General features: G+C 54.8%; 43 protein-coding genes (2 of these 43 cut by a window edge). 17 read left to right on the top strand and 26 right to left on the bottom strand.

Going from position 1 to position 57,671, the window contains the following annotated elements:
• Both VGM48_RS21985 and guaA read right to left on the bottom strand, forming a co-directional pair.
• On the bottom strand, positions 1-132 hold the 5' end (the start) of the coding sequence (locus VGM48_RS21985) for a hypothetical protein (protein WP_331582598.1). 1,062 nt of this gene lie to the left of the window's left edge; 132 of the gene's 1,194 nt are visible here — the first part of the coding sequence; its start codon is at positions 130-132; the stop codon falls past the left edge of the window.
• A gap of 40 nt (positions 133-172) precedes the next feature.
• On the bottom strand, positions 173-1,720 hold the full coding sequence (gene guaA / locus VGM48_RS21980) for a glutamine-hydrolyzing GMP synthase (RefSeq protein ID WP_331582597.1): 1,548 nt from the start codon (positions 1,718-1,720) through the stop codon (positions 173-175).
• A 56-nt stretch (positions 1,721-1,776) separates the two neighbouring features.
• On the opposite strand from guaA, the gene VGM48_RS21975 reads away from it, so the two are divergent.
• Together VGM48_RS21975 and VGM48_RS21970 are read left to right on the top strand one after the other, a co-directional pair.
• Positions 1,777-2,517, top strand: a complete 741-nt coding sequence (locus VGM48_RS21975) for a head GIN domain-containing protein (RefSeq protein ID WP_331582596.1) — start codon at positions 1,777-1,779, stop codon at positions 2,515-2,517.
• Between the two features lie 243 nt (positions 2,518-2,760).
• A complete protein-coding gene (locus VGM48_RS21970) occupies positions 2,761-3,309 on the top strand; it encodes a hypothetical protein (protein ID WP_331582595.1) in 549 nt (182 codons plus the stop codon).
• Between the two features lie 30 nt (positions 3,310-3,339).
• On the opposite strand, the gene pbpC is transcribed toward VGM48_RS21970, so the two are convergent.
• Positions 3,340-5,649 (bottom strand): penicillin-binding protein 1C, encoded by a 2,310-nt coding sequence (pbpC, locus tag VGM48_RS21965; protein WP_331582594.1) that lies wholly within the window; start codon positions 5,647-5,649, stop codon positions 3,340-3,342.
• A gap of 189 nt (positions 5,650-5,838) precedes the next feature.
• Between pbpC and VGM48_RS21960 the strand changes: the two genes are divergently transcribed.
• Positions 5,839-11,316: an alpha-2-macroglobulin gene (locus VGM48_RS21960; RefSeq protein WP_331582593.1), complete on the top strand. Its 5,478-nt coding sequence runs from the start codon at positions 5,839-5,841 to the stop codon at positions 11,314-11,316.
• A gap of 63 nt (positions 11,317-11,379) precedes the next feature.
• On the opposite strand, the gene VGM48_RS21955 is transcribed toward VGM48_RS21960, so the two are convergent.
• Genes VGM48_RS21955 through VGM48_RS21940 form a run of 4 tightly spaced genes read right to left on the bottom strand, consistent with a single transcriptional unit; the run spans position 11,380 to position 14,179 of the window.
• A complete protein-coding gene (locus tag VGM48_RS21955) occupies positions 11,380-12,045 on the bottom strand; it encodes a response regulator transcription factor (protein WP_331582592.1) in 666 nt (221 codons plus the stop codon).
• A gap of 10 nt (positions 12,046-12,055) precedes the next feature.
• Positions 12,056-12,865, bottom strand: a complete 810-nt coding sequence (locus tag VGM48_RS21950) for a sensor histidine kinase (protein WP_331582591.1) — start codon at positions 12,863-12,865, stop codon at positions 12,056-12,058.
• 4 nt (positions 12,866-12,869) lie between these two features.
• On the bottom strand, positions 12,870-13,523 hold the full coding sequence (locus VGM48_RS21945; RefSeq protein ID WP_331582590.1) for a hypothetical protein: 654 nt from the start codon (positions 13,521-13,523) through the stop codon (positions 12,870-12,872).
• A 2-nt stretch (positions 13,524-13,525) separates the two neighbouring features.
• Positions 13,526-14,179 carry a hypothetical protein gene (locus VGM48_RS21940; RefSeq protein WP_331582589.1) on the bottom strand — a complete coding sequence of 218 codons (654 nt, stop codon included), beginning with the start codon at positions 14,177-14,179 and terminating at the stop codon, positions 13,526-13,528.
• Between the two features lie 244 nt (positions 14,180-14,423).
• On the opposite strand from VGM48_RS21940, the gene VGM48_RS21935 reads away from it, so the two are divergent.
• Positions 14,424-15,839 (top strand): hypothetical protein, encoded by a 1,416-nt coding sequence (locus VGM48_RS21935; protein ID WP_331582588.1) that lies wholly within the window; start codon positions 14,424-14,426, stop codon positions 15,837-15,839.
• 23 nt (positions 15,840-15,862) lie between these two features.
• Here the strand turns inward: VGM48_RS21935 and VGM48_RS21930 are convergent, their stop codons facing one another.
• Entirely contained in the window at positions 15,863-16,108 is a 246-nt protein-coding gene (locus tag VGM48_RS21930; protein WP_331582587.1) for a hypothetical protein, read from the bottom strand.
• 311 nt (positions 16,109-16,419) lie between these two features.
• Here VGM48_RS21930 and VGM48_RS21925 point away from each other — a divergent pair, with 311 nt between their 5' ends.
• The gene (locus tag VGM48_RS21925; RefSeq protein WP_331582586.1) at positions 16,420-16,929 is read left to right on the top strand and encodes a hypothetical protein; all 510 of its coding nucleotides are present in this window, start codon (positions 16,420-16,422) and stop codon (positions 16,927-16,929) included.
• Positions 16,930-16,970: 41 nt separating this feature from the next.
• Here VGM48_RS21925 and VGM48_RS21920 read toward each other — a convergent pair whose 3' ends face one another.
• Both VGM48_RS21920 and rpsT read right to left on the bottom strand, forming a co-directional pair.
• Positions 16,971-18,719, bottom strand: a complete 1,749-nt coding sequence (locus VGM48_RS21920) for a M14 family zinc carboxypeptidase (RefSeq protein WP_331582585.1) — start codon at positions 18,717-18,719, stop codon at positions 16,971-16,973.
• A 98-nt stretch (positions 18,720-18,817) separates the two neighbouring features.
• Positions 18,818-19,081 carry a 30S ribosomal protein S20 gene (rpsT, locus tag VGM48_RS21915; RefSeq protein ID WP_331582584.1) on the bottom strand — a complete coding sequence of 88 codons (264 nt, stop codon included), beginning with the start codon at positions 19,079-19,081 and terminating at the stop codon, positions 18,818-18,820.
• A gap of 255 nt (positions 19,082-19,336) precedes the next feature.
• Between rpsT and VGM48_RS21910 the strand changes: the two genes are divergently transcribed.
• The 5 genes from VGM48_RS21910 (at position 19,337) to VGM48_RS21890 (ending at position 27,724) form a co-directional block, all read left to right on the top strand.
• Positions 19,337-22,171, top strand: coding sequence for a 2-oxoglutarate dehydrogenase E1 component (locus tag VGM48_RS21910; protein ID WP_331582583.1), 2,835 nt, complete (start codon positions 19,337-19,339; stop codon positions 22,169-22,171).
• 125 nt (positions 22,172-22,296) lie between these two features.
• Entirely contained in the window at positions 22,297-23,532 is a 1,236-nt protein-coding gene (gene odhB, locus VGM48_RS21905) for a 2-oxoglutarate dehydrogenase complex dihydrolipoyllysine-residue succinyltransferase (protein WP_331582582.1), read from the top strand.
• Between the two features lie 138 nt (positions 23,533-23,670).
• The gene (locus VGM48_RS21900) at positions 23,671-24,987 is read left to right on the top strand and encodes a hypothetical protein (RefSeq protein ID WP_331582581.1); all 1,317 of its coding nucleotides are present in this window, start codon (positions 23,671-23,673) and stop codon (positions 24,985-24,987) included.
• On the top strand, positions 24,966-26,528 hold the full coding sequence (locus VGM48_RS21895) for a tetratricopeptide repeat protein (protein WP_331582580.1): 1,563 nt from the start codon (positions 24,966-24,968) through the stop codon (positions 26,526-26,528). The genes VGM48_RS21900 and VGM48_RS21895 overlap by 22 nt, the downstream gene beginning before the upstream one ends.
• Positions 26,525-27,724, top strand: a complete 1,200-nt coding sequence (locus VGM48_RS21890; protein WP_331582579.1) for an Fmu (Sun) domain-containing protein — start codon at positions 26,525-26,527, stop codon at positions 27,722-27,724. Before VGM48_RS21895 ends, VGM48_RS21890 begins: the two co-directional genes overlap by 4 nt.
• Here the strand turns inward: VGM48_RS21890 and VGM48_RS21885 are convergent.
• From VGM48_RS21885 to VGM48_RS21865, 5 genes are all read right to left on the bottom strand, one after another.
• Positions 27,711-28,481 carry a hypothetical protein gene (locus VGM48_RS21885; protein ID WP_331582578.1) on the bottom strand — a complete coding sequence of 257 codons (771 nt, stop codon included), beginning with the start codon at positions 28,479-28,481 and terminating at the stop codon, positions 27,711-27,713. The two genes, VGM48_RS21890 and VGM48_RS21885, sit on opposite strands and share 14 nt — an antisense overlap.
• A 192-nt stretch (positions 28,482-28,673) precedes the next feature.
• Positions 28,674-29,801 (bottom strand): tRNA 2-thiouridine(34) synthase MnmA, encoded by a 1,128-nt coding sequence (mnmA, locus tag VGM48_RS21880; protein ID WP_331582577.1) that lies wholly within the window; start codon positions 29,799-29,801, stop codon positions 28,674-28,676.
• Positions 29,802-29,844: 43 nt separating this feature from the next.
• A complete protein-coding gene (locus VGM48_RS21875) occupies positions 29,845-30,327 on the bottom strand; it encodes a hypothetical protein (protein ID WP_331582576.1) in 483 nt (160 codons plus the stop codon).
• 144 nt (positions 30,328-30,471) lie between these two features.
• Entirely contained in the window at positions 30,472-31,224 is a 753-nt protein-coding gene (locus VGM48_RS21870; RefSeq protein WP_331582575.1) for a LytTR family DNA-binding domain-containing protein, read from the bottom strand.
• Positions 31,225-31,235: 11 nt separating this feature from the next.
• The gene (locus tag VGM48_RS21865; protein WP_331582574.1) at positions 31,236-33,341 is read right to left on the bottom strand and encodes a tetratricopeptide repeat-containing sensor histidine kinase; all 2,106 of its coding nucleotides are present in this window, start codon (positions 33,339-33,341) and stop codon (positions 31,236-31,238) included.
• A gap of 218 nt (positions 33,342-33,559) precedes the next feature.
• Between VGM48_RS21865 and VGM48_RS21860 the strand changes: the two genes are divergently transcribed.
• Positions 33,560-34,003 (top strand): single-stranded DNA-binding protein, encoded by a 444-nt coding sequence (locus VGM48_RS21860; protein WP_331582573.1) that lies wholly within the window; start codon positions 33,560-33,562, stop codon positions 34,001-34,003.
• Between the two features lie 19 nt (positions 34,004-34,022).
• On the opposite strand, the gene VGM48_RS21855 is transcribed toward VGM48_RS21860, so the two are convergent.
• The 3 genes from VGM48_RS21855 to VGM48_RS21845 form a co-directional block, all read right to left on the bottom strand.
• Positions 34,023-35,291, bottom strand: a complete 1,269-nt coding sequence (locus VGM48_RS21855) for a hypothetical protein (protein WP_331582571.1) — start codon at positions 35,289-35,291, stop codon at positions 34,023-34,025.
• Positions 35,292-35,391: 100 nt separating this feature from the next.
• On the bottom strand, positions 35,392-36,804 hold the full coding sequence (locus tag VGM48_RS21850; protein WP_331582570.1) for a RagB/SusD family nutrient uptake outer membrane protein: 1,413 nt from the start codon (positions 36,802-36,804) through the stop codon (positions 35,392-35,394).
• 40 nt (positions 36,805-36,844) lie between these two features.
• Positions 36,845-39,919, bottom strand: coding sequence for a TonB-dependent receptor (locus tag VGM48_RS21845; protein WP_331582569.1), 3,075 nt, complete (start codon positions 39,917-39,919; stop codon positions 36,845-36,847).
• A 160-nt stretch (positions 39,920-40,079) separates the two neighbouring features.
• Between VGM48_RS21845 and VGM48_RS21840 the strand changes: the two genes are divergently transcribed.
• From VGM48_RS21840 to VGM48_RS21820, 5 genes are all read left to right on the top strand, one after another.
• On the top strand, positions 40,080-40,949 hold the full coding sequence (locus VGM48_RS21840; RefSeq protein ID WP_331582568.1) for a sugar phosphate isomerase/epimerase: 870 nt from the start codon (positions 40,080-40,082) through the stop codon (positions 40,947-40,949).
• A 17-nt stretch (positions 40,950-40,966) separates the two neighbouring features.
• Positions 40,967-42,367 (top strand): Gfo/Idh/MocA family oxidoreductase, encoded by a 1,401-nt coding sequence (locus VGM48_RS21835; protein WP_331582567.1) that lies wholly within the window; start codon positions 40,967-40,969, stop codon positions 42,365-42,367.
• A 48-nt stretch (positions 42,368-42,415) separates the two neighbouring features.
• On the top strand, positions 42,416-43,513 hold the full coding sequence (locus tag VGM48_RS21830; RefSeq protein WP_331582566.1) for an Ldh family oxidoreductase: 1,098 nt from the start codon (positions 42,416-42,418) through the stop codon (positions 43,511-43,513).
• A 151-nt stretch (positions 43,514-43,664) separates the two neighbouring features.
• On the top strand, positions 43,665-44,987 hold the full coding sequence (locus tag VGM48_RS21825; protein WP_331582565.1) for an aspartate kinase: 1,323 nt from the start codon (positions 43,665-43,667) through the stop codon (positions 44,985-44,987).
• Positions 44,988-45,022: 35 nt separating this feature from the next.
• On the top strand, positions 45,023-46,204 hold the full coding sequence (locus VGM48_RS21820) for a carboxypeptidase-like regulatory domain-containing protein (protein WP_331582564.1): 1,182 nt from the start codon (positions 45,023-45,025) through the stop codon (positions 46,202-46,204).
• Positions 46,205-46,252: 48 nt separating this feature from the next.
• Here the strand turns inward: VGM48_RS21820 and VGM48_RS21815 are convergent, their stop codons facing one another.
• On the bottom strand, positions 46,253-47,125 hold the full coding sequence (locus VGM48_RS21815; RefSeq protein WP_331582563.1) for an alpha/beta hydrolase: 873 nt from the start codon (positions 47,123-47,125) through the stop codon (positions 46,253-46,255).
• Positions 47,126-47,190: 65 nt separating this feature from the next.
• The gene (queA, locus tag VGM48_RS21810; RefSeq protein ID WP_331582562.1) at positions 47,191-48,240 is read right to left on the bottom strand and encodes a tRNA preQ1(34) S-adenosylmethionine ribosyltransferase-isomerase QueA; all 1,050 of its coding nucleotides are present in this window, start codon (positions 48,238-48,240) and stop codon (positions 47,191-47,193) included.
• Between the two features lie 280 nt (positions 48,241-48,520).
• Here queA and VGM48_RS21805 point away from each other — a divergent pair, with 280 nt between their 5' ends.
• Entirely contained in the window at positions 48,521-52,198 is a 3,678-nt protein-coding gene (locus VGM48_RS21805; protein WP_331582561.1) for a TraB/GumN family protein, read from the top strand.
• On the opposite strand, the gene VGM48_RS21800 is transcribed toward VGM48_RS21805, so the two are convergent.
• The 6 genes in view from VGM48_RS21800 to VGM48_RS21775 are tightly spaced (at most 24 nt apart) and all read right to left on the bottom strand, a layout consistent with a single transcriptional unit that may run on beyond the window.
• Positions 52,195-53,586, bottom strand: coding sequence for a lipopolysaccharide biosynthesis protein (locus VGM48_RS21800; RefSeq protein ID WP_331582560.1), 1,392 nt, complete (start codon positions 53,584-53,586; stop codon positions 52,195-52,197). The two genes, VGM48_RS21805 and VGM48_RS21800, sit on opposite strands and share 4 nt — an antisense overlap.
• 24 nt (positions 53,587-53,610) lie before the next feature.
• Positions 53,611-54,927, bottom strand: a complete 1,317-nt coding sequence (locus tag VGM48_RS21795; protein WP_331582559.1) for a hypothetical protein — start codon at positions 54,925-54,927, stop codon at positions 53,611-53,613.
• A gap of 14 nt (positions 54,928-54,941) precedes the next feature.
• Positions 54,942-55,445 (bottom strand): KdsC family phosphatase, encoded by a 504-nt coding sequence (locus VGM48_RS21790; protein ID WP_331582558.1) that lies wholly within the window; start codon positions 55,443-55,445, stop codon positions 54,942-54,944.
• Positions 55,442-56,482 (bottom strand): N-acetylneuraminate synthase family protein, encoded by a 1,041-nt coding sequence (locus VGM48_RS21785; protein ID WP_331582557.1) that lies wholly within the window; start codon positions 56,480-56,482, stop codon positions 55,442-55,444. The genes VGM48_RS21790 and VGM48_RS21785 overlap by 4 nt, the downstream gene beginning before the upstream one ends.
• A 13-nt stretch (positions 56,483-56,495) precedes the next feature.
• Positions 56,496-57,362, bottom strand: a complete 867-nt coding sequence (locus VGM48_RS21780) for a cytidylyltransferase domain-containing protein (RefSeq protein ID WP_331582556.1) — start codon at positions 57,360-57,362, stop codon at positions 56,496-56,498.
• Positions 57,340-57,671 carry the end of an ABC transporter ATP-binding protein gene (locus tag VGM48_RS21775; RefSeq protein WP_331582555.1) on the bottom strand. 1,375 nt of this gene lie beyond the right edge of the window, so only the last 332 of its 1,707 coding nucleotides appear in the window; the start codon falls outside the window, past its right edge; it ends in the stop codon at positions 57,340-57,342. Before VGM48_RS21775 ends, VGM48_RS21780 begins: the two co-directional genes overlap by 23 nt.

Raw genomic sequence — 57,671 nt, 5'->3', positions numbered from 1 at the left:
ATCCAGATACAGCGGGGCAAAAATGGCGATCGCCGGCCTTGAACTGTCGATGGCCGGCCGGGAACTATCGCCCAGCTGCCTGGCAGTGTCAGTAATATGACGGGTAGTATCCACCTGAGCGTGTGCGCTCACGGAAAATAATAACAAACAATATAGAAAAGCGCGTTTCATCTTACTCCCATTCGATGGTTGCCGGCGGCTTGCTGCTGATGTCATACACTACCCGGTTGATCCCCTTTACCGAATTGATAATATCGTTGGAGATGTCCGCCAGGAAGGTATAAGGCAGATGCGCCCAGTCCGCCGTCATCCCGTCAACGGAGGTGACGGCCCGCAGGGCAACCGTAAATTCATAGGTCCGCTCGTCCCCCATCACCCCTACGCTCTTCACCGGCAACAGGATCGCTCCCGCCTGCCAAACAGAAGAATAAAGATGATGGTCCTTCAGCCCCTTTACATAGACATGATCAGCTTCCTGCAATAATCGCACCTTTTCTTCGGTTACCTCACCCAGGATGCGGATCGCCAGACCCGGACCGGGAAACGGATGCCGTTGTAAAAGCTCATCGGGTATCCCCAGTTCGGCGCCTACCCGCCGGACCTCGTCCTTGAAGAGGAACCGCAGCGGTTCCACCAGTCCGAGGTGCATCTTCTCGGGCAGCCCTCCTACATTGTGATGCGATTTTATCGTCACCGATGGTCCGTGTACCGACACGCTTTCGATCACATCGGGATAGATCGTACCCTGTCCAAGGAAATCCACCCCCGGCACTTTTTGAGCTTCTTCCTGGAAGACCTCGATAAAGAGCCGGCCGATGGTCTTGCGTTTTTCTTCGGGATCGGTCTTCCCGGCCAGTTGGGAATAAAATAAATTTTTGGCGTCGATGCCTTTTACATTCAACCCGATCTGGTTATAGGTATTCAACACCTGCGCGAACTCATCCTTGCGCAATACGCCGTTGTCCACAAAGATCCCCTGCAGCCGGTCACCAATGGCCTTGTGGATCAGGGTCGCCGCCACCGTGGAATCGACCCCGCCGCTCAATGCCATGATCACCTTGCGGTCGCCGATCTGTTTTTTCAGGGCCGCAACCGTGTCGCTGACAAAATGCGCCGGTGTCCAGTCCTGTTTGCAGCCGCAAACATTCACGAGGAAGTTACGGATGATCTTCTTCCCTTCGATGGAGTGATAGACCTCGGGATGGAATTGGAGACAGACCAGGGGCTGTTCGGCTGCCGACCCATTGGCGGCTTCCTTTGCAAACGCTGCAAAAGGGATATTCTCCGTATTGGCGAGCACCTCGAACCCCGCGGGGAGATCGAGGATCGTATCGGCGTGGCTCATCCACACCTGCGACAATTCGGTCACATCTTTCAGTAACACGCTGTCTTTTTGCTTGTGGAGCAGGGCGCGCCCGTATTCTCTTTTGTTGGAATTGGCCACCCGCCCGCCAAATTGCCTGGCAGTCAGCTGGGCGCCATAACAAACCCCCATCACCGGCAGGCGCTTGTGCAAGGCGGCGATATCCACCTCCGGGGCGTTGGCGTCGTTTACCGAGAACGGCGACCCAGAAAGGATGATCCCCTTCAAGGAGGGGTCAAATTCGATGGATTTGTGGTAAGGAACGATCTCACAGTATACATTCGCCTCACGTACAGCCCTGGCGATCAATTGAGTATATTGGGAGCCAAAGTCAAGAATTAAGATCTTTTCCGTCATGGTGACGCAAAGTTACCGCAGAAAATCCTAATTTTCGCGAACCTAAAACAAACAAAATGAGAAACGCTCCCTCCACACTCCGATTCACCTGGTTCCTTGTCATCCCGCTGTTTCTCGCGTCCTGCCAGGGCCTTACGGGAAAACGGATACACGGCAACGGCAATGTCCGTACCGAAGACCGCCAGGTAAACGACTTTAAGAACGTCGAGGTCGGCGGTGCGGCAAAAGTCCTTGTCTCACAGGGCGACCACCCCTCTGTCAAGATCGAAGGAGATGAGAACCTTCTCCCGTATATGGAGGTCTCCCAGGAAGGCGACCGGATATTTATCCGCGAAAAAAAGGGGTATCACCTGCTTCCCACCCATGATATGCGAGTTTATGTCACTGCGCCCGTCTACAATTCCATCCAAGCCTCGGGCGCCTGCGATATCATCGGCCAGACGAAGATCAGCAATCCCGAAAGTCTCGACCTCCATGTCAGCGGGGCCGGAGACATAAAGATGGAAATAGACGCACCCAAGCTCAGCGCAGAGGTGACGGGCAGTGGCTCGATCTATCTGAAAGGTCAGACAAAGGATGTCAGCCTCGACCTCACCGGTGCGGGTCATGCGCATTGCTATGAATTGCTTGCGGAAAATACGAAAGTGGAGATCTCGGGTGCGGGCTCTGCCGAAGTATACGCCAGTGTAAAATTAGATGCGCAGGTCAGTGGTGCGGGGGATGTCAAATACAAGGGGAATGCTTCCGATGTGAACCAGCATGTCAGCGGCGCCGGCAGCGTCCACAAACAGGATTAAATAAAACAGACCGCAGGACACGGTCGGATAAGAGCGGACCACAGGTTCGCTGGCCGAAGGCCCATCATTAGCCATTATTCGAACGAAGCCTATTTTCGCCAGAGGATTCGGTCGGATTTTTAGACAAACGGGAGGCCCAAGCCCCGGCAACCCCATAATCATTTACTTATCATTGAGCGCTCGGCCTACGCCGGGCGCTCCCGTTTTAATAGTACCTTAACGTTCTATTTTCGATCTTAGTGTATGGCCCGTCGCATTATCATCTTTTTTCTTCCCCTTTTCATCGGCCTTGCCGCCCACTCACAGCAATCCCCAACCGGCGCCGCCCTGCCGAGTCCCGAGGAATTCCTCAACGCCGTCTACACCACCGTCGTCGATTCTGCCTTTCCCCACTACTACCTTGTCATGGGCACCGACTCCTGCCGGTTCGTGAGGTACGAATATGATGAGTGGATCAAATATCACCTGAAAGAACCGCTGTCCTTCAACATTTTGAATGAACTCTCCGAGAAGGTTTACCTCTCCCGGTATCCCTATTTCTGGAAACAGGCCCGGCTGGATAAAGCCGTTTGCATCACCCGGAAACAGGCCGACTCGCTCCTGGAGGACAAGAAAGATGTGGTCTTCAGCTTTTCCCTGCCTCAGTTCACCGACGACGGTCAATATGCCGTCATCGATCTCAATGTTCTTTGCGGACCCCTTTGCGGCCAGGGCTTTACCTGTATCTACCGGCTAACGACCCGTGGCGAATGGAAGCTCGTCGGCAGGAGCCTTAACTTTTCGTCCTACTAAGCCGGCGCCGGCGCCCCCGTTCGCGTTGGTTTACAAATTCACATACTTTACCCGGATCCAGATATTCCGATTGCGACCCTTGTCATCCGTACAGGAGATCTTTACCGGTCCTTCGTCGGGCACAAAGAATTCTTTCCCCCCCGCCTCGCCGCTTTTATAGAACTTATCGTTGATATACCAGAAGACCTTCGCGACGTCATTGCTTACGCGGCAGCGCAGCTGCAAGGGTTCCGGGTCTTTCCGGTTGATGAGATACTCGCTGCCATTGGCCGGCGATGTCACTACCGGCGCCCCTTCCCGGAACACTTTTTCACAGGACGGATTATGCGGCGGGATACGCTGATACGTGATCCGGTTGATTTCATAGTATTCTTTCATTTCCGGCGGGATCACCGTATACCATTTCTTTTTATACCCTGCCGGCGGCAGACAGACCCGGCAATAGGCCATTTTCTCATCCGGGGATACGAATACCTCCTGCCGGTTATCGCAGTTCTTTGCCGTCGAGACCAGCGGGATAAAATAATCGGTCACCAGGTGGGTGCATTGATCGGCCGGCGGCAGCCCCGTCTCCGAGCAGACCATCCGCACGTCGCAATCCTCCGGTTTGGCGAACCATGAGGCATCGTCGTCGTAGTCGATCGTATTGAATACGGTGAACAGCAGAGGCGTCGCCACATTGGCGCCGCTAAGCTCGGGGATGCCGAGCCCGGAGAAGTTGCCGACCCAAATTCCTACCGTGTAACGTTTGTTGTAGCCGATGCTCCATGCATCGCGCCGGCCATACGAGGTCCCCGTCTTCCAGGCAATCTTTGGCAGGTGGACCGTGCTCTCCCAGTTGAGCGGGAAATCCGGCCGGTTCACCTTCGATAAGGTCTCGTTGATCATAAAGGTCGCTGCCGGACTCAGGATCTTCGACCCCTTCGCGACGCTGTCTGTCATGACATACAAAGGCCGGACATAATTTCCTTCATTGGCAAAAATGGAATACAGCCCCGTCAGTTGTTCCAGTGTCGCACCGCACCCGCCGAGGATCATCGAAAGCCCCAGTTTCTTCCGGTCGCGATCCACCTGCCGGAAGTCGCAGGCCGTCAGTTCGCGGATCAGCCTGTCCTTGCCCAGGGCCTTCAGACTCTTCACAGCGGGGATATTCAACGAATGTTCCAGCGCATACTCCATTGTGACGTAGCCGTTAAATCTCCGGTCGTAGTTCTCCGGCGCATAGCCATCATAGTTGACCGGGACATCGGTGATCATCCGTTTGGGCGTCAGCAGTCCGCCGTCGATGCAAAGCCCGTAAAGCAGGGGTTTCAACGTACTCCCCGGCTCGCGGATGGCTGCTGCACCATTCACCTGCCCCCCGTCCGCGGAATCCCGGAAATCCGCACTCCCCACATAGCTCACCACCCGGTGGGTCTGGTTATCCAGCACGATCACCGCCGCGTTGCGGATATTTTTCAATGCCAGGGTGCGGGAATAATCCTTCACCAGTTTCTCCAGTTTGAGCTGTCTGTTCAGCTGGATGGTGCTGTGTACGATGGGACCCCCGCGTTTCTTCAGCTTTTGCGCCAGCTGCGGGATAAAAGAGGGAGTGCTGCCCCGCGTCGCCGTCAGCGGCTCGGCCAGCGCATCGGCGATCTCCCGTTCGCTGAACACTTTCTCCTGTGCCCAGCGCCGCAGCCATTTATTCCTTTGTTCGACGATCCGGTCGTTATTCCGGCCCATCACCAGCGAGGATGGCCGGTTTGGGATAATGGAAAGCGCCGTTATCTCCGCCAGCGACAGGTGATCGGGATTCTTGCGGAAATAGAGGATCGACGCCGACTTGACGCCCTGGATGTTGCCGCCATAGGGGACCACATTGAGGTACATCTGCAGGATCTCATCCTTGGAATACTTCCATTCCAGCTGCAAGGCCCGGAACATCTCCCTGGTCTTGTTCCAATAGGTTCGCTTCTTCGGTTCCAGCGAACGGGCCACCTGCATCGTGATCGTGGATGCGCCGGAGGTCCGCCGCATGCGCAGCATATTCCGGGCAAGGGCCCGGAACACGGCCAGCGGGTTTATACCCCAGTGAAAGTAGAAATATTTATCTTCTTTTTCGACGATGGTCTTGCGCAACAGCGGCGAGATCTCGGAAAGTTCGGTCTTCATCCGCCATTGCTGGTCATGCGTGAGAAAGGCATGGATCACTTCGCCCTTATCGTCGGTGATGATGGTGGAATATTCGATCCGGTCGGGCAGCGGAAAGGCCCGGTTCAAAAGAAGGAACAATAAAAACAATGCCGCCACACCGATGACGGTGATCTTCAGCAACCGGACCAACTTTCGCCGTCTCATACAATGCAATTAACAAAGAAACAACGACTTTTATTTTATTGTCTTCGTATATTAACATGCCTTTTAAAAGCGTTTTCCAACGGCGCTCGGGGGTACCATCCAAAGATGCCCCCTTCACGCCTATTATTTAACTATGGGCCTTCGGCCAGCCATCGCTGTGCTCGGCTCTGCACTTATCAGACCCCCTTTATGCGTAACCGCTCGGGCTTCATGCCCCTCCTAACGACCTCCCTCTTCACCCTGCTCGTCATCGCCGCCTGTAACCGGAGCACCGTCAGCCTGGACTATACCAATGCCAGGGACGAGGTGCCGGCACTTGGAAACCTCACCTTCCGGTTCGACCAACCGCTGGTGAAAGACTCCCTGCTCGACCGCTGGGACTCCACCCAATACGTCTCCTTTGAGCCGAAGATCCCCGGCCGCTTCCGCTGGGAACATCCCGATGAACTCGTCTTCTCCCCCTCGCAACCCCTGTCGCCGGCCACCACCTTCAGGGCCACGCTGAAAAGCGATATCCTCCAGTACAGCAAGTACGGCCGGATAAAGAACAGCCAGGACCTGATCTTCCATACCCCCGACCTGAAGCTGGACAACGCCGCCGCCACCTGGGTTCTGCCCGACGAGAACAGTACCGTCGCCGTTCCACAGATGCAGCTGCAGTTCAACTACGCGGTAAACCCCAATTCTTTAAAGGATAAGCTGGCCATCCTGCTGGACGGACAGCCGATATCCTATACCCTCCAGACCCTCTCGGCTTCGGACCGGATCGATCTGCGGCTGACGAACCTGAAAATGCTGGATAAGACCCTTGATATAAAGCTCACGGTCGATAAGGGACTCCTGCCCGAAGGGGGGACCAACGGCCTGAAAGATAAGATCGAGACGGCTACGGCCATTCCCTCCCCCTATGTCCTGACCATCGGCGAGATCACCACCGATCACGACGGTTCGACGGGCTCCGTCCATATCCAGACCAGCCAACAGATGCTGGAAGGCGGATTGGCTTCCGCGATCAGTATCAGCCCCGCGATAAAATTTACCGTCTCCGCCACCGACAATGGTATTACGATCCGCAGCGATAACTTCGACCAGGAGAAATCCTATACCATCACGTTCGCCAAAGGCCTACGTGGCCGCATCGGCGGAACCCTCCACGAAGAATACAGCACCAATATCACCTTTGGAGAACTGGCGCCTTCCATCAGCTTCGCCAATAACAAAGGCGTCTATCTTTCCGGCAAGGGCGCCCAGAACATCGAGGTTAAGATCATCAACGTCCCCCGTGTCCAGATCCTTGTCTCGAAGGTGTATGAGAACAACCTCCTTGCCGCCACCCACTACGGGTATGATCCGCAGGAACCCTCGACCGGTACGACCGCCCGAGTGGTCAGCGACGAAGAGGGCGATGGGGAAGGCGGCGACTATTCCGGCGGCGGCGACAACGATATCACCTTTGGCGACGTCGTCTACCAGCAGGAGGTGGATACCCGCACCCTCCCGAAAAGCGGTGGCAGCGGCGGCCGTCTCCTGAACCTGGCCTTTACCGACAAGCTACCCGAGTTCAAGGGGATCTATCACGTCATGATCCGCAGCGAAAAGAACTATTGGGTCCGGGACAAACGTTTTGTCTCCCTCTCCGATATCGGCCTGATCGCCAAGGAAGGACATGAGAAGATCCTTGTCTTCGCCAACTCGATAAAGACAGCCGCGGCGATGCCGGGGGTGAATATCCTCGCCTATGGCAACAACAACCAGCTGCTGGGCATGGGTACCACGAGTGCGGAAGGTGTAGCCGAGATCACGTATACCCGGAAAGAACTGGCCGGTTTCAAACCCGCCATGATCATCGCCAAAACGACGGATGATTTCAACTACCTGCCCTTCGGCACCACCCGCGTCAACACTTCCCGTTTCGAAGTGGGCGGCCGCCGCAACAACCCCTCGGGGCTGGACGCCTTTGTCTACCCCGAGCGGGATATCTACCGGCCAGGTGAAAAGGTGAACTTCGCACTGATCGTCCGCGATCGCAACTGGAGATCTCCCGGCGAGTTACCCGTCAAGCTGAAGTTCCTGCTGCCGAACGGCAAGGAGATGAAAACCTTCCGAAAGACCCTCAACAGCCAGGGCGCGGTAGAGGGCGATGTCGAGATCCCCGTTTCGGCCATTACCGGCAGCTATAACCTCGAAGTATATACCTCCAACGATGTCCTGCTGACGACCCAGCCCTTCCGCATCGAAGAATTCGTCCCCGACAGGATCAAGGTCACGGCAAAACTCGACAAACCCTTCCTCGAGGCCGGTGACGCCGCGAAACTGGATATCCATGCCGTCAACTTCTTCGGACCGCCTGCCGCCAACCGCAACTACGAATGCGAGATCCAGGTAAAGCAGCGGGATCTCAAACCTAAGAACTATCGCAATTACGACTTTAGCCTTTCCGCGCAAAATTCCACTTCGTTTGACAAGACCGTCCGCGAAGGCAAGACGGATGAACAGGGGAATGCCGTAGAGAAATACACCGTTCCCGATTTTTTTAAGAATATCGGGGTGTTACAAGCGACATTCTATGCCACCGTGTTCGATGAAACGGGCCGCCCGGTAAGCCGTAGCAGTTCGGTCGATATTTACACCCAACCCGTCTTTCTGGGTGTCGCCGACGACGGCTATTATTTCTATCCGCTAAACCAGGCCGTACAGTTCCCGCTTATTGCACTCGACAAAAATGAAAAGGTGCTGAATGCCGCCAGTGCGCGGGTGCAGGTGATCAAGCATGAATACCGCACCGTCCTCACCAAGAGCGGCAACTATTTCCGGTATGAATCGCAGAAAGAGGACAAACAGATTGCCAGCGGTATCGTCAGCGTCACCGGTGAGGCAACGAAATACAGCTTCGTACCCCGCAGTCCCGGGGACTACGAGATCCGGGTCTCCCTGCCCGGGGCCAATACCTATGTGAGCCGGAGCTTCTATAGTTTCGGCGCCTGGGGCGGTGACAACAATTCCTTCGACGTCAACAACGAGGGGCATATCGATATCGAACTCGACAAATCCGGCTACTATACCGGCGAGAGTGTCAAAGCCCTGTTCAAGAGTCCCTTCAGCGGGCGCATGCTCGTGACCATGGAGACCGACAAGGTCGTCTCCTATAAATATGTCGATGTCGAGAAACGCACCGCCTCCCTCGATCTGCCGCTTACGGCCGACGATATCCCCAACGTTTATATTACCGCCACGCTGATAAAGCCGCATGAAATCTCCGACATCCCGTTGACGGTTGCTCACGGGTTTCAATCGGTGAAGGTCGAGGCAAAGGACCGGCGCATTCCGGTTGAGATCGTCGCCCAGGCAAAAGTCCGGAGCCATACCCATCAGAAAGTGCAGGTGAAAGCGACGCCGGGAAGCATGGTCACTCTTGCCGCCGTCGACAACGGCGTCCTGCAGATAACCGACTTTTCGACTCCCGACCCCTATGCTCATTTCTATGCGAAACGGGCCCTCGAGGTCGACGGGTTCGATCTCTATCCGTTGCTCTTCCCCGAGGTGAAACCCACGCTCAGCAGCACCGGCGGGGACGGTGAAAGCGATATGAAAAAACGTGTCAACCCCATGCCGGCTAAACGGATAAAGATCGTCTCTTACTGGAGCGGCATCGTCCAGGCCAATAGCAGCGGCGAAGCGGAATTCGAATTCGATATCCCGCAGTTCTCCGGGCAGCTGCGGCTGATGGCGGTGGCCTGTAAGGACGATCGGTTCGGTTCGAAGGAATCCGCCATCACTGTCGCCGACCCCATCGTGCTTAGCTCGGCCCTGCCCCGCTTCATGAGTCCCGGGGATACGGTGACCATGCCTGTCACCATCACCAATACCACGGGCAGTTCGGCCAGTGCCACGGCAAAGCTGAAGCTCAGCGGCGCGCTTCGGACGATCGGCGAAGATCAGCAGACCATCCCCATAGCGGCGGGCAGCGAAGGCCGCGCCAGTTTCCAGATCGTGGCGCCGCCGGCCATCGGCGTCGGCAAGATCTCGGTAGATGTCAGCAGCATGGGCGAACACTTCACCGATGAGACGGAGATCGGGATCCGGCCTTCGGCGCCCCTGCAGAAGAATACCGGCGCCGGCGCAATCCCCGGTGGCGGCACCCAGCCGGTTGCGTTTACAACAGGTGATTTTATTCCGTCCACGGTCGACTATCACCTGGTGGTCAGCCGCTCGCCTGCCGCGGAATATGGCAAATACCTCAACTGGCTGGTTGAATATCCTTATGGCTGTACGGAACAAACCGTATCCGCCGCCTTCCCACAACTCTACTTTGGCGACTTGGCCGAACTGGTTCAGGGGTCGCAGGTCAACGGCAGCCAGCGGACTTCGGCCAATAGCAATATCCTCGAGGCGATCCGCAAGATCAAAATGCGGCAACTATACAATGGCGCCGTTACCCTCTGGGATAATGAAGACACCGAAAACTGGTGGGCTACCGTTTACGCCGCTCACTTTCTGCTCGAAGCCCAGAAAGCCGGTTTCGACGTCGACAAGGGACTTATCAGCACCATGCTCGGTTATATCAACAGCCGCATGAAGAACCGCGAGACCGTGACCTATTACTATAACCGGGATCAGACAAAGCGGATCGTTCCAAAGGAAATGATCTATGGCCTCTATGTCCTCGCGCTGGCCGGTCAGCCCAATGTGAGCAGCATGAACTACTACAAGGCCCATGGCTCCCAGCTAAGCCTCGACTGTCAGTACCTGCTGTCCGCGGCCTATGCGCTTGCGGGGGATAAGAAGAGTTTCAAGGAGTTTCTGCCGACGCAGTTCGCGAGTGAGGAATCCGTTGCCCAGACCGGCGGCAGCTTCTACTCCGATATCCGTGACGAATCGCTGGCCCTGGACGTACTGGTGGATGTAGACCCCAACAATCCCCAGATCCCGGTCATGCAGCGGCATGTCGTGGACAAGCTCAAACAGCGGTACTGGTATACCACCCAGGAGATCGCTTTCAGCTTCCTGGCGCTGGGCAAGATCGCCCATCAGGATGCGGGCTCCACCGTCACCGGCGACATCCGCGTCGACGGCCGAGTCATCGGTTCGATGACAGGCAATCCGGTGAAGTTCACGACAAAAGACCTCCGCGGCGCCGGCAGCGGCCTGCCCCATGTCGATATCGCCACCCATGGCAACGGGAAGCTCTATTATTTCTGGGAGGCCGAAGGCATCAGTGCCAGTGGCGCCTATAAAGAAGAGGATAATTATCTGAAGGTTCGAAAGAGATTCTACGACCGCTATGGCCGGCCGCTGACCGGTAATACGTTCAGGCAAAACGATCTCATCATCGTACAGCTGACGCTCGAGCGTACCTTCGGCACCGACGTCGACAATGTCGTCATCACCGATATGCTGCCTGCCGGCTTCGAGATCGAGAACCCCCGGACGAAAGAGCTGCCCGGGATGGACTGGATAAAGGGCGACGCAAGTCCCACGGCCCTCGACGTTCGGGACGATCGCATCAACCTCTTCGTCGATCTGCACGCGATGCGCCAGACCTACTATTATGCCGTCCGCGCCGTCTCTCCCGGGGTCTATCATATGGGTCCCGTCAGCGCCGATGCCATGTATAATGGCGAATATCATTCCTACAACGGCGCCGGCACCGTCCGGGTGACGCCGTAGTTATGACGCCGCCGCATCGAACTGCCGGGTTCTCTTTTCTGAGGGGATCCGGCCGTTTTTTTCCTATTCGATGAAAACAATCTTGTTCCGGATGGCAAAAAGGACGAGCCCGACCCGGCTTTTGATGTTCAGTTTCGTGAACAGCACATCCCGGTATCCGTCGATCGTATGGATGCTCAGACACATGGACTGGGCGATCTCCTTGTAGCTTAGTTCGCTGCAAACTAATTTCAGAAACTCTATCTCCCGTGTGCTCAGCGTGGAAACCTCTTTTTGGGTATTTTTTGCCTTATGGTCTTCCGTGCCGCTTAACGCGTGGATCAGTTTCCCGGTGATCATCTCGGTATAATAATATCCTTTCGTCACGAGGGAATTCAGCGCCTGCTCCAATTCCCGCTTGCGGATATCTTTCAAAACGTATCCGCGGGCCCCGTACCGGAGCATGCGGATCACGGCATTCTCATTCTCATACATCGAAAGGATGAGCAGCTTGATCCCGGGGTGTTGCTGCCGGATCCATTGGGCAGTCTCGAAGCCGTCCATGATCTTCATGTTGATGTCCAGCAAGACGATGTCGGGCAGGTTGGCGCCGGTGAGTTGCTGGATAAAATCCCTGCCGTTGTCGGCCTCGATGACCACCTCGTATCCCGAGAAACCCCGGATCAGCTCGGCGATGCCGTCCCGGAAAAGCTTATGATCGTCGATAACGGCTACTTTGATCGCTTCCATACAAATTGTTTTAGAACCCGGTTTTTGCGATTGGGATCGTGAGACGTACGGTTGTTCCATTCGAATGCCCGCTGTCGATCTCGAAGCTGGCGCCGATGAGCCTGGCCCGGCTGTGCATATTCTTTAACCCGGAGCCATTCCTGACGATGGTTGCCGGAGCGGTGTGATCCGGTTGGAATCCGATGCCGTTGTCCGCGATCTCGATGGCCAGTCGTTCTTCGGTATACCGGATATCTATTTCCAGCCGGGTCGCCTCTGCATGTTTGATCACATTGTTCAGGCTTTCCTGTACGATCCGGTAGACGACGGTCTCCCGGGAAGGGTCCAGCCGTTGTTCCGGGCCGGTGCAGCTAAACCGCGTGTGGAACCGGCCGGTAACTTCGAGCAGGTTCAGGTCGTTGCTGATCATCTCGGGAAGGCCGAAATTGATCATGTTCTCCGAGTCCAGGGTTTTGGAAAGATTTCTCAGGTCGGTGATCACTTTCTTCACGAGTTCGGTAGTCTTCATGATGCGGGTATTGGCCGAGTCGGGGTCCGTAAATTCCACCGCGCTGAGATTGAGTACGACAAGCGACAACACCTGCCCCATATTATCGTGGATCTCTTCGGAGATATTCTTCATCGTCTGCTCCCTGATCTCCAGCTGCGTTTTCAATATCTCCTGGTTATATCGTTCCATCACACCCTTCAACTCCACGGAATTACGCACCTGCCGGTTCTTATAGATAAACAGAAAGGAGATGATAAAGACCAACAGGAGAAGCAGGGCGCCGGCCGCGCTGACAATAACGATGATAATATCGCTGCTGCTGTTTGTCATTTCGTCATCCGGTTTCTTTTAGATCCGCTCTCACCTGGTACATCGCGCCGATGGACAGGGCGATGAGGAAAATATCGTTGAATACAAAGCTCACCCGGTAGACCAGCTTTGCGAGGCTGGGAGTGTTCTTTATCAGGTACGACAGAACGCCATCCAATACGAGGTTCTCGGTAAAATAGATCAATATCCCGGCGGTGATCCAGAAAAGCGGGTAGTTATGCAGAGCGGTAACCGGGTTGAATAAAAGCACCTCACGCAGAAAAAGCAATGTCCAGCAGACGATCAGGATGGATTCGGCAATAGCAATGTAGGAATTATTTTCCATTAGTGTCTGGACGAAGAATGCGAAAACAATGCAGAGAAGAACAAACAGGGGAATTGAGATGCGGATAACCCGCCTGATGCGCGGATCTCCGATGATCGAAAGATAAAAAAGACAGATGCAGCCATATTCGATGGGAGTGAAAACATGAAAAAGGAACAGGTTGTTCGTCACTCCGAAACGGGCGATCCCCATGGACAGGATCGTCAGGCAAAGGTTTAGGAAGAGATAAAAAAATAGGATACGGATATAGGGCTTTCCAGACGAAAAAGCGCGACCATATATAAAAAGGGCGATCAGTAGCAGGATCAGATATACGATGATGGTAGGGCTCATATTCAACGGATGCTATTTTCTTTGCGATAGTACTCCTTGCTGATGATCTGATTCATGGGGCCAAAAAAGGGCGGGCCGAATGTTCCGCATCCGGGCGGGATCTTGCAGGAATCCGTCATAAAACCCGCTCCGGGTCTGGTCGGCAGGGGGTTGCCCGTGAAGGTGATCTTGTTCTTCTCCTGCTGAAAGGGATAGATGCGGGCTTCCAGGGCGGTGACGCGTGAAAGCATTTTTGGGTCGACGGAGACATGGTATCCCATTACCACCTCCTCTTTCGCCACCCCATTCAGCCGGAGAAAATGAACATACCAGCCGGATTCCTTTGTCAGTTGCCCGGCGCTCAGGCTCTTTTCCACGAAGACCGGTTTTCGTTCGGAATCGATGGAGCTCCACAGCAGGTACACGTCCTTTCCGTCCTTAGCCGGGCTGCGCTTCACGACATAAAGAAAGATGGAAAGTTCTTTCCGGTGGGTCCTTTCAAAGGCCAAGCTCAGCTGTGCTGCCGGGATGGAGACGGTTACATGATAGTCTTTGTTCGCCGGACGGGGTGGGATCCCGGGTTTGCCGGCCTGCATGCCGGTCAGCAGGCAAAGGGCGAACAGGCAGACCGCCGGAAGACAGGCGGCCTGCCAGGTCAATGGGAATGTCTTTTTCATAAATTATCGCGTTGAGAAGATTTGGGAATCAGGTTAAAGGTCTGCTTATTTCGGCGCGGATCGCTCGGGGTTTCAGGGGATATTTTGACGATGAAAACACCTTTTCCGGATGGGCCTGTACCGGGTGTCGCTGCCGCTTTTCCTTGTCCCGGATACCCAGATCGCCTCCTTGACCGCGGGGCGCGCGGGATGGAAATTTGCAGGGAACGAACGATCAATGTCCATCACCTTAAATCTAAATTCCATGGCACAAAAAAAGAATTCGCAGGAGGACGCTTCACATTCACAGGAGGACGCCTCAGCCGAGACCCGACTTTCCGAACTGCGGGAAATGGCGGAGGCTGCCGCGGCTCTTGCCGCGGACGAACAGTCCTTTATCCGGGCCGTCGAGGCTTTCCGCGCGAAAGATGCGGCGCGATTCCAGGCGGAGCTCTCCGCCCGGCAACTGTTGCCCCGCTGCAGGCTCATCTGTCACTTCCTTTGCAGCAAATACTCGGTATTCATCTGCACGACCTTTTGCAAGAAGCCGCCGCGAAAGGATGAAGAGCTCTCGATCAGCGAGATCCGGGACTTTGCCCTGGAGATCGCCAAAATTGCCCGCGATGAAGCACTGCTAAAACGATTTGTCATGGCCCTTGAGCAGGAGGACACGGAAGGCTTTGACAAACTGATCACGAGTCTGAAGCTCGAACCCTATTGCCATCAGCTCTGTCATTGGCTTAGCTCGGTGCGCTGCCGGCTTGTTTGCAAGGAGATGTGTCCGCAGCCCCCGCTGATCACCGAGATCAGCTATATACCCACTTCCCAGATTACGACCGGCGGTCCCGGCATCGGCTTAGGCGCTGGTCCAAGCGTCCCGCCGGGCACTACCGGTCCGGATGCAAAAACGCCCGGCGGTGCGGGTGATCACCCTTTTGGCGGCATATCGAATATTCGTGGAGTCTTTTCGATAGCCGCCCCTTTTGAATATAAAGTAGAGTTTGCCGATTCGACGGCCGGACCGTGGTCGCCCGTGTTGCAATCGATTACCGATTATGTCTGGACCGGTTTTTTTCTCAGCCCTTATCCGCGGGTACCCGATGCCCAGGGATGGTATAAAGTGAGCGAAATGGGGGTGTTGGGGCCCGATTATCTCACCGACTGGAACACGCCGGCTGACAGGAATAAGACGTATTATCTCCGGTTGACCGTTCGCAACGCCGGGCTGCAGGAATTCCATAGTCCCATCATCCCGGCGAGAGTTGACAACGGTGCTCCTTCAAAGCCCGTCATCAGCCTTCAGCTTCAGGCCCCTGACGGTACGCGTACCGACCTGGGCTGCTGTGAGAAGATCCAGCGCGGCAACGGAAATGTCCTTGCCATCACGATCACGGCCTGGGACGAGAACTTTGGCCATATCGGCGTCGCCCTCCAGGGCGGCTGCGGATTCCAGGCGTCTATCTTCGATATCCATGGCAACCCGCTGTCCAAAACCTATAATGGGAATATCAGCGATACGGGATATCCGGCGCCGGTCACCTTTCTCTGGGATCCCTGGGCGGCGGGGATCAAACCCTGTTGTTATCTCATCGTTGTCTCGATAAATGACCGGACCATCGTAAACAATGCCTGGTACGGCGGATACTCGAACAGCAACTGGCAGTCGATAACCATCGCATAATCATACAACGGGAGGAGATCGTCCTAAAAGAATGGCGGGAACGTCATCAAAAATTCTTCGATCTCCTCCTTTGTCACATCAGGATGTACCGCCTCCAGCTTTACCACCCCTTCCTCGGCGTCATAGTAGGCCGCATACCGCTCATTGGTGACATGCAATTGGTGCCGCATCGTATCCGGGAGCATATCGTATTGCAGGCTGAGCCGGTTGATGATCGTCACGGCTTCGGTCTGGTCCAGCACCGGGATGCGTTTTATTTCTGTTGCCATATTGTTTGACTTACTAAATGCAGAAACTGCAAATCCCAGGCCCGCCGGGCGAACCTTCCCTGCTTTCTCCCGTTTAGCTTAGGGGGTTTCTTTTCCCGTCTGCTATGGGTAAAAGGCTATCTCCCGATTTATTGTTAGGCAATATTCGTTTAAACCTTTATTTTTATCAGGATAATTACTGCTCTTCTTGGGAGAATCCCTGCGTGTTTTTACTATCCACCGGGTCGATCAAAAAGTTTGCGGAACTTATTGCTGGATAAATTAGAATATATAGATTTTATCTTTGTAATTTTACTCTTTAAATCTATCGCATGAAGCTTTTTGTAGCGGGTCTTCCTTACGATTTTGATGATGTCGACCTGAAAGAAATGTTCGAGTTATATGGCACGGTGAATTTTGCGAAGGTGGTCATGGATCGGGAGACTGGGAAGAGCAAAGGCTTCGGGTTTGTAGATATGCCCGACGAAACGGAAGCCAAGGGTGCGATCGAGACACTGGACAACGCCTCTATCCGCGGAAAGAAGATGGCCGTAAAAGAAGCCGATGAACAAAATCGCGGCGGCGGCGGTGGTGGAGATCGCGGCGGTGGCGGCGGTTACCGGGGTGGTGGAGATCGTGGCGGCGGCGGCGGCGGTTATCGCGGCGGCGGCGGCGGCGGTGGTGGATACCGGGGTGGTGGCGATCGCGGCGGCAGTGGCGGCGGTGGTTATCGCGGTGGCGGTGATCGTGGCGGCAGCGGCGGTAGCGGCGGCGGAGATCGCGGCGACCGGGGCGGTGGCGGCGGTTATCGCGGAGGTGGCGATCGCGACAGAAGATATTAAAACGACACAAAAATAAAACGGGGCGCTCAGCGCCCCGTTCTTCATTTTATAACTCTGTACACCGGATATCGCATATGCGCCGGCTCATAATACGGCGAATGCCGGTAGACGAAATTCAACTGTTGCCGGGCATCGCGCGCAAACGCCGGATCGGCTTTTCGCTTCGCCTCCAACTCCTGCTGCAACTGCGGATGATCCTTTAGCCATTGCTCCGCCACATCCTCCCAGCGGTAGGCGCTATATCCCTCCTTCTGCTGTAAAATGGCGTCAAAGAAATTCCACGCAAAATAGGAGTCCTCGCCTGTAGGCTCCAGCATCTCCACCAGAAAACGTCGTGCCGGCTGATCGGTCGGGATCACATAATCTCCTTTCAGCAGGTGCATTTCCTCGCGGGAAGCCGTCACCTTGATCGCCGTATTCTTATGATGCTTCTCGTAAGCCCGCGGCGAGGATTTATAATCGGCGATATGATAGACTTCCACCGGTACCGTTGTATCCTGACCGATCCGCCGCATTTTCACCCCATTCAGCCGAAGCAGATCGACGACGTCATGCCAGCCCTGCGGGATCAGGTAGGCGGAAGGAACCGTGGCCGCCGCATCACTCACGAAGAAATCATAGAACCGCACCTTCTTCTCAAAGGGCCGGCTGTGATCATAGTATAGTCTGGGCAGGCCTGTCACCCCGCTGGTCTTTTCAGCGGCGGTATAGCCCCGGAAATTCAGCTCGTCCCAACGGGTGGTATCCACTTTCCAGTCCAGCGAAAGCCGCAGGCTGTCCCGGTCGGCGGCAATATCGTGACTCCGGTTGGCCAGCAGTTGTGCCGCATGGGCCGAAGCCGCGTCGATCATGGTCTCCATCAGCGCGTAGGTGGACTTTACCCGGTCGCTAAATGGTTTCAGCATATGGGTCTCCGGCATGAATGACATCGTATGGAACAACGCCGCATACCCGCTTGAATAGCGGGGCTCGTCATAAAAACCATCCCATCCGCGGTCGGGGTTTCCCTCTTCGAATTCGACATAGGGGGTCATCGGCCAGCCCTTCTTCTCCATCCCGGCAAACAGGATGGGCTGGAAGACGTTGTGCAGAAAGGTCCCGACCTCACCGCCCAGCTTGTTCCACTGGGTCGCGAGCAAGGTCATGGTATACTGATAGTCAGCTCCATCGCTGACATGGTTGTCTATCTGTAAAACGGGGTCCACCCAATGGAAGATCTCGACGAAACTCCGGGCACTCCGGCTGTCGTTCTTGGTAAAATCGCGGTTGAGGTCCAGGTTCTGGGCATTTCCCCGGAAGCCATAGCTCTCCGGTCCATTCTGGTTTACCCGGGAGAAGGATCCGCGGTTGAGGGAGCCGCCGATATTGTAAAGCGGGATTACGGCCAGGGCCACATTATCAGGCAGCCGTAGTTTTTTCGCCACCAGGTCCCGGAGCAGCAGCATGCTTGCATCCACCCCGTCGGGCTCCCCGGGATGAATACCGTTGTTGATGAGAATCACCACTTTATGCTGGCGGTGCCAGGTTGCGGGGTCGGCGGTGCCGTCGTTGGAATAGAGGAGGACGTGGTAGGGATAGCCCGCATCACTCATCCCCACCTCCCGGATCGAGAGCGCGGGGGAGAGCTTATCCAGTTGCTTATAGAAGGCGATACACTCGGCATAGGTGGCGGTTTGTTTTCCGCCCGATCGTTCGAATGGGGTCTGTGGGCCCTGGCCGGTGGCTGGAAAGGGCGCCAGGATTGCCAGCGGTCCCGCCAGTAGCAGGAAGAACGGTAATATTTTTCTCATGCCCGAAAATAAAGAAGCATCCCGATCAGGGATGCTTCTTCCACAAACTATTTTACAAATAAGTACTAATCAGACTACTTTGTAGCGGCGACAGCCGGTTAGGCCTTGACAGCGATGGCGTTCACCTTGCGGGCGAGCTTGCTCTTCAGATTGGCTGCTTTATTCTTGTGAATAGCGCCTTTCTTGGCCAGTTTGTCGATCATAGAGGCAACTTCGGGCAATTTCTCCCCGGCTTCCTTCTGCTCCTTGATCGCCCTCAGGTCACGGATCGCGTTACGTGTGGTTTTACCATAGTAGCGGTTGCGATCCCTGCGCTTTTCGGCCTGCCTTACATCTTTTTTGGTTGCCTTGTGATTTGCCATGAACTCGACATTTTTAGGACGGCAAAGGTAAGCCCCGCTGCCGGATTTGCCAAAAAAAAGGCAATCTTTCTTTGAGCGCCGATTTGCCGTGCCGGGCCAATTCCCTTAAGAATTAGCAAATTATTACTAAAAACCATCAAAATCGTACCCGTTCGCAACTAATTTTGAGCGATATTTGTAGGCCCGTTTTGTGAGACAACGGCTTCAGTCCGTTGCAAATTGGATAACAAAATACGCTCGAAGGAGCATCTTTCTATGAAGGACTTTTCATTTATCACTAACTCTCATCCCAGCTACATCGAGGGTCTCTACCAGGATTATGTGAAGAACCCCGAAACTGTGGACCCGGAATTCAGAAAATTTTTCGAAGGCTTCGATTTCGCCGTAACCCAGGGTAAAGCGGCAGCCGCCAACGGCGCCGCCACCGCGACAAACGGCTCTGCGAATGGCACCGCAACCTCGGCCAATGGCACCTACACTGCGGCAACCGCCAAGCCGGGAACCGCGGGCCAGGCCCTGACCGCCGATGGCGCGGACTGGAAAAAGGAGCTCGGCGCGTATCGTCTCATCCTCGGCTATCGCAATAAAGGTCATCTGCTGGCCAAAACAAACCCCATCCGCCCCCGTAAGGACCGCGGCGCCAATGTCGATCTGCCCTTCTACGGGTTCACCGAAGAAGACCTCGACAAAAGCTTCTTTGCCGGTAACCTTATCGGCCTCGGGACCACCACGCTGCGCAACATCCTGACGCATATCCAGAAAACCTATGCCGGTCATGTAGGCATCGAGTTCAAATATATCAGCGATCAGAAGAAGATCGACTGGATCACCAACGAGATGGAGAAGAAATTTCTCAACCCGCTGCCGCTGGAAAAGAAAAAACGCATTCTCGAAAAGCTGAACCAGGGGGTTATGTTCGAGAAATTCCTTCACACAAAATACATCGGCCAGAAGCGTTTTTCCCTCGAAGGCGGGGAAGCGACCATTGCCGCGCTGGATACGATCATCAACACCGCCGCGGACAACTCCGTACAGGAGGTGGTCATCGGGATGGCTCACCGCGGCCGGCTCAATATCCTGGCCAATATCATGGGTAAAACCTATGAGCAGATCTTCAGTGAATTCGAAGGCACCGCGAAGCCCGACCAGACTATGGGCAGCGGTGACGTGAAATATCATATGGGGTATGGCAGCGTCGTTCAGACCGACACCGACAAGACCGTCTATCTGAAGCTGATGCCCAACCCCTCGCATCTCGAGACCGTCGACCCGGTGGTCGAAGGCTTTGCGCGCGCAAAAGCCGATGTCCTCTACCAGAGCGACTACGATAAGATGCTCCCCATCCTCATCCACGGGGATGCTTCCGTCGCCGGTCAGGGCGTCGTTTACGAAGTATTGCAGATGAGCAATCTCAAGGGCTATTACACGGGCGGAACGATGCACTTCGTCATCAACAACCAGATCGGGTTCACCACCGACTTCGATGACGCCCGCAGTTCGGACTACTGTACCTCGCTTGCCGCCGCCATCCAGGCGCCGGTATTCCATGTCAATGGCGACGATGCCGAGGCCGTGGTCAAGTGCGCCGACATCGCCACCCGCTACCGGCAGGAGTTTAATTCCGATGTCTTTATCGACATGGTCTGTTATCGCCGGCATGGCCACAATGAAGGCGACGATCCCAAATTCACCCAGCCCCATCTCTATGCGCTGATCGACCAGCATCCGAATCCCCGGGAGGTCTATACGCAATACCTGATCGATCACGGCGAGTCCGATGCAAAGGATCTGGCAAAAGAAATGGAGAAGAAGTTTTGGGCCGATCTGCAGGAACGGCTCGACGAAGTAAAACAGAACCCGCTTCCTTATAAATACCAGCAGCCGGAGATCGCCTGGCAAAGCCTCCATAAGGCAAAGACCGAGGACTTTGATCAGTCCCCCATCACCGGCATCAGCGAAGCGGACTTCCGTAAGGTCTTCGACGCCATCATGGCCTGGCCCGAATCCTTCAAGCCTCTGCGGAAAGTGGAAAAGCTGTTGCAGGACAAGGTAAAACTCTTCAAGGAAGAAGGCAAGATCGACTGGGCCACCGGGGAACTGCTGGCCTATGGCAGTCTCCTGCTGGAGGGAAAAGACGTTCGCATGAGTGGCCAGGACGTTCAGCGTGGCACCTTCTCTCATCGCCACGCCGTGCTGCGTGACGAGAACACCGACGAATTATACAATCGCCTCAGCCGGCTGGCCGACAAGAAGGGCGAGTTTCGGATCTATAACTCTTTACTCAGCGAATATGCCGTGCTCGGCTTTGAATATGGCTATGCGCTTGCCAACCCCAATGCCCTGGTGCTTTGGGAAGCCCAGTTTGGCGACTTCAGCAATGGCGCCCAGATAATCATCGACCAGTTTATTGCCGCTGCTGAAACAAAATGGCAGCGGATGAACGGCGTGACCCTGCTGCTCCCGCACGGCTATGAAGGACAGGGCCCCGAGCACAGCAGCGCCCGGATGGAACGTTTTCTCCAGCTTTGCGCGGAGAACAATATGGTGGTCACGGATATCACCACCTCCGGCAACCTGTTCCATGCGTTTCGTCGCCAGCTGACCTGGCCGTTCCGCAAACCGCTGATCAACTTCTCGCCAAAGGCCAACCTCCGGCATCCGGGTACGTACTCGGCGATGGCGGAGTTCACCAGCGGCGGCTTTAAAGAGGTGATCGATGATCGCTTTGTAGGGAATGCCCAGGATGTAAAGAAGGTGCTTTTCTGTAGCGGGAAGGTCTATTTTGATCTTGCGGAACGCCAGCTGAAGGACAACCGCAAGGATGTCGCCATCGTGCGGCTCGAGCAGCTCTACCCGCTGCCGGCGCTGCAACTGGAAAACCTGTATAAGAAATACAGCCAGGCGGCTACCTGGTTCTGGGTCCAGGAAGAGCCTCTCAATATGGGCGCTGCTTCCTTCCTCCAGATGAACCTCAAGACCATCAACTATGGGGTCATCAGCCGTCAGCCCAGTGCCGCGACGGCTACGGGCTACTCCAAGGTTCATGCGCAGGAGCAGGCTGAGATCATCGAAACGGCGTTTAGCATATAGGGCCGCAGGCCCTATGGCGAAGGCCAAACATTAGCGCTTCACAAACGATGAACCGCAGGTTCACAGGAAAAAACAAGAACCAGCAATAACTAACCAGCACAATAACTAGTATAATAACCAGCAAAATGATTGATATAAAAGTTCCGGCAGTAGGCGAATCCATCAGCGAAGTAACTCTGGTAAAATGGCTCAAAAAGGAAGGTCAGTATGTTGAACGTGACGAGGTAATAGCGGAGCTGGAAAGCGAAAAAGCAACATTCGAGGTCAACGCAGAAAAGGCCGGCACCCTCAAAACCGTGGGCAAGGAAGGCGACACCCTGAAGATCGGCGACGTCGTCGCGCAGATCGACGAAACGGCAGCCCGCCCCGAAGGCGCGCCTGCCGCCGCACAGCCCGAAGCCAAACCGGCCCAGGCGAACAAGAGCGCTGCCGCTCAACCTGCCGTTGCCCAGGCGCCTGTAACGGGCGTATCCAACGATATCAAGGCAACCCCCGTCGCCGCCGCCATCATCACCGATAAAAAAGTGGATGCCGGTTCCATCAGACCTACGGGCACAGGCGGGAAGATCGTAAAGAATGACGTCCTCGAAGCCCTGGCCCATCCGGGCCGTGCCATCGGCAAAGAACTATTCACCCGCGCCGATCGCCGCGAGAAGATGAGCAATCTTCGCAAGACCATCTCCCGCCGCCTCGTCGAAGCCAAGAACACCACGGCCATGCTCACCACTTTTAACGAGGTGGATATGAGCGCCGTCATGGCCCTGAGGGCGAAATATAAAGACAAGTTTAAAGAGAAGCACGGCGTCAACCTTGGCTTCATGAGCTTTTTCACAAAAGCCACCTGCTATGCTTTGCAGGAATGGCCTTCCGTCAATGCCTATATCGACGGCGACGAACTCGTCTATCATGACTATTGCGACATCTCCATCGCCGTGTCCGCACCGAAAGGCCTCGTCGTTCCGATCATCCGTAACGCCGAGAGTCTCAGCATGGCCGAGATCGAAAAAAAGGTTGTCGAACTCGCCACAAAGGCCCGCGATAACAAACTTTCGATGGAAGAGATGCAGGGCGGCACCTTTACGATCACCAATGGTGGGGTCTTCGGCAGCCTGATGTCCACGCCCATCATCAACATTCCCCAATCGGCCATCCTCGGGATGCATAAGATCGAAGAACGCGCCGTTGTCGTCGGTGGACAGATCGTCGTCCGCCCTATGATGTACCTGGCCGTCAGTTACGACCACCGCATCATCGACGGCCGCGAGTCCGTGAGCTTCCTGGTCCGGGTAAAAGAACTCCTGGAGAATCCCGATCAGTTGCTGTTCGGCAAAGATCCGGTGAAGGCATTGCTGGAACTGTAATCGTCCGTCGGCTGATCTTTACCGCTTTGTCAGATGTCCGTTGTTAGTACTTCTATAAGTTGGCGTCAATAAGTGGCGCAAGCCTGGTCCTACAACCAATGGCCACATTTTTTGGTTACATTTACTAAAACAACGGTCATGCCGACTTCAAGGATACCATATACCTTCCCGGTGCGCACTGTCCGGGAAGCAAAAGCGGTCATCGAACCTGAATTTCAGCCCAACCTGTTCGATGAACAGGAGCTCTATGTCAACCTGGATGAGATTCGTGACAGGTCTTATTTAGACAAGCTTTACTTCGCGCTTGGATACGATCGGGAAACCGAATCGTTCGAATCACCCGCCGGATGTGTAAAGATCATCTTTTCAGGTCATCGGGGTTGCGGTAAATCCACGGAATTACGACGCATCTACAGTACTCTCAATGCCCCTGGCCGATATTTTACAGTTTTTATCGATCTCGAGCAGGAGGTAGAAGTAGGCTCCTTTCAGTATGCCGATTTTTTCAGCTTGCTGATCCATAAATTAATTGAAGGGACTGCTCGCAACAAGGTAAAGGGAGGAGCTGGACGATTACAGGCATTGGCGGAAAAATTATTGGGTGAGAAGACCGAAAAGACACGTTCAAAGAAAAAGAAACGAAGTACGGAAGTGGAAGCCGGAGCAGAGGGAGGTTTCAAATTATTCGGCTTTGGCGGCAAAGCATCGTTCAAAGAGGTCTTTAGCGGAGAAAATGAGATATCCACCACCGTGCGCCAGGAAATAAAGCAAAATACGTTGCAATTGATCAATGAGTTGAACGTGGAAATGGGTGACACGCGGCTGAATATTCAGGAGAGCGGACAGGGAGAGGATATTTTGTTCATTATTGACGGATCGGAAAAGATCCAGTCCGACGTATATGAGGAACTTTTTATAAAAAAAGCGAACATTCTGTCCGAACTGGACATTAATATGCTGATGGCTGTGCCCATCTCTTCGTACTACCAGATCGAAAAGGCGCCCAATAACTTCTCTACCCTGTACACAGTGCCGATGATAAAGCTCGAAAAGAATGATCTTGCATTGGAATTGATGAAAAAGATCATCGGCAAGAGAATAGAAATTCCTTTATTTATCGAAGGCGATGCTATGAATACCTGCATAGAGTATTCCGGAGGTTGTATCCGGCAACTTTTCCAGGTGGTACACACTTCTTTGATCAGTTCGTTGGGCAAGAAGATCGAAATGACGCATGTTAAAGAAGCCATCTACGAACGTGGGAAGTACCTGTGGGAATATCTCGACAATGAACACATGAAGGTTTTGAGCGAAGAGAATTACCGTCCGGCCGAAAGAAAGGTGGGCGAATTGTTATATATTCTTATTCTACTAAAATACAATGGGAAGATCAAGGTCAATCCCTTATTGGCCTCCTATCCCGACTTTTTGGAATGGAAGAGCAAGGACAAATAGGTGAGAAGGAAAAGAAGCTTCGGAATGAAATGCTTTTTTCCCTCAGCGAGAGGGATAGGGGAACGCTTGCCATCGTCGTAACATCCAACGAATGGAAGAGAAAGCAGCTTCACCGTTTCCTGGGAGACCACCTCAACGAATATTCTTTTTTCGACCTCGATCTTACCGCACATTCCTACACTTCATTATACCGGGCTCTGCAGGAGTTGCTGCCGGAGTCGATCCGCGGTTCGCAACCCGTGCAGTACCTGGTCAGTGTTACCGGCCTCGAAAGCAGCCTCTATAAGACAGAGGACGGCCGCATCGAATTTTCGTCGCTTGTTGCTCAATTGAATTTCGAGCGAGAGCTGATCTTCAATCAGCCCTATATTATCCTCTTATGGATCAGTGAAGGCTTCGACCGGGAACTCCAACGCAAGGCTCCCGATCTGATGCATTGGATGTCCAAGCGCTTTGTTTTCCAGGACGATAACCCGGATGGGTTGACGGTTGCCGAGGAGGCCATTGCTTATGGATCGCTAAGAAAAAGAGGAAAGATCAAGGAGCGACTCGATAGAATTGCTCAATTGGAGGAGACCTGGGAACGATTATGCCTCTATAATGAGGACAAGGCCAGGCTTATCCGGGATAAGATCAACCTGCTGTTGTTATTAGGCAAGGAGTATGGCGCGGCGTTCGACCTTGAAAAGGCCGAGGAGGCACTTAAGAAAGCCATAGCTCTTGACGCCAGGGTGGACGCCGGTTTTGGGGGGCGGCTATTCTTTGAATTAGGAAGAGTTAATTATCATTTTGCCAGATATGAACCAGCATTACAATACTTTCTGAAAAGTTTGGAAGGTTATATCCGGGAAGGGGGAGAGAACCCGGGCAGCATCCATCACATGATCGGTATGGCGTACGCAGGAGTGCAAAAGTGGGATGAAGCAATGAAGAGTTATGGATTGGCGTTGGAATCGAAAATAAATAGTAGGATGGATTATGAGTTGGCGAGCACCTATCATGAAATGGGAATTGCATACGCGGCCCAACAAAAATGGAACGAGGCATTGGAAAGCTACCGCCTGGCTCTTGAGTGGAAGAAAAAGACGGGAGGAGAAGCCGGGTTGGCGTCTACCTATCATCAGATAGGATTGGCATATGCAAGTCAAATGAAATGGAATGAAGCTTTGGAAAATTACCGTCAGGCTCAGAATTGGAAAAGAGCCGGCGACGAGTATGATCTGGGCGAGACGTATCATCAGGTAGGTGTGGTGTATGAAGAACAAAGGAAATGGGATGAAGCCCTGGAAAATTATGAAAAGGCATTGAGTTGGCATGGAAAAACAGGCAATGAGTATGCCTTTGGGGTCACCTATCATCAAATCGGCAGTGTATTTGAAGGGCAAGGGGCGTATGAAAAGGCGCTCGACTGTTACACAACAGCCGTGGAGAACCTGTCCCGATTTAACCATCCCGACCTGCCTGTTGCTCAGTCATCCCTTAGCCGCATCCGGCAAAAGCTCGATGAATCCCGATCTCCTCAAGACCAGCCAACTCCATGAAATTCGATAACCAGCTCCGCATTGCGGCCGACATCATCGATACCTATAAGGGCGAGGCCCCGTTGCATGCCTGGCTGAAGGACTTTTTCCGCGTCAATAAGCAAATGGGTTCGCGGGATCGCAAACAGCTTTCCACGCTGGTCTACGGCTTCTACCGCCTGGGGCACGCCGCCAATCATTTGTCTGTTAAGGATCGCATCCTCACCGGTCTTTTTCTTTGTACCGACCAGCCGGGGGAGTTCCTGGGATATTTCAACGCCGGCTACAACGAGAACATCGCAAAGCCGCTTGCCGAAAAACTCGCAGCCACGGATATCGAGCCCGCGAATATCTTCCCCTGGAGGGACGAGCTTTCTTCCGCCATCGACCATGAGGCGTTTTGCCTTTCCTTCCTTCGTCAACCCGATCTCTTCCTTCGCATCCGCCCCGGCCAGGAGGCGACAGTCCGCGAAAAACTCGGTGACGCTGCCGGATTCATCCCGCCGGCAACCGTCCGCCTCGCCAATGGGTTCAAAGTCGAAGACCATTTCACGCCCGACAGGGAGATCGTCGTTCAGGACTACAGCTCGCAACGCGTCGCGGAGTTTTTGCGACCGTCAGCGGCCGCGGCCCACGGCCCTGCAACCGCTGCTTCCGCAGCGGACCCGGGCTCCGAACCCCCGCACAGCTTCTGGGACGCCTGTGCGGCCAGCGGGGGCAAGTCCATCCTGGCCCATGACTGCTATCCCGAAATGGATATCACGGTCTCCGATATCCGCGAATCCATCCTGGTTAATCTCCGCGCCCGTTTTCAGGCGGCGGGAATAAAAAAATACCAAAGCTTTCTCGCCGATCTGTCCCGGGATGATATCGTCAACCTCCCGGTCGTCCATCTCGTACTTGCCGACGTCCCCTGCACCGGCAGCGGCACCTGGGGCCGCACGCCCGAAGACCTTTTCTTTTTTGATCCTAAGAAGATAGGCCGTTATCAGACCATGCAAAGAAAGATCCTCGCGAACATCGCCACGCATCTCGCCCCGGGCGCCACGCTCGTCTATTGCACCTGCTCTGTCTTTAAAAAGGAAAATGAAGAAATGGCCGCGTTTCTGCGCGACAGCTTCAACTTGCAACCTGAAAAGATGGAAAATCTGACCGGCTATCCGCAGCATGCCGACACCCTCTTCGCGGCGCGCTTCGCAAAGCCTAATTGTGACTGATCAACTGCATCGTCATCTGGAACCCGATCTTATAACCGCTTTGCGTCCCATCCGGGGTCGGCGGTTGATATTCCCACATCTCGGTATGGCGGTATACCAGGCCCACATGTTTCGCGTAAGTCTCGCTCCAGTAGGTGCGGGAGGCAAAGGATTGCAGATCGAGGATCGGTACATTGATGGAGTCGTTCTCCTGAAGGACCGTTACCGTGCTGTCGAAGCTCTGGCTTCCGACGGTATAGGGTTTGTTCACCGATTGATAGGTATAGTTCCAGCTTCCCAGCGTCAGGTGGGAATCGTCGCTGAAATCGAAGAAATCCTGGTAGGGACCGTAAGGCAGATAGGTGTTGCCTGTCCAGCTGGAGCCCTGGCTTATCGGGAAGGCTAATTTGATGAACCGAAGATTGTCTTCCGTCATTTCGAGTCGCTGCTGCGAAGGCGTGACGGTATAGGTCTCGGTGGGGTACCAGCCGCTGCCCGTCGTATCGCTGAGGTAACGTGTCACGTACCATGCGGTGTTGCCAGCCCCGTCGACAAAACTGCTTTCGACGGAATCCTTGGCCAGATAGGAAGTGACCGTATCCAGCTGCCCGTAATAGTAAAAGTTCAGAGAATCCAGCCGGTAGATGGCAAATTTCCCCGCCTGCAGCGGAAGGAAATAGTCGGCTGGGGCGGATGCGGGAAAATGTACGGTTTTCTTGCAGCTGATCGCGATGATCGCAAGAAAGGATACCGTAAGAAAAACCGGGCGAAGGTTCATGTACCAGTAACGTTCCCGGGGGCAAATTATTGCCCCCTTGCGGGCGTCAATGCGAAAGTCGCCCTCGGGGGCAATGGCTTATAATTGGCCTTCGGCCTGCCGGCTTAGAGCCGGCCCTGGCCCCCTTGCGGGTGTCAATGCGAAAGTCGCCCTCGGGGGCAATGGCTTATGATTGGCCTTCGGCCTGCCGGCTTAGAGCCGGCCCTGACCCGGCGCGGCGGTGCCAGGCCCCTTTTGGATGATCCCCCCGCCGATCACCTCATCCCCCTCATAAAAGACGGCGCTCTGACCCGGGGCGATGCCCTTGGCCTTCCCGAAGAACTCTACCCGGGCGTCATCGCCGTCGGGATAAAGATTGCTGAGGGTTCCCTTGTCCTTATAACGGATCTTGGTCACCGCTTCCATTCCGGGCGTGATCCCTTCGTATTTCATCCAGTTGATCTTCGCCACGAGCATTTCCTGCCGGTCGAGGTCTTCTTCATCGCCAAGGACTACGGTATTGGTGTCCGGCTCGATCGCCGTCACATATACCGGCTTGCCAAAGGCCACATCCAGCCCCTTTCGCTGCCCGATGGTATAAAAAGGATATCCCTTGTGCTTTCCCAGGATATTCCCCTGCTTGTCGACAAAATTGCCACCGGCGACCCGTGCTTCCAGCCCATCGACCCGACGCTTCAAAAAACCACGGTAATCGTTATCCGGGACAAAACAGATCTCATAGCTTTCGGCCTTTTTCGCCAGTTCGGGATAGCCATAATCCAACGCCATCTGCCGGATCTCGGTCTTCCGATACGGTCCAAGCGGCAGCAGCGTCCGGCTTAGCAGGTCCTGCTGGAGTCCCCAAAGCACGTAGCTCTGATCCTTTGTTTCATCGACTCCCCGGGCGATGGTATATCGCCCATTGGTATGCTGGCGGATGATCCCATAGTGTCCGGTGGCGATAAAATCGCAATCCATGGCGTCGGCCCGCTTCAGCAGCGCGCGCCATTTGATGTGGGTGTTGCAGAGCACGCAGGGATTCGGGGTGCGGCCCGCCAGGTATTCGTCCACAAAATTCTCGATCACGGCGCCGCCAAACTCGGGCCGGATATCCAGCACGAAATGCGGGAACCCATGCTGTACCGCGGCCATCCGTGCATCGTTAAAACTATCCAGGTTACAACATCCTGTCTCTTTCTTCGAAGCCCCCGCACTGGCATAATCCCAGGTCTTCATGGTGATGCCCACCACTTCATAACCCTGATCGTGCAACATCAACGCCGTGACGGTACTGTCAATACCGCCGCTCATCGCTACCAATACCTTCCCTTTACTGCTCATAAATTTGCGCTTATTACAAACGGCAAATTTACGCCACTCCCGGTCATTTGCAAAACTCCTTCAGCACCCGCGTCTCCCCATCCTGCACGGCTACTTCCTTCCAGGCCTTGGCATTATCTATATATACCACGTAAACAACGCTTTGTGCTTCATGCAGCTCCTTTACCCAGCCGATGTTAAAATCATACCAGGTACTTCTGACCAGCCGCCGTACGGCTTCCGGCATGTTCTTTTCGCCGTAGGTGAGGATGCTGAAGAGCCAGTTCCCTTTCTTGTCATACCGATAGCTCGCTTTCACCGGACCATCGGTGAACTCGGCCTCATAACCCACCGATTCCTTATACCATTGCTCATTCTTCTGGTCGCCGGCGCGTTGCAGGAAGTCCCGGGATGCTTTTGTGGCCGCGGACTCCGTGCCCATGGCATGTGTGTTCAATAAAGTGGCATGATCAGACACCTGTGCCTGTACGCCGTGCTGCGCAAGGACAAATGCACCTGCCAGCAATGTTCCGATTAGCTTATTCATGATCTCTGTTTTACGTGTGATCGAATAAAACAAAGCTAATCCGGCATTGGCGGCGGCGCCAGCCAAAACCCGTACTTGGCAGTAATTGAAGTTGATCACCCGATCCGGGTGAGTAGTTGGAGTTGAACAACCCTATTACGCCGGTTAGGTCCGGTTGGGTTGTAATTTCTTTAACAATCCCTCCTTCCGGCTGCGAGAGACATTGATCGACGAGCCGTCAGACATTACGAGATACCCGCCCTCGCCCTTTATGTATTTACAAACTTCGTTGAGGTTCACAAGATTGGAATGATGTACACGCAGGAAGTGATAGTCTTCCAGCAGTTCTTCGATCTCTTTCAGCGTCCTCGACACCACTACCTTCTGGTGGTCTTTCAACGTCAGGATCGTATAGTTGCTGTCCGACACACAATGAACGATATGATCCACCGCCACCATCTGCAATCCCTCCATCGTCGGGATCGCGATCTTTGTAAAAAGGCTGGAAGGATTCTGCAGTCGCTGGAAGAGCAGATCGATCTGCTGCGGCAACGGCGCCTGCAAACGCCGCTCCACTTTTTGGATCGACAGCTGAAGCTCTTCGCGGTCGATGGGTTTTAAAAGATAATCCAGCGCGCTGAAGCGGATCGCCTTTATCGCATATTGATCATAGCTTGTCGTGAAGATCAGCTCGAAATTCAGGCTCTTGATCTTTTCCAGCAGTTCGAACCCATTCATCCGGGGCATCTCGATGTCGAGGAATAGCAGCTGGGGGTTTTGCTCCCTGATCTGTTCGAGGGCCTGCGCTCCCGAATGGTACACGCCCGCGACTTCCACCTGTGGGCAGTAGCGATCCAGCAGGATCGACAGGGCCTCGCAGCAATAGGGTTCGTCATCGACAATGATTGCCTTGATCATAGATCGGAATTTTATTTGATGGCTTCCTCCGGCTCACCGGCGGGTTGATTGATCTTTATCGTCAGGGTAACCTGTGTGCCGACAGGGGATCCCTTTTCATCATACAGGTCTTCGATCCGGAAGAACGGCTGTGATCCGCCGGGGCCATTCAGCAATGCCATCCGCTCGGCCGTTATTTGCAGTCCCATCGACTTATGTTTCTCTGCGGACTTGCTCTTCAACATCCCCGCATGCTTCCGGCCGATGCCATTATCCTGCACGATACAGGTAAGCACGTCACCGTTCACCCGTAGCCGGACCGTCAGCGACCCATGTTCTTCCTTATGCATCAGCCCATGCCAGACGGCATTTTCGGCAAAGGGTTGGATCAGCAGGGGCGGGATCCGCACGTCTTCGGTGTCCAGGTTCTCCTCCACATCGATGCGATAGTCGAAGGCATCTTTGAACCGGAGGCACTCCATTTCCAGGTAAAGCTGCAACATCTCGATCTCCTCCGCGAGGCTGATCATGCTGTGACGCGAGTGGTTCATGATCATTCGCATCAGCCGCGAGAATTTCGTCAGGTAATCCGACGCCGCCTCGGTCTCATGGCCGAGGATAAACCGGTTGATCGCATTGAGACAATTGAAGATGAAGTGTGGATTCATCTGCGACCGGAGTGCCTGAACTTCGAGTTCCTTGGCCCGCTGTTGCAGGGCGGCCTTTGCCCGTTCTCCCTCCAGCCGTTCGATCTCCAGCTCATCCTCCGCCCGCTTGCGGCGATGCGCCTCATTCCGGCGTTTCAACCTGACGATCCAGACATATACCCCGCCGAGCAGGAGGATCACGAGGATACCTGCGAGCAATAAATTCTTTGTCAGCATCTCCTCCCGCAAACAGACCTCCTGCAGTTGTTTTTCCTTATTCAGCAGCTGGATCTGCTGCTCGTAACCAAAAGAAGCGAATTCGCCCTTTGTCCAGTCGCTGAGCACACTGTCCTTCAGTACGATATACCGCCGGTAATAGGCATACGCACTGTCTGTGCGGTGCTGCCGGTCAAACAACAGGTAAAGCTGCCTGCAGGCATCGCGGGTGTTCTGCCGGGCCTTTGTCCATACCGACAGCTGCAACCCTTCCCGGGCATATCGAAAAGCCGTTGTATCCCGGCCCAATCCATAATAGGCTTTTGCGATGTCCTGCAGACAGCGCATGATCTGGTTGTTATCGTTCAGCTGCCGCTGATAGTCAAGACTTTTCAGCAGGTAGGGGAGGGCGGTGGCATATTCCTCCCGATAGAGATAATATTCGCCCTTGGTCGCCAGGAAGGTTCGCATCATCGACGCCGGAAGTTGCGCACTGTCGAACCGGTTGAAATAGTACAATGCGCTATCATATTTTTGTTCCCGCGTCAGCAGCTGGATATAAACCGACAGATCCCAAAGATCACCCTGTTCCGGTTTCATGTCTCCATAGCCCAGCTGGAAATACCGCGTGGCTTCCTTGAAATTCTCTATCTGTACGAACATCCCCGCCAGCGTCAGGTATTGGCTCCGCGCCAGATCATATAATGTATCGGCCTCCGACATCTGCGCACATTGCCGGAGCACCGTAAACGCTTTTTCATAGTCGCCGCTTTCCCGGTAAGCCTCACCCGTCATCGACAGCATATAGATCTCCTCCACCCGGTTGCCCTGCTTGCGGGCATATTCCCTGGCCAGATCGAAGTGACGGTTGGCCTCCTCAAAATGGCTCTGGGCAAAGAGGGAGAATCCGAGGATATAATGTGCTATCGTTACCCCCCGCTTGTCCTCTGTCTGATCAAACCAGGCCAGCGATTCCCGCCCCAGCTGTTCGCTCCTGGCAAAGTCATTGATCGTCATATTTTCTATAAATGCCTGACAGGCAAGAGATAGGGCGATACCGTGCGCATATCCGATGCTCCTGGAGTCCCGCAGCGCTTCATCGGCATAGCGAGCCAGGGAATCCCCGGGCCAGTGCTTTTTTACCTGCACGATCCTTATTGCCTTCTCCAGCAGGCTGTCGACATGACGGCGCGTTTCTTCCGGCGAGCCGGTCGCCCATGACCGATCCACCCCGGCAAGCAATGAAAGCAGTAATATGAACCCGATCGTTCTCATGTATAGGGGTGCTCCCTACTTAAAGTTAGCCAAACCCCGGCATTCCGGGCCTACCGCTCCTCCGGATTGAGCCGTTGGCGGCCCGGCGCCGCCGGCGGGCGTTTCGGATGAGCCATCGGGGGCGTTCCGGTGCCGCCGGCGGTTAACAACTTTTGGAAAACTTTCCCACCCGCCATATCAAAAAAATGTAAATTGCCATTTGTACAAATTATAACATTATGATAAAGCTCCAAGTAATCGGCAATCTGGGAAAAGACTGTGTCACCAACATGGTGAATGGAAAGAACGTGATCAATTTCAACGTGGCACACACCGAGAAATTCCGCGATGCCCAGGGCAATCAGAAAGATAAAACGATTTGGGTGGAATGTGCATATTGGACGGACAGGACGGGCATTGCCCCCTATCTCAAGAAAGGCACCCAGGTATATGCAGAAGGTAGTCCTGAAGTAAGAACCTACCCCAAGAATGACGGCACCACCGGCGTCTCCCTTACCCTGCGCGTACAGAATGTACAGCTGCTGGGCAGCAGAGGGGCCGAAGGCGGCGGCGGCGGTTATTCAGGTGGTAATTCCGAAGGGTATTCGTCTTCTTCCCAGGGTGCGGCAAGAGTGCCTTCGGCCAGTGACATCACCGAGCCCATCGACGATCTTCCTTTCTAAAAATCATCCCAACCCCCGGCTAGCGCCGGGGGTTTTTGTCTATTAGGCGTTCCACCTCCTCCCGGCTCACCGCTTTCCGCTGATCGTCGAGGTTGACCACGATCAAAAAGCCCTTTCTTCCCGGCGTTGACAAAAAAGCGTTCACCAGGTTATTCTGTTCGCTCACCAGCAAATGACCCGTCGTCGGGTTCCATAGTTCTTTGGCGCAAAGACATCCCATGGTCGGGGTCAGCGGATAAAATGGTCTTCCCTTGAAATATTCCGGGTCGATGGTTGTCCCATGGGCGATGATCTCGGTCCGGCCGATAGCCCCCGCCGACCAGGCCTCCATCATCGGGGTATAATCCCGCCAGCCCGGCGGCAGTAATTCCCGGTAGCGTTGAAGGGAATCTCCCCCGACGGAGTCCGGGTCATGAAAATAGTCCTTCCATTTCCCTTCGCCGGGGAGCAGCAGCTGAAGGTTCGGGGTCGGCCCGATAAAATTCGTCCTCGATATATCGGTTCCCTGGATACTATAGACACCCTGGGGAGTATTGCCGTTGGTCAGAAAATAGGGCAGTCCCGGTCCCGATCGGGCCAATTGTTGGAATACCTGCAACCGGCCGTTCTCATCCCGCACGAAACGGCCATCCGCATTCTGGACGATGGCTAACCCGCCGAAGTCCCGGTCCCAACGCTGAAAAGAATAGATGGTTTTCGCACCTGTCTTCTGCTGGTAGGCGAACAGCTCCGCGATGGCCGGCGTTTTTTTCCGGGTAAAGCTGAGATAATGTTGCAGCTCCTGCAACACGGGGATCGTGTCATAGCCGGGAAACCGTTCCACCATCCCGATCTTCAGCCCGTTTGCGTTCTCCACCCCCATATCCAACCGGAAGAGGTAGACCGTGCAAAGGGCAAAAAGGCGGGCATCTGCTTCCTGCGCCATTACTGCGTTCACCTCCTGTCGATAGCGATCCGGCGCCACGGCGTACACCGCTTCGAGCAAGGCCCGTTTCGTATCATAGGAGAGACTTTTGTACCCCGCGAAGAGATGGTCAAAGCCCTGCATCACCGCCGGGCCGTCAAAAAGAAATTGCGCCACCGCCCAGCAGCCCGATAAATAACCATCTTCGGTATTGCTGTCCAGCGGCGCCGCAAAATGCCGCGCCACGACCCGATCCCGCAGATCGTTCTCCAGGGCCACCCGCTTATTATAAAGTACAAAATCCGTATGGATATCTTCGCGCCGCGTCTGGGCCATCGCCATCACGGCCGATGATAAAAGCAACGCCACCAACAAATGCTTCATAGACCAAAAATACAAAAGCCGCTGGAAGCGGGTTGGCGAAGGTCCGACAAAATACAAAAGCCGCTCGGGAGAGCGGCTTTTGCTATAGCATAGAGGTCGTTTAGTAGCCCGGATTCTGCTGACCGGCGATGTTCGGGTTCCGCAGAATTTCCTGTTGCGGGATCGGCGCAAGCCGCAGCGGATCAGTGGCGTCGATGGTCAGCCCATCGCCCACTGTCGCCGCACCGGGATTCGACGCGCGGACAATGGTCAGCCCAAGCCGGGTCATATCGAACAAGCGGTCACCTTCAAAGGCGAGTTCCTTCCTTCTTTCCGTAGCGATATCGCTGACCAGGGTGGCGCCGGTGGAAGTATAGCCGGTGAAAGCGGGGTCCCTTGTTTCCGCAACCGCATTGACGAAGTCCTGTGCATCGGTGTTCTGACCCAGGCGGGCAGAAGCTTCGGCGGCGATGAGATAGACTTCCGACAGCCGGATCACCTTCAGGTTGTCCTTGTCGTTGTTATTCGTATTGGGATATTTGACAACCAGGTAAGCCTTTGCTCCGCCCTTGGTCTTCCCGGCAAGCAGCCAGTTGTTGCGGACATCCGTAGCCGAATAAAGCGCTACCAGCTGGCTGGAGGCGTAGAGATCCTGGTAACCCAGGAAATAGATGCCGCCAAGATCATCAAAGTTGTTGTTGTTCACCGGATCGGAATCGACCTCGAACATCGTTTCAGTGGCGTTGGTGTTTGGCGTAGGGTTGGCCCAGAAGGAAGCAAAGCCGCTGGGGTCGACCAGACTGAACGGCCCATTGTTGATCACGTCATTGGCCTTGTCCAGGGCCTTTTGATACTGGCCCATGTACAGGTATACGCGGGCAAGAAGACCCTCGATGGCGTAGTTGCTGAGCGTAATGCTGCTGCTATAATCGGGTGCGGAGGCCATCGCCGCCGTCAGATCACTTACAATCTGGTTGTACACGGTCCCAACCGAGCTGCGTTGGGGCTCGGCCGTGACATCATAATGTAAAACCAGGGGAACACCGAGCGAACTGCTGTCCGTCGTATAGTTCTTGCCCCAGGTGGTCACCAATTTGAAATACAACAGGGCGCGGATGGCGTAAGCCTGGGCCTTGACATCGTCGGCGCCGGTAACTTTGGCATCGATGATCTGATTGCAACGGAGGATGCCGGTATACGATTCGGCCCACATGTCCTGGGGCACCTGATCGGTGATGGGAACGGCATAGGCCCATTGCTGGACATACCGGCCCGAGTTCCTCGCCTCGAGGAAGGTATTGTCGGCCATCAGATCGCCGGTGACGGGCCAGTCACGGCCGAATTGGCTGACGTTGCGGATCTCGGCGTACGTGCCGTTCAGCGCACTTTGCAGGGAGCTGGCCGTGCTAAGCGCTTCATCCGTGGGTATATAATTGGCCGGCGTTTTTTCCACAAACGATTTGGAGCAAGACCCCAGGATCGTTCCTGCCGCAAGGACGACCAGGAGATTTTTATAGAGAGATGAGGTATTCATAATTCGAAAATTTCTTTTTTAGGAATAATGTTCAGCTTGCTTAGAATCCGACCCTGATGCCACCGGCAAATGTTTTCGGGATCAGCACTTCCAGGTTGGCCTGGCTGTTGATACCGGCTTCGGGATCGTAGGGCAGGTTCTTATCTGTGCCGAAGGTCCAAAGATTTGTACCCCGGACATAGATGCTCACGGTGCCGAGATGCATTTTCTTGGTGACGTCTGAAGGCAGATTATAGCTAAACTGGATATTCCGGAGCCGGATAAAATCACCCTTGTAAAGCCAGCGGGTGGATACCTGGTTGGAATTGTTGTTCCCGCCGAGGACCAACTGGGGAACATCTGTTTTATCACCCGGTTTCTGCCAGGCCCGGAGCTGGCTGCTCATGTTGTTGAAGCTGCCATATACCTGGCCGTCGCTGTTCAGGTAGTTGTACCAGTTGTCGAAGATATAGTTGCCAAAATTGTAGCTGAACTGGAAGTCGAGGCTAAAGGCCTTATAGGTAAAGGTGTTGGAGAGGCCGCCATACACCGAAGGCGATGCCGAATGATTCAGCGCGAGACCGGCGCTGTCATAGTCACCCGTGATCGTCTTTTTGGTGCCATCGGTATACCACTGCGGTGCGCCCGTTTGCGAATTTACGCCGGCCCACTGTTGCAGATAGAATTCCTGCAGGTCGTGACCCACGGTGTACTCGAAGGTACTGTTGGGAACCGGTTTGTTCTGGTAAAGCGATTTGACGCGGTTGACGTTGTGTGCGATGTTGAAGGATATCTGCCAGGTGAAGTCCCTCGTTACGACGGGCCGGCCATTCAGGGTCACTTCGATCCCCTTGTTCACCACGCTGCCGATGTTCTCGAGCTGGTTGCTGAAACCGCTGGTGTACGAGAAGGGAACGGGTGACAGGAGGCTGGTCGTTTCGCGATGGTAGTATTCCACCGTTCCATCGAGCCGGTTCTTCAGGAGGCCGAAGTCGAGGCCGAAGTTAAAGGACTGGTTCTTCTCCCAGGTAAGCTCGGCGTCGCCTACGTTGTAAGGCACCAATCCGGGCTGGCCGGCATAGTTGCCGCCGTAGATAGTACCGCTATAGACATAGCTGCTGCCGTACAACGGCTTCGCGGTGTTGACATTGAAACCATTCGAGTTACCGGTCTGACCAAAGGAAGCCCGCAGTTTCAGCAGGCTGAACAGGTTCTGGTCTTTCATGAACTGTTCTTCATTTAGATTCCAGGTACCGCCGATGGAGTAGAAAGAACCCCAGCGGTGGTCAGCCCCGAACACCGAGGCTTCGTCCCGGCGGAAGCTGCCGCTCAGCACATACCGGTCTTTATAGTTGAAGTCGGCGATCCCGAATTCCGAGAAGATGGCTGATTCCTCGGGATAGGCAAGGGTCGTCGTCGGCGTGGAGGTATTGGCCAAATATTTCAGTCCCAGGGTCTGCGGGAAATTCTTTCCGCTGGCCTGGAGGGTATAGAACTTCCGATCATAGGCTTCCACCCCGGCTTTCAGATCGAAATAGACATCGCCGTCCGTATTGATCTTTTGCTTCCAGTCGGCGAAATTGCTCCAGGTATAAGCAAAGGTGCGGGTATAGGAGGAGGATGCATCCCCGCCATTGCCATAACCATCACCATAGAAGGGGTTGCGATAGGAGTCTTCCTGTACGGCTACATAGTCACCGGCAAAACGGGTGGTAACCTTCAGGTTGTCCAGGATCTTTAACTCGCCGGTGGCGTTACCGCGAACCGAGGTCTGCTGTGTCAGCGCGAAGTTATAGGCTGCCTGAACGACCGGGTTAAAAATACCGCCGCCCAGCGGGAACTCATTCAAGGAGTCGTTGTTGCCGAACCGGAACGAACCATCGGAATTATAGGGAGTATACCAGGGCAGCAAAAAGTAGTTCGTCAGCACCGGGTTGGCGAAGGTGCCGCCATTGGTCGGGGTGTGCTGGGACGCGTTGCTGGCATTGATATTCGTCGAGAGTGTAAACCGGTCGCTCGCCTTGTGCGTCACGGCAAGAGCACCGCTGAAGCGCTGGAAGTCGGAGGCGATGGAGGTCCCTTTCTGGTTGAAATAACCGGCCGAGGCGTAGACGGTTGTCTTATCGTTGCCGCCACTCAGGTTGACGTTCAGCTGGGACTGGTTGCCCTTCTGGCTGACCACATCGTACCAGTTGGTATTGGTTTGTTGATAGTTGCTTGGGAAACCAAGGAAATTCGGATCGATGATCAGGGCATCTGCTCCGGCATTATCCGTGGCGTAACCGCCGCCAATGATGGACTGGCGCAGTGCCTGTGTATACTGCGGACCCGTCATCGGTTTATTGGAGGGGTTGAAGGCCCGGCTGTTCTGGCCCACTTCCGCAACCACGTTGATCCGGCTTTTTCCGGCTTTACCCTTCTTTGTGGTCACCAGGATCACCCCGTTGGCGCCACGGCTGCCGTAGGGTGCGGTGGAAACGGCGTCCTTCAATACGGTGATGCTCTCGATGTCATCGGGGTTAAGTGTACTCAGCGGGTTGGCTGTAGTCGTATTGACGGTGAGATCGGTCGTCTGGGCGATTGCGCCGTCGATCACCCACAGCGGGGCCGCGCCGGCGTTGATGGAACCGATCCCCCGGATACGGATATCCGTGGCGGAACCGGGTGCCCCCGAAGTGGAGGTCGCCTGCAGACCGGCAACGCTGCCCTGCAGTTCCTTATCGACGGAAGTGAAAGGCTTGTCGGCTACCATTGCGCCGCTCACGGTGGCGACGGCGCCGGTGACATTGGTCTTTCTCTGTGTACCGTATGCAACGACGACCACCTCGTTAAGGCTTTGATTGCCCGGTTTTAAGGCGAGTGTCCCAATAGTGGTCTTGCCGGCGATATCCACCTCCTGGGGGGTATAGTTCACGGCCGAAATGATCAGTGTCTTTGCCGAAGCCGGGACTGTAACCGTAAAGCTACCGTCACTGGCCGTACTCGTACCCCGATTTGTCCCTTTCACTGCGATGGTCGCTCCCGCAACGGGGAGCCCGTTCGCATCTGTGACGGTTCCTGTAATAGTGTGATTTTGTGCCGCCACCTGACCGATAAGCAGGGTAAGGCAGCTGAAAATGAAGAGAAGCCTTCTCATACATTTAGTTTTGATGTGAGGAAATGTTGACTCTATCCGCAAATTTATAGATAAACGCATATATATGCTACACAGTTGTCCTGAGTTTAGCAAAGTTTGGATCAGCAAAAACGCTTAATTTGAGTACTTTATTTTTCCGAACACAATAAATAGATGCAATATGAAGCGAATTTGCTATGCCTGTATGTTCCTGTTCACGGCCTTTTTGGGCTTTACCGGGTGCGGAACTCCCGGTAATGGCGACCCGACAAAAAAGGATTCCGCGGCCATCACGGACGATTGGAAGATCGGTGTTCAGATGTGGACCTTCCATGTCGCGGGCCCCTTTGTAAAGGCGCTTGATAAAGTCGACAGTACAGGATTGAAATACATAGAAGCATTCCCCGGCCAGCCCCTCGGTGGTGACATGAAAGATACTTTCGGCATCCGGATGTCGGCAGCAAGCAGGGAGGAGCTGAAAAAGCTCCTTCAATCCAAGGGTATACAGATAGTGGCGATGGGTGTTATCCGGCCCAATACCATCGCCGAGTGGAAGCAATACTTCGATCTGGCAAAAGAGTTCGGACTTAGCTACATCACGGCTGAGCCTATAAAAAGCCAGTGGGATGGCGTCGACAGTCTAGCCGGCATCTATGGCATCAACGTCGCCATCCATGACCATCCCCGTCCCAACGAGTACTGGCACCCCGATTCCGTATTGGCGGCGGTCAAGGGCCATCCGCATATCGGGTCCTGTGCAGATGTCGGCCATTGGGTACGGAACGGCCTCGACCCGGTCGAATGCCTTAAAAAACTTGAGGGACATATCTTTGGCGTTCACCTGAAAGACGTCGACTCCGCCGGCAACACCGCGGCGGCCGACAGGGTGGTGGGTACTGGAGTGATCAAATTCACCCCGATCTTCCAGGAACTGAAGCGCCAGCATTTCAAGGGCATGTTCTCCATCGAACGGGAAGACAACTGGTATAACAATGTCCCGGATGTCATCGCGACGATAAAGTTCTATAACGATCAGGTCAGCAAACTCTAACGTCCAAAATCTGCCATATGACCCGCCAAAAGACCCGCCGTCAGTTTATTAGACAGCTTGGAGGGGCCTCTTTGCTGCTCTCCTCCGGAAATATACCCATATCCGCCGCCGACAGGGCCCTTCACCAGGAGTTTCTGCTCGATGTCACCCGGCCGGCGGGTCCCGCCGACACGGTCCGGGTCGCGTGTATCGGCATGGGTATCATGGGTTATAACGATGTCCGCACCGCTCTCAAGGTTCCGGGCGTCAACCTCGTGGCGGCCTGCGATCTCTATACCGGGCGGCTCGAGCATGCCAAAGAGTTATTTGGAAAAGACCTCTTCACCACGCGTGACCATCGGGAGATACTGGCCCGCAAGGACATCGACGCCGTTATCGTCGCTACCAGCGATAACTGGCATGCCCGGATCGCCACCGAAGCCCTGGCGAAGGGGAAAGCCGTTTACTGTGAGAAACCCATGGTGCATATGATCGACGAAGGCCTGCCGCTTATCGCCGCCCAGCGGGCGTCGGGTAAACCCATGCAGATCGGCAGCCAGCGCGTCAGCAGCGTCGCCTATGCAAAGGCCCGCGAGTTGTATCTGGCGGGGGAGATCGGCAAGCTGAACTGTATAGAAGCCTCGTGGAGCCGTCAGAGTGCCCTCGGCGCCTGGGAATACACCTTGCCGACAGACGCCTCGCCGGCAACCGTGGATTGGGAACAGTATATAAAGGGTAAGCCTGCCCAGCCCTACGATGCAAAGAAATTCTTCTGGTGGCGGAACTACCGTGCCTTTGGCACCGGGATGGCCGGAGATCTTTTTGTTCACCTGCTTTCGGGTATCCATTTCATTACGGGATCGAAGGGACCTGAAAAGATCGTCTCCTCCGGTCAGATCGCGTATTGGAAGGACGGCCGCGATGTCCCTGATGTGATGACGGCGCTGATGTCCTATCCCGACAGCCCGGAGCATCCGGCCTTTCAGGTGGCGCTTCAGTGCAACTTCGTAAGCGGTCAGGGGGAGACCGGCAGTCTGCGGTTCATCGGCTCCGAAGGAGTCCTTGAAATGACGGACAACGGCTTCACCATTCACCATCAGAAGATGTCCGTGGCGCCGGGCATCGGCGGCTGGGATTCCCTCGAGACCTATCCCAAGGCGATGCAGGAGCAATTGATGAAACAATACAATGCCCGGTATACGCCTGCACAGCGCGAAGGCACGGCGAGGCAGCCCACCGTCTACAAGCTGCCGGATAATTACGATGAACATCTGGATCACCTGACGCATTTCTTTGAAAGCGTTCGCAACGGCAAACCCGTTGTCGAAGACCCCGTCTTTGGCTTCCGGGCCTGTGCTCCCTGTCTGCTGGCCAACCAGAGCTATTTTCACGGCAACGCCATCCGCTGGGACCCTGCCGCCATGAAGATCATCTCCTGATCGTATCCGTGCAGCCGGACATGACAAAAATGCCCGATCTTTACGGGCATGAACACAACAGATACGATCATCCCCTATGATGCCCTGCTGAAGTACACGATCGATATTTTCAAAAAGCTCGGCTGTCCCGACACCGATGCCCATACTGCCGCCCTCGCGTTGCTAAGCGCTGATCTGCGCGGCATCGACTCCCATGGTGTTGCAAGGCTGATCGGCTATGTCCGGTTGAAGGAAGCAGGCCGCGCCAATCCCCGGCCCCGGGTGCGGGTCATCTACGAAACTCCGTCGACGGCCGTTGTCGACGGTGACAGCGGACTGGGACTCGTCGTCGCACCCTTTGCCATGCAGGTCGCTATAGAAAAAGCGGCAAAGGTGGGCACCGGCTGGGTAAGCGTGCAGAACTCGAATCATTTCGGCATCGCCGGGTATCATGCCCTGAAGGCTGTGGAGCAGGAAATGATCGGCATCGCGATGACCAATGCCAGTGCACTGGTAGCGCCCACCTTCTCGCTCGAACGCCTCCTTGGAACCAATCCCATCTGTGTAGCCGTCCCGGCAGGAGAGGAACCGCCGTTCGTCGCCGACCTGGCCACCACGACCGCGGCAAACGGTAAGCTGGAGATCCTCCAGCGGAAAAGCGAGGAAGCTCCCCTGGGCTGGATCCAGGATAGCCATGGCCGGCCCTCGACCAACCCCCATGAACTGAAGTCCGGCGGCGCCCTTCTTCCGCTTGGCGGCGATCGCGATCATGGCAGTCACAAAGGATATGGCCTCGGCGCCATCGTGGATATCTTCTCTGCCGTCCTCAGCGGCGCCAACTATGGCCCCTGGGTGCCGCCGTTTCCGGCCTATGTCCCCATGCCCACCGGCATGCCCGGCAAAGGCATCGGCCATTTCTTCGGTGCGATGCGCGTTGATGCCTTCCGGCCTGCCGCGGAATTCAAACAACATATGGACAAATGGATCCGGCGTTTCCGCAGCGCCACCCCTATCCCCGGTCAGCAACGTGTCCTCATTCCCGGCGATCCCGAACGCGAAATGGAAGCGGAACGCAGGGCAAACGGCATCCCGCTCCTTCCCGCCGTCGTGAATGATCTCAAGGGGCTGGCTGAGAAATTCGGCGTCCCTTTTCCCGATCATTCCTGATCCGCCGCGGCATTTTTTTAAAAAACCAAGCTGGGCGTAGCCCAGTTCAAGACATTATGCCAATGGAGGCAAAAAATACATTTTCGCTTATTTTTTGCCTTCATTCTAATAATTCGACCCGTATCTTTGCGGTCCTCAAGAATAGATACGAATGAAAATAATGAAATTTGGCGGCACCTCCGTCGGCAAGCCCGAGCGGATGCGCCAGGTAAGCCAGCTGATCACGGCAGACGCCGAACCCAAGATCGTCGTCCTCAGCGCCCTTAGCGGCACCACCAACTCCCTTGTAGAGATCGGCAATGCAATCTCCGGAGGTCAGCGCGAAAAAGCCAAGGAACTCATCGACAAGCTGGAGGCCCACTATCAATCCTTCATCCAGCAGCTCGTAAAAAAAGCGGCGCCGCTTGCAAAGGCAAAAGCCATCGTCGCGGAACACTTCGAATTCCTGACTATCATCCTGAAGATCTCTTTCAGCGAAGCGTTGAACAAGGATATCCTTGCGCAGGGTGAACTGCTGTCCACAAAACTGTTCTCCGTCTTCCTCGAAGAGAACGGTATCGACCACCATCTGCTGCCCGCGCTGGAATTCATGAGCATCGACGCCCATGACGAACCTCAGATCAACAGCATCAAGAGCCGGCTGGATCACCTGCTCCGCCAGCACAAGGACAAGACCCTTTTTATCACTCAGGGATATATCTGCCGTAACTCCCGCGGGGAGGTGGACAACCTCAAGCGCGGCGGCAGCGATTATAGCGCCTCGCTTATCGCCGCGGCTATCAACGCCAGTGTCTGCGAGATCTGGACCGATATCGACGGGATGCACAACAACGACCCCCGCGTCGTTAAAAAGACCGTCGCCATCGAACAGCTTAGTTTCGAAGAGGCCGCCGAGCTGGCCTATTTCGGCGCAAAGATCCTCCACCCGGCGTCCATCTGGCCCGCCCAGTTCTATAAGATCCCTGTTCGTTTGCTGAACACGATGCAGCCGGAAGCGAAGGGTACCCTTATCACCGAAGAAGCGGGCTCCGTCGGAGTAAAGGCCATCGCCGCCAAAGACGGGATCATCGCGATCAATATCCGCAGCAGCCGGATGCTCCTGGCCTATGGCTTTCTGCGCAAGATCTTCGAGATCTTTGAAAAATACCGCACCCCGATCGATATGATCACCACATCGGAAGTGGCCGTATCCCTCACCATCGAAAGCTCCGCCGAGCTGAAGGCCATCATGCGGGAACTCGAACCTTTTGGCACCATCGAGGTGGAAGAGAACCACAGCATCGTTTCCATCGTCGGAAATGAGCTCGCCACAACCCCGCAACTGTTGAGCAAGCTCTTCACGGCACTGACGGCCGTGCCTATCCGCATGGTCAGCTATGGCGGCAGCAAACACAACGTCTCCCTGCTTATCCCATCCAGTCATAAGACCGGGACGCTGCAACTGTTGAATAAGGGCCTCTTCGGGTTGGAATAAGCTGGAAGAAAGCCGTACATTCATGGGGACATTTCATGAAACGGCTGAACCTTCTTATCGTCCTGCTCGCCTCTCTGGGCCGGCTATCTGCACAATCCAGCGGCGGCGCCCTATCCGGGACCGTCACCGATTCCCTCACCGGCAAGCCGCTTGCGGCCGCCAGTGTCTACCTGAACAATACCTCAAAGGGCGGCGTCACCGACCGCAATGGCGCTTTCCGGCTGACCATTCCCGCCGGCACCTTCGAGTTGGTGGTCTCGGCCATCGGCTATGAAACGGTGATCGTCGAGATCGACGGAAGCCGGCTGCCCCCTGTGCTGCCGGTCAGATTGAGGCAGGCGGCCACAGAACTGACGGCCGTTACCGTGGAGCCTTTTGACAAGCATGGCTGGGCCAGGTATGGAAAATACTTCCAGGATAATTTCATCGGGATAGGAGAGAATGCCGCTTCCTGCCGGATCCTCAATAAGGAGGTGCTGCGATTTTATTTCTACAAACGGGGAAACCGGCTACGGGTCACCGCTGCCGAACCGCTGCAGATCGAGAACGATGCCCTTGGCTATGTGCTGACGTATCAGCTGAAGGAGTTTGTCAGCGACTTCAATACGAAGATCATCGCCTTTTCCGGCTATCCCTTTTTTCAGGAACAGACCCCGGAGAATGAAGCGGCGGGGAAGAACTGGCTCCGCAAACGCTGGACCGCCTACCGGGGTTCGATGATGCACTTCATGCGCAGCCTGTATACAGGCCATACGATCAGCGAGGGCTTTCTGATCCAGCGGGATGTGTATATGGTCAATGAAGAAAAACGCCGGGTGAAGAGTATCTATCGCCCCGACTTTCAAAAACCGGGGCTCTTTCCCAAAGACACCCTTTATTATTTCTGGGAGGTGTTGCGGGAGCCGGACCCGATCCACCGGCGGCTCGCCCTGTCGCCCGACTCCCTTATCACCGGCCATACGGCGCGGAATCTGTCGATCTATTTTGACGGGAACCTCATCGTCAGTTATGGGGTCAATGGCGACGCCGACAGTCTACGGCAATCGGAGATCCGGCTGCTGGGCGCCGAGCCGGTTGCGGTCGAAGGGAATGGGAGATATTATCCGTCCAGAGAGATCCTGGCCCGCGGTGTCTGGGGCCAGAGTGAAAAGATCAGCAACCTGCTTCCGCTGGACTATTTGGCCGTCGATCCCGATTCACGGCCGGTCCTGCATTAGGACCGGGGGCCAGTCCTGAATTAATCCCGCCCGGAGCAGGGCCGGGTCTTACAGCCATCCGCCGGCTGCCAGCCAGTTTTGCAACCGCTCGGTCCAAAGATCCTTCGTGGTTGCATTGTGCATCCCAAATCCATGACCGCCTTTCGGATAGATATGCATTTCGGCCGGCACATGATGCCGCATCAGCGCCTCATAAAAGTTCAGGCTGTTGATCACCTTTACGGTCTTGTCGTCTTCGGCATGCACGAGGAAGGTGGGTGGGGTCTGATCCGTCACCTGTAACTCGTTGGAATATTCGCGGATCAACGCGGCCGGCGGGTTCTTGCCGATAAGATTGTCCCTGCTTCCCCGGTGCCCGATGCTGTCATCAAAGCTGATGACCGGATAGAGCAGCACCATAAAATCCGGGCGAAGCGAAACCCCGGCCGGATTGGCGATCACCGCCTTTGAAAAATGGGTCCCTGCGGTGGAGGCCAGATGGCCGCCTGCCGAAAATCCCAGGATGCCGATCTTGCCGGGATCCACGCCCCATTCGCCGGCCCGCTGCCGGACCACCTGGATGGCCCGCTGGGCATCCTGCAGGGGGCCGATCGTCTTGTCGGGCATCGTTTCGTCACTGGGTAACCGGTATTTCAGCACGAAAGCGGTGATCCCAAGACTGTTGAGCCAGGCCGCGACCTCGGTCCCTTCATGGGTCATGGCCAGATGCACGTAGCCGCCGCCGGGACAGACGATCACGGCGGTACCCGTTCGCTTTCCGACGGGGGGCTGCCATACCGTTAGGGTTGGGTGGCTTACCTTACTATACGAATAACGGATAGGATGACCCGAGGAATCGATCGTCTCGGCATTGGCCGCCGGGCGGGAATTGGGGATCGGGTCGGCGCCGTACAACGGCATTTCCTGTTGTGCTGTGGCCATGATCGGCATTAGAAGGAAGAGCAGGTATTTCATAAAAAAACCCCGGCGTCGGCCGGGGTTGTAAGTTACAATATCAGCATCGCATCTCCATAACTGAAGAAGCGATATTTGTCTTTTATCGCCCTTCTGTAGGACTCCATCGCCAGGTCATATCCTGCAAACGCACACACCATGATCAGCAGACTGGTTTTTGGCAGGTGAAAGTTGGTCACCAGCGCATCGGCAATATTGAACTGGTAGGGCGGATGGATAAAGGTATTGGTCCAGCCTTCGGAAGGCTTTAGCAATTTCTCCGCGGTGAAAGAGGATTCGATCGCCCGCATCGTCGTTGTCCCGATGGAACAGATGCGATGGCCTCCAAGGCGGGCTTTGTTGACGATCTTACAGGCATCATCCTCGATCCGGTAATATTCGGCATCCATCTTATGCTTGCTCAGGTCTTCCACCTCGATGGGCCGGAAGGTTCCCAAACCCGTGTGAAGTGTGATCTCAGAGAAACGCACTCCCTTGATCTCCAAACGCTTGATAAGTTCTTTGCTAAAATGCAGACCTGCCGTGGGCGCTGCAACGGCGCCCTCATGCTTCGCGTATACGGTCTGGTACCGTTCCTTGTCCTCCTCGTCGGGCTTCCGCTTGATGTACTTCGGCAGTGGGGTCTCACCGAGGATCTCCAGCACCTGGCGAAACTCGTCGTCATTCCCGTCCCACAGGAAACGGATGGTCCGGCCCCTGCTCGTCGTGTTGTCGATGACTTCGGCAACCAGCTCGTCATTGTCGCCAAAATAAAGCTTGTTACCGACACGGATCTTCCGGGCCGGGTCGACGATAACGTCCCAAAGCCGGTTGGGCTTGTTCAATTCGCGGAGCAGGAAAACTTCGATCTTGGCGCCGGTCTTCTCCTTACGGCCATACATGCGGGCGGGGAAGACCTTTGTATTGTTGACAACAAAAACATCTTTGTCATCGAAATACTCGAGAATGTCCCGGAAATGTTTGTTCTCGATCTGGCCGGTCTTGCGGTGGACCACCATCATTCGGCTATCTTCTCTTTTTTTCGCAGGGTGCTGGGCAATAAGGTTTAGAGGAAGATCAAACTTGAACTGTGAAAGCTTCATGTGAAATGTTGATTTTTTATTATATCTCGAACTTCATCCGCCAGGACGAATCTCACATGATATCAGGGGGGAGTAACTTCAGAGCCTTATCCACAAACCAGGTCTTACGGGTACCCGATCTGCTATCATGTTACGGCATGATTTTTCAAGCGGGCAAAGGTAGCCAAAAAATGAGCCATTTCCAAATATAGTTTTAGGCAAACGACAAAATAATTTTTAGGAATTGGCGTCTTTTACGCATCTTTAAACGTATCGGTTGGTATCGACTAATTCCTCCATAATGAGATCTACCCCTTTCAGGTTCTGTGCGCCGGCAACCGTCCTTCTTCTTCTTCTGACCATCGGTCTTCCGGCTCAGCGCAGGGTAGACAAGAAATACCCGGCACTCCTTTGGGAGATCACGGGAAACGGGCTGAAAAAGCCTTCCTATCTCTTCGGGACCATGCATGTCAGCAGTAAGCTGGTCTTTCATCTCAGCGATTCCTTCTATCTCGATATCCGCAATTCCGATGTGGTTGCCCTCGAGCTCGACCCCCAGCTTTGGCAGGATCAGCTCTTTCGCTTCGAGAATCTCCAGTCCAACCTGCGTTTTTATACGCAGGGCGCTCCGGGGGACCTGATAAACGAGCATTCCTTCCAGCTCGAGAACTATGAATCCCGGCTTAAATCGGCCCTTAGCGAGGAACCCACCGTTATCAACGGCCTGCTTTACCGGACCTTCCGTACCCAGGCCGATTTCGAAGAAGATACCTATCTCGATCTCTATATCTACCAGACCGGTAAGAAACTGGGCAAACAGGCTACCGGCGTCGAGAACTACTTTCAGACCGAACGCCTCGTCATGGAAGCCACCCAGGACATGCTGAAAGACCGGAAAAAGAAGGCCCCCGATACCGATGGCGAATCCGCCTACGAGATCGAGCGCAAGACCCAGGAAGCCTACCGGAAGGGCGATCTCGATCTCCTCGACTCCCTCGAGAAGCTTATGGAGCCGTCCGAGGCCTATATGGAGAAATTCCTCTATCGCCGTAACGAGATCCAGGCGGCTTCCATCGACAGTATCGTCCGGCATCACTCCCTTTTTGTAGGGGTGGGGGCGGCCCATCTCCCCGGAAAACGCGGGGTCATCGAGCTCCTGCGTAAAAAAGGGTATATCCTCCGGCCGGTTATCATGCCCGACCAGGATGCCAACCGCCGCGACGATATCGACAGGATCAAGGTCCCTGTCAGCTTTTCCACTTTTACCTCCGAGGATGGCGACTTCTCGGTCCAGCTCCCGGGCAAGCTCTACCGCCGCAACGATAGCCGCAGTCCTGACTCCTGGCAATATGCCGACATGGGCAACGGGGCTTATTACATGATCGGCCGGGTAAAGACCCATAGCAGCTTCCTTGGCCAAAAAGAAGAGGCCGTTCAAAAAAAGGTCGACAGCCTCCTTTACGAGAACATCCCCGGGAAGATCCTGAAAAAGACGGCCATCACCCGCAGTGGTTATAAAGGGTATGATGTCACCGCCCGCACCCGCCGCGGCGATATCCAGCGCTACAACATCCTCATCACTCCGGCGGAGGTCTGGGTTTTCAAGATGAGCGGCACCAATACTTATGTCGATGGTCCCGAAGCCGAGCAGTTCTTCGGCTCCATTCGTATCCGCAACAATGCTCCGGCCCATTGGGCCCCCTTTAGCCCTGCCCGCGGCGGTTTTAGCGTCGCCTTTCCGCATCCTCCCTTCCAGAACAAGAATACTTTCGGCTCCGACGGCATCACCCGTTGGGAATATGAAGCCACCGATTCGGTCACCGGCGATGCCTATCTTCTCTGGAAGAAGACCGTGCAGAATTACCGCTTCATGGAAGAGGATACCGCCGACCTCGCGCTGATGGAAGAAAGCTTCCGCAGCTCGGACTACATCGATAAGCTCCTTTCCCGCCGGCCGGTACAGGTCGCGGGTCATGCGGGTCTCGATGCCACTTACCAGGAAAAGGACGGGTCTTTTCTCCGGGCCCGGTTTATCCTCCATGGCGCCGACTACTACCTTCTGGCCGCGCATAGCCGAAGCAAGACCCGGCCGATGAACTCTTTCTTCGGCATGTTTGCATTTACTCCCTATCAGTATCCCGTTTTCCGGAATTATGTCGACACCTTCATTCATATCGGTGTCACGACCCCCATGGTACCGGATGTCGATACCGGGATGCGCGGCATCATCGAACGGGCCAGCAGCGAAGAGTTTCTAAACTCCATTCCGGACTACAACAATTACTGGCCCCGCGCAAAGACCGCCCTGTTTCAGGACGACTCGACCGGTGAGGCTATTTATGTGTCGGTCGAATCCTTTCCAAAATATTATTACCCGAAGGATTCCCTTTCCTTCTGGCAGGAAGAGACCAACGAGAAACGCCTCCGCCGCGATCTCATCGTCTGCAGTAAACAGCCCTATATCAACGGCGACGAGGCCGGTTACCGCTATGTCCTCACGGACACCAATACTACGCGGCGCATCGATATGCGCATTTTTTTGAAAGGCAGCCATCTTTTCCGGATCGTGTCGCTTAACGACTCCCTGGCGGCGCAAAGCGATTTCCTCGCCCGGTTCTATTCCAGCTTTCATCCCGTCGCCTCTTCTTCCGGCGCCCCGGTTTTCCAAGGCAAGCTCGATCTCTTTTTCCGGGACTTCGAGAGTCCAGATTCGCTCGTCGCCAAACGGGCAAAGGAGGCGATCCCCAATGTTTACTTCGGTGCGGCCGGGGTCCCCCGCCTGCTCGAAGTCATCGCCAATCTGGCCTACAACGGAAAGGATTATTTCGATACAAAGACAAAGTTCATCAATGAACTGGGGTATATCAATGACTCCGCCGCCACCCCCGGGGTCGTCGCGGGGCTAAAGCAGATTTACGAACGGGCCGGGGATACCAGCCTGTTGCAAAACGCCGTCCTGAAGGCGCTGGCGCATCACCGGACCATGGCCGCCTACCAATTGCTGAAACAGCTGATGATCCAGGATCCGCCTGTCTTTGACAATGCCTCTGAGTATACCGGTCTCTTCCGGGATATCGGCGATTCGCTCGCGCTGGCCCGGACGCTCTTCCCCTCCCTGCTCCAGTTGTCCACGGTGGACGATTACAAGGCCAATATCCAGTCCCTGCTTGCCGATCTTGTCGACAGCAATTATCTCCGGGCGGCGGACTACGAACCCTGGTTCAGCCAGATCTATTTTGACGCGAAGATCCAATGGAAGAAGCAGGAGAGCAAGGACGAACGGCGGCTACAGAAAAAAGAGGAGGACAACGACGACAATACCGAAACCGATGGGGAAGAGGCAGCGGGCAACGACCTCGATGATTATGCCATCCTGCTGATGCCGTTCTATGATAAGAACCCGACCATTCCGCACTTCTTCGAGAAGCTGCTTCAAAGCCGCGATCCGCAGCTGCGCCTGAGCACCAGCCTTTTGTTGCTGCGTCACGGAAGGCCCGTGGCGGACTCCATTTTTCTTGCCCTTGCCGCCAACGATGCCTCCCGCAGTTTACTGTATCAGGGACTCGTCGCCATCGGCAGTGTGGAGCGCTTTCCTCTCCGCTACCGGACGCAGGAAGATATCGCCCGCAGCCTGCTGGTTGCCAGTCGGGGCGCCAATGAATTTGCCGCGATCCAACTGGTGGACAAACAGCCTGCGAAGTTCAAAGACACAAAAGGATGGGTCTATTTCTTCAAATACAAGATCAATAAAGACGACGACTGGCAGCTGGGACTCAGCGGCATCCAGCCTGTCAATCGGAAAGATCTCAGCACCGATGCATCGTTTGTGATGCTCACCGCCAAAAAGCTAAAAGCCAGCACCCCGGCGGTCGAACAGTTCGCCGGACAATGGCGCAAGCTGCTTCTCTCGCGGCGTAAAAGTGCGGCCTCCTTCTTTCAGGACGGCGAATATCACAACCTCCAGCCGGATGAGGACTAGGCCGGCTTTATCCTGAAGCGCAGCAGGCAAAGCCCGATATACACGGCCGACAGCCCCAGCTTGATCCCTATGACGGGCAACAGCGGAAGATCGAGAGTTTGCAATGCCCGGCAGACGACAGGCAACAGCAGTAGGAGCACTCCCCAGGAGAGCACATGGCTTTGCTTCAGCCGCAGATGATAAAGGTAAAAGAAGACGACGATCCCAAAAGAAAGTGCGGAGGAAAGGATCGCTCCGTAGACGCCCCATAGCCGGATCAGGATCAGGGTCGCGGGTATCGTCACTGCCAACGATAAAAATGTGGCGCGGGTGATCAACGCCTGGCGCTGATCGGCGATCACCAGTACCGAAAGATAGGTGATCATCCCGTTTAGGATCACGGGCACTACGAGCAGGGGCACCAGCGTATAGGCCTGCTGAAAGCGGGACGAGGTGATCAGCAGGAAGATCTCCCGGCTGAAAATGCTCATCAGGAACCCACCCCCCAATAAGCAGAGAATAAAATAACGATAGAGTTCATCGGTGATCCGCCCGTATTCCGGCTTTCCGTGTTTCTCGAAGATCTTCTGTTCGAAAGCCCGGTACAATCCCTGCACGATGATATTGAGCGCCAGCGCGAGCGTCGCCGCCGTGGAATAGAGTCCAAGGCCGTCGAGCCCAACATTCTTTTCCAGCACGATCCGGTCAAAGGTCGTGATAAACAAATAGGAGAGGACCCCCGGCAGCAGGGGCAGCGAGAACCGCAGCGCTTTTTGTATCTGCTCCCGGCGAAGCCGGAAAAGCGCGTTCCGGTAAACGATCCATCCAAAAAGCAAGGTAAACGGGATGGAGACGATGATCCTTGCCCAATAGACCCCTTCCAGGCCGCGATGCCATTGGGTCAGCAGCAGGGCTGTCGCGCCAAACTGCAAAAGGACCCGCGCCGCATTGATCAGGACAAAGATCCGCGCGTTCTGCCGTATCCGGTAGATGATCAGCGGGACGATCGAGATGCCTTCCATGAAGTTGTTGATGATGGCCAGCTGGAAGAAAGGCCGGAAGGGAATGCCGATCTTCAGCCACACCAGTGCTCCCGGGAAGAGCAGTAATTCCAGTCCTGTGACGACCCCGTTGGTCAGCAGCATCAGCAAAAAGATATTTCCGATGATCCGCTTTTTACCGCCGGGGGTATCCTCTTTATAATAATTCCGCAGCAGGAAGGTATTCAGGCTGAGAGTCGACAGCGTGAGCGAAAAGAGCATCACCACATTGGTATAGCTGTTGATCCCGTATTCCGCCGGCGTTAGATAGTGCGTCAGTAAGGGCAGCAGAAAGAACCCGATGATCCGGGGCAAGATCTCTCCAAGGGTGTAGTAGATGGAATTGATGACCAGTTGCCGGTTCTGCATTAGCGTATATTCAGAGCTTCTGCTTTACTTCGAAAGCAGAAGGTAGACTCTTTCGTCAAATTCTTCAAAAAAAACATCATTGGGATGCGGCGATGCCTGCTGGCTGGTGAACAGGATCTGCCGTGCATGATCGATAAGCCGCACATTCGGACTGGCGAAGATATGCGCGTGCCGGTAATAGGTCATCCGCTTGTAGATGAATACCGGGATGCCTGCCTGTAAGGCCTGATAGGCGATGGTCGACTGGATCAATACGATGGCGTCGCAGCTGAGCACCACTTTTTCCGTAGGCTGTTCGTTGGTGATCACCCGGATGGCCGGATGATCCCGGAACAGCCGGTCGTATTCTTTCTTCCGGTCGAACTGATTGGGATGCAGCTTGAACAGGATATGATCGCCGGCATTCAGCTGCGTATACTCTATGGCGAGTTCCGCCAGGGAAAGCCCAAAGACATCCGCCGAGATGAACCCGATGACGCGGCTGTCGGGGTCAAAGGACTTGCCCGCCGTCTCGACGTCGGCCAGGATCGTATTGCCCACAGGGATAATCTGTTTCACGGGGTAGTTGATATCCCTGCACCAGAAGCCCGAGAAGGTCAGCAGCATATCGGGGCAATACACTCTTCCACCGGCATGGATCCCGGCGGGGTAGTTATAAGCGATATGTCCCCTGTCGATGATCCCGTGCTGAAACTCCACCGTCTCCACCTCGTTCTCCCGGGCGGCACAGTAAAGGGCCTTCGGCAGATTGAAGGTGACATATACCCGTTTTGTTCTTTTCAGCCGGAACAACCAGTTGTAAAACAGCCGTTCGCTTTTGAAATAGCTGATATGGCGATTGACGATCCGGTTGTTCCAGTTGAGTCCGAACCGGCTATTGATCTTCTCTACCAGGCCGGTATAATCGCGCCCGCGATACAGCCAATAGTAAATCCGGTTGAACAGGTTGGCAGGGTTATACAGCGATACCGGATAGAGATATCGCATCCCCCGGGCTTCACAGGTCTCCAGGATATGCGATTCACCGGCCATCCGCCGGAGAAAGTCCGTCGCATTCTTGTCATAGAAACGGCCGTCGGACTGACGGTCGCGGGAATGCAGGAAAAAAAGATTGGGCCGGGATCTGCGGAACAGAAAGTTAACGAGAAAGGCCATCCGTCTCATTGACTTGAGAAGCAACGCAACGATCGACTGCCCGTGCTTCTGATCCGGGAAGTTATCCCACATATAGTTTACATATACATGAAACCGCAGGATATCCCAGATATACAGGCCCTCCTCTTCCAGTTGAAAAAGATCGTTCTCTGCTTCAAACTCCAAAAATTTTTCCCAATGGATCACCTTGCTTGTTTTTGCTATAAATAGTTTTTCAGCACCTCCTGGAGGATACCCGCATCGGTCAGTATGCTTTCCACGAATTCGCGGAAGACCCCATCGCCGCCCTTTTTTGTCAATACCCGGCTTACCTGTTGTTTTATATATTCCGGAGCGCTCACGGGGCAGGCCGAGAAGCCCACCGCCCGAAGCACGGCGATATCGTTGAGGTCATCGCCGATATAAGCCACGTCCGCCAGTGTAATGCCCAACTCCCCACAGATGGTTTGAAGGGTGGCCAGTTTGTCGTGCAACCCCGTGTAACACCGGGAGATCGTCAATTTCTCCGCCCGCCGCTTGACCGCGAGGCTGGGCTCTCCCGTCAGGATCGCGACGGGGATGTTCAATGCGCGGCAAAAGACCACCGCTGCGCTGTCGTAGGTGTTGAACCGCTTGCTCTCTTCTCCCGACTCGGAATAGTACATTCCGCCGTCGGTCCAGACGCCGTCGATATCGGTCGCTATCAATTTGGGCAACGGGCTCAACTGATCAGGTTTGGGTAAATGATCTCATTGGCGGGGATGCGGCTTCTCGCGCGCTTTCCGACAACCCGGTCTTTCTCCAGCCATTTGAATCCGTCTCCCGGGGAAAGAAGATGGATATCCTGTTCCGTGATCACCTCCCCCGGCTCGATCAGCCGCGTGGATGCGATGCTTCGCTCCAGTTTGAGCCGGGTCGGAATGACTGCTTCTTCCGCAAAGATGCCATATTCGCCGAGCGCCAGTTCGAGGTTGCGGATATCCCGCACCATTCTTTCGATCCCGTCAATCCCCAGCGAGGAAGCCTGATCGGTTCCTTTCATCTTACGGTCCACGGTGATATGCTTTTCGAGGATCATCGCGCCGGCTGCTATCGCCGCCACGGGAATGGAGATGCCGATCGTATGATCGGAATAACCGACCGGGTACCGCGGATATCTTGCCTTCAAATACGGGATCGTGTTCAGATTTACATGCTCATACTGGGTGGGATATTCCGAGACGCAATGCAGGATAGAGATCCGGGAATGATAGCGGGTGATCACCTTCAGGGCGATGTCCAATTCTTCCTGGCCGGCCATTCCCGTCGACAGGATGACCGGCAGTTGTGTCTCCGCGAGGGCGGCCAGCAGGGGCAGATTGGTTAGGTCGCGGGAGGCGACCTTCAGATAATCCGGGGTGAACAGCTTCAGCAGCGAAAGGCAACCCACGGCGCAAAGGGTCTCCACGAAATCGATCCCATGCTTTTTCGCATGGGTGTACACCTCAAAATGTTCCTCGTCGCTAAGCTCCAGCCGGGAGCGATGCTCGCCATATGTCGTCCCGAAAGAATGCGGGCTGTTATAGGGCTCATTCATCTTGGCCTGCGCCAGTTCTTCGGACAGGTCGCGCTTGGTCAGTTTGATCGCGTTGAACCCTTTGAATTTCCGCTGAAAAAGATGATCCGTCACCGGTCTTGCCGCAATCTCCGCTAACAGTTTTGCGATCTCGACCGACCCATTGTGGTTCTGGCCGATCTCGCCGATAAGGTAAGTAGAACTCATATTCGATATTTCTCTATTTAGTATACAGCCTGATCTGTTGGGTCATCCGACCTTTGATTGCCGGGTCATTGCCGACAAAATCCATAATATCCTTCCATGACGGGTCCGCTTGCCCCGAAGATGGATGCAATTGCCGATAGATATATACGGCATTCTCGAAGTCTTCCCGGCTGTCGACTGTTAGCCGCAAACACTCGAGAAAAGGGATTAGTGATTGAACCTCAAGCAAACGGATCTTGAACGTTCCGGTGCTCTCATAGATGTAGTTAGTTACGTGTTCGTGGAAGACGGGGTCTTCCACATGCTCATATACGTGCAATAATGCGTCGACGGCTACTAATTCTGCAAAAAAGCCGAAGTGAGTACGGATCGCGGGTATCCGGTTGATGGAAAAACCGATATAGTCATCAGCATCGCTTTCTTCGGCAGCTTCTTCCATCAGCCTGGACAGGAATTCCATCTGAAGAAAAGGATTGTCACCGCAAATACGGATGATTTGCCGGTTAAAACCAAAATATCGGCACGCGTTAACAAATCGTTTTAATACATCACGCTCCTCTCCGCGGTAGCAAAAAACGTCGATCGCTTTAGCAAGCTGCGCAATAGGATCGTCGGCGGCCGTGTTGGACGTGGCGATGACGATCGGCGAACCGGGGAAGGCCTGTTTTAGCCGCACCAGTTGAAATTCAAGCAGGGAGCGGCCTTCGGCGAAGGGCTTCAGGACCTTGCCGGGATAGCGGGTGGACTGCATCCTCGCCTGTACGATTAGTGGAACGCGCGCATGAACCATCGGGGTAGCTGGAGTTGACGGAAGATCTTCGGTAAAGATTAAAAGCGGATCGTGTTTTAATTCCTTTTTAATACGATTCGTCCGATGCATCCTGCAGCCTGGGGATGGCAGCTAGGAGTTTCCTTGTATACTCCGATCGGGGATTACTGTAGACGGTCTCTGCATCACCGGCTTCTTCTATCCGGCCTTTGTTCATGACGAGAATGCGGTCGCTGATATAGCGGATGACCGAAAGGTCATGGGAGATGAATACAACGGTAAATCCAAACTCTTTTTTTAGATCGTTCAGCAGGTTGAGCACCTGGGCCTGAACGCTGACGTCCAGCGCCGATACCGATTCGTCGGCGACGATGAATGAGGGACGAAGCGCCAGCGCCCTGGCGATCACGATCCGCTGTC

It is taken from the genome of Puia sp. (assembly GCF_036500295.1).
In the GTDB taxonomy this organism is placed as follows: domain Bacteria; phylum Bacteroidota; class Bacteroidia; order Chitinophagales; family Chitinophagaceae; genus Puia.
This window is presented reverse-complemented; position numbering and strand designations above follow the sequence as displayed.

What these genes read in the sequence shown, in the direction of transcription:
- guaA (WP_331582597.1), bottom strand. Translation starts at nt 1,720, where the DNA reads ATGACGGAAAAGATCTTAATTCTTGACTTTGGCTCCCAATATACTCAA.
- VGM48_RS21975 (WP_331582596.1), top strand. Translation starts at nt 1,777, where the DNA reads ATGAGAAACGCTCCCTCCACACTCCGATTCACCTGGTTCCTTGTCATC.
- VGM48_RS21970 (WP_331582595.1), top strand. Translation starts at nt 2,761, where the DNA reads ATGGCCCGTCGCATTATCATCTTTTTTCTTCCCCTTTTCATCGGCCTT.
- pbpC (WP_331582594.1), bottom strand. Translation starts at nt 5,649, where the DNA reads ATGAGACGGCGAAAGTTGGTCCGGTTGCTGAAGATCACCGTCATCGGT.
- VGM48_RS21960 (WP_331582593.1), top strand. Translation starts at nt 5,839, where the DNA reads ATGCGTAACCGCTCGGGCTTCATGCCCCTCCTAACGACCTCCCTCTTC.
- VGM48_RS21955 (WP_331582592.1), bottom strand. Translation starts at nt 12,045, where the DNA reads ATGGAAGCGATCAAAGTAGCCGTTATCGACGATCATAAGCTTTTCCGG.
- VGM48_RS21950 (WP_331582591.1), bottom strand. Translation starts at nt 12,865, where the DNA reads ATGACAAACAGCAGCAGCGATATTATCATCGTTATTGTCAGCGCGGCC.
- VGM48_RS21945 (WP_331582590.1), bottom strand. Translation starts at nt 13,523, where the DNA reads ATGAGCCCTACCATCATCGTATATCTGATCCTGCTACTGATCGCCCTT.
- VGM48_RS21940 (WP_331582589.1), bottom strand. Translation starts at nt 14,179, where the DNA reads ATGAAAAAGACATTCCCATTGACCTGGCAGGCCGCCTGTCTTCCGGCG.
- VGM48_RS21935 (WP_331582588.1), top strand. Translation starts at nt 14,424, where the DNA reads ATGGCACAAAAAAAGAATTCGCAGGAGGACGCTTCACATTCACAGGAG.
- VGM48_RS21930 (WP_331582587.1), bottom strand. Translation starts at nt 16,108, where the DNA reads ATGGCAACAGAAATAAAACGCATCCCGGTGCTGGACCAGACCGAAGCC.
- VGM48_RS21925 (WP_331582586.1), top strand. Translation starts at nt 16,420, where the DNA reads ATGAAGCTTTTTGTAGCGGGTCTTCCTTACGATTTTGATGATGTCGAC.
- VGM48_RS21920 (WP_331582585.1), bottom strand. Translation starts at nt 18,719, where the DNA reads ATGAGAAAAATATTACCGTTCTTCCTGCTACTGGCGGGACCGCTGGCA.
- rpsT (WP_331582584.1), bottom strand. Translation starts at nt 19,081, where the DNA reads ATGGCAAATCACAAGGCAACCAAAAAAGATGTAAGGCAGGCCGAAAAG.
- VGM48_RS21910 (WP_331582583.1), top strand. Translation starts at nt 19,337, where the DNA reads ATGAAGGACTTTTCATTTATCACTAACTCTCATCCCAGCTACATCGAG.
- odhB (WP_331582582.1), top strand. Translation starts at nt 22,297, where the DNA reads ATGATTGATATAAAAGTTCCGGCAGTAGGCGAATCCATCAGCGAAGTA.
- VGM48_RS21900 (WP_331582581.1), top strand. Translation starts at nt 23,671, where the DNA reads ATGCCGACTTCAAGGATACCATATACCTTCCCGGTGCGCACTGTCCGG.
- VGM48_RS21895 (WP_331582580.1), top strand. Translation starts at nt 24,966, where the DNA reads ATGGAAGAGCAAGGACAAATAGGTGAGAAGGAAAAGAAGCTTCGGAAT.
- VGM48_RS21890 (WP_331582579.1), top strand. Translation starts at nt 26,525, where the DNA reads ATGAAATTCGATAACCAGCTCCGCATTGCGGCCGACATCATCGATACC.
- VGM48_RS21885 (WP_331582578.1), bottom strand. Translation starts at nt 28,481, where the DNA reads ATGAACCTTCGCCCGGTTTTTCTTACGGTATCCTTTCTTGCGATCATC.
- mnmA (WP_331582577.1), bottom strand. Translation starts at nt 29,801, where the DNA reads ATGAGCAGTAAAGGGAAGGTATTGGTAGCGATGAGCGGCGGTATTGAC.
- VGM48_RS21875 (WP_331582576.1), bottom strand. Translation starts at nt 30,327, where the DNA reads ATGAATAAGCTAATCGGAACATTGCTGGCAGGTGCATTTGTCCTTGCG.
- VGM48_RS21870 (WP_331582575.1), bottom strand. Translation starts at nt 31,224, where the DNA reads ATGATCAAGGCAATCATTGTCGATGACGAACCCTATTGCTGCGAGGCC.
- VGM48_RS21865 (WP_331582574.1), bottom strand. Translation starts at nt 33,341, where the DNA reads ATGAGAACGATCGGGTTCATATTACTGCTTTCATTGCTTGCCGGGGTG.
- VGM48_RS21860 (WP_331582573.1), top strand. Translation starts at nt 33,560, where the DNA reads ATGATAAAGCTCCAAGTAATCGGCAATCTGGGAAAAGACTGTGTCACC.
- VGM48_RS21855 (WP_331582571.1), bottom strand. Translation starts at nt 35,291, where the DNA reads ATGAAGCATTTGTTGGTGGCGTTGCTTTTATCATCGGCCGTGATGGCG.
- VGM48_RS21850 (WP_331582570.1), bottom strand. Translation starts at nt 36,804, where the DNA reads ATGAATACCTCATCTCTCTATAAAAATCTCCTGGTCGTCCTTGCGGCA.
- VGM48_RS21845 (WP_331582569.1), bottom strand. Translation starts at nt 39,919, where the DNA reads ATGAGAAGGCTTCTCTTCATTTTCAGCTGCCTTACCCTGCTTATCGGT.
- VGM48_RS21840 (WP_331582568.1), top strand. Translation starts at nt 40,080, where the DNA reads ATGAAGCGAATTTGCTATGCCTGTATGTTCCTGTTCACGGCCTTTTTG.
- VGM48_RS21835 (WP_331582567.1), top strand. Translation starts at nt 40,967, where the DNA reads ATGACCCGCCAAAAGACCCGCCGTCAGTTTATTAGACAGCTTGGAGGG.
- VGM48_RS21830 (WP_331582566.1), top strand. Translation starts at nt 42,416, where the DNA reads ATGAACACAACAGATACGATCATCCCCTATGATGCCCTGCTGAAGTAC.
- VGM48_RS21825 (WP_331582565.1), top strand. Translation starts at nt 43,665, where the DNA reads ATGAAAATAATGAAATTTGGCGGCACCTCCGTCGGCAAGCCCGAGCGG.
- VGM48_RS21820 (WP_331582564.1), top strand. Translation starts at nt 45,023, where the DNA reads ATGAAACGGCTGAACCTTCTTATCGTCCTGCTCGCCTCTCTGGGCCGG.
- VGM48_RS21815 (WP_331582563.1), bottom strand. Translation starts at nt 47,125, where the DNA reads ATGGCCACAGCACAACAGGAAATGCCGTTGTACGGCGCCGACCCGATC.
- queA (WP_331582562.1), bottom strand. Translation starts at nt 48,240, where the DNA reads ATGAAGCTTTCACAGTTCAAGTTTGATCTTCCTCTAAACCTTATTGCC.
- VGM48_RS21805 (WP_331582561.1), top strand. Translation starts at nt 48,521, where the DNA reads ATGAGATCTACCCCTTTCAGGTTCTGTGCGCCGGCAACCGTCCTTCTT.
- VGM48_RS21800 (WP_331582560.1), bottom strand. Translation starts at nt 53,586, where the DNA reads ATGCAGAACCGGCAACTGGTCATCAATTCCATCTACTACACCCTTGGA.
- VGM48_RS21785 (WP_331582557.1), bottom strand. Translation starts at nt 56,482, where the DNA reads ATGAGTTCTACTTACCTTATCGGCGAGATCGGCCAGAACCACAATGGG.
- VGM48_RS21780 (WP_331582556.1), bottom strand. Translation starts at nt 57,362, where the DNA reads ATGCATCGGACGAATCGTATTAAAAAGGAATTAAAACACGATCCGCTT.